Below are 57,671 nucleotides of genomic sequence, written 5' to 3' on the forward strand. Positions count from 1 at the left end.
TGTCCACCACCCTCGCCGGAGGCGGAGCCGTGACGACGCCCCGGCCGCACGCGCACGCCAGCACTTCCTGCACGTGCACCTGCCTCTCGAAGCGCGCCGGCACGTACTCGTACACCACCGAGGTGCGTCCCTGGCCCAGCGGCTTCAATTCATCGCCGCCGCACGCCGGGCACTGGCGCTCCTCGGAGGGTACCGCGTGGCGAATCTCCCGCGCGGGCGCCTCCTCGGCTTTCCGAGTGGCCCTCTCCCGGCGCTTCTGCTTCGCGGCCTCGGCCCGAGCCGCCGTCGAATCCGCGTCCCCTCGCAGCTCGGCGGCCACCGTCGGCAGTTTCTCCGCCCGCCTGCTGAAGACGTGACGCTGCAGGGCTGCCAGCTGCCCCTTGAGCGCGTCCACCTCCCCGCCAATGCGGCTCACCTCGGCCTTGAGTTCCTCCGCCTCCTCGCGCCAGGGGCAGAAGTGGTCTTGAGGAAGCTCTCGCGGCACCCGGCCTCAACACGCCGCCGCTGAGCCGCGTCCCGGGCTGGAGCCGTCACGTGCCAGTCCGCCCGGGAGGCGTCCAGGCGGGCTGGCGCCTCACCTGGGCCACGTCGATGCCGTCCAGCAGCATCGCCAACTGCGTGGCGTCCAGGTGCACCACCTGCGCGCCCGCATCCACCGGCGGCAGCCGGAAGCGCCCCGTCTCCAGCCGTTTGTACAGCAGCACGAAGCCGCCCCGGCTCCACGTCAGTACCTTGATGCGGTCTCCTCTCCGCGACACGAAGGCGAAGAGGTGCCCCGAGTAGACGTCCTCGCCCCAGGCTGTGCGCACCAGCGCCATGAGGCCATCGATGGACTTGCGCATGTCCACCGGCTCCGTGGCCAACACTACGCGCACCGACGCAGGCAGCGCGAACACCGCCTCACCGCCCCAGCGCCGCGACGAGGTGGGCCACGTAGTCCACGTCGGTGCCCAAGGAGAATCGCAGGCGCGCTCCGCTGGCCACCACCACCTCCAACATCGACTCCGTTGCCGGGGGCGTCGTCGCGACTTCCACAGGCAGCAAGCGCATCGCCTCGCCCTTCTCGGCCTGCTGACGCCGACGCCGGTACACCCACGACTGAAGCGTGCTCAGCCGCACTCCTCGCTGCGCGGAGAACTCCTTCTGTGGTGTAGCCCCCTGAAGAGTCGGACAGGCTCGTTCGGCTAGAAAGCGAGTCTGATGATGGAGAAGAAGACGACAGAGGACGCCCCGGAGGCGGATGGTGCCGAGCCAGGAGGACGGCGGCGCCGTTACTCGGCAGAGGAGAAGCTGCGGATGCTCTCCGAGGCAGAGTCGCCCGGCAGCAGTGTGTCGCTGGTGGCGCGCAAGTACGGCGTCAACCCCAGCCAGTTGTTCCGCTGGAGGCAGCTGAAGGAGGCCGGCAGCGTGTCGGGGCTGAAGGCCGGCGAGGCCGTGGTGCCCGAGTCCGAGATGCAGCAACTCAAGGCGCAGGTGCGCGAGTTGCAGCGGATGTTGGGCAAGAAGACGCAGGAGGTGGAAATCCTGCGGGACGCGATTGCCCTGGCGCGCGAAAAAAAACTACGCCGGCAAATACCTCCTGCCCTCCGCGGTGTTGCCTCCATAGGGAGGTAGCACCATGGGACGCACGACTGCCCACCCACCGGCGAGCAGGCAGGTGGGGTTGGAGAACCATCGACGGCGGTGCTCCGCGTGCGGAGGGCCCGCCCCAGCGGACTACCGGGCACGGCGGAACGTGGTGACGCTGGAGGCGGTGGTCGCCCTCAAGGTACAGGTGCGAGTGTGCCACCGGAAGGGGTGCCCGTTGTACTTGCGACCTGTGCGTGCCGAAGAAGAGGGCCGGTGGGCGCTGCCGGACCATGAGTTTGGCCTGGACGTCATCGCCTTGATTGGGGCACTGCGCTACCACGAGCATCGCAGCGTCCCGGAAATCCATGCAGTCCTTCGCGCACGGGGCGTCTCCATTTCCGAGCGCAGTGTCACCAACCAACTCGACCGGCACGATGAGTTGCTGGCACTGCGAATGACAGACAGTCGGCGACTGCAGCAGGTGACACGTCAACAGGGCCGGGTGGTGCTGGCCATGGACGGATTGCAGCCCGAGGTAGGCCATGAGGTGTTGTGGGTGGTGCGCGACTGCCTCTCCGGCGAGGTGTTGGCAGCCCGTAGCTTGCTGGGCAGTGGTGAGGCTGAGTTGGCTCCGCTGCTCCTGGAGGTGAAAGCGGCGCTGGCGGTGCCCATTGCCGGAGTCGTCTCGGATGGCCAGCGCTCCATCCGCAACGCGGTGGCCTCGGCGCTGCCTGGGGTGCCTCACCAACTCTGCCACTTCCACTACCTGCGTGAGGCGGCCCGCCCCCTCTACGAAGCGGACCGGCACGCCAAGAAGCTGCTGAAGAGTCATGTGCGAGGAGTGCGGGTTATCGAGCGCGCCGTCGAAGGGCGCCAGGACGCCCAATCACAAGCCGTCCGCGGCTACTGCGCCGCAGTGCGCAGCGCCTTGACGGACGACAGGCGCCCACCCCTGAAGCCCTCCGGTTTGGAGTTGCACCGGCGACTGCGAGCGATTGAAGCGAGTCTCCGCCGGGCAGAAAAAGGGGGGCGCGCGCCAGAGGGCTGACACGGCTGCGCCTGCTATTGAGGCGCGGCCTGATGCAGACGGCGAGGATGTGGCCACCACTGAAGGCGGCCTACCGGTGGGTAGAGTGTGTCGCCGAAATCCTTACCAATGCCTCCGGCCAGAAAGGCTGTCACGTCAAAAGGCGCATGGCCGGCCTTGTCGGCGCACTGGAGCATGCCGTGCGACGCACCCGCTCCCCCCACCGCGCGGCGCTCGCACATTTCCTCCTGGAGACGCGTCGCTATTGGCCCGGCCTCTTCCATTGCTACGACGTACCCGGCCTGCCTCGCACGGACAATGACCTGGAGCACCTGTTTGGCAGTTGCCGCTACCACGAGCGCCGGGCCTCGGGTCGGCGCCGCGGAAGCGAGGGCCTGGTGGTGCGCGGACAGGTGCGAGTCGTCGCCGCAGTGGCGACCCGACTTGCCCCCACTGTCGGCGCGGAACTGGCCCCCAAAGACATCATCGCGTGGAGGAAGCTGCGTGCCTCCCTTCGAAGACGGCAACACGCGCGAGTCTTGGGCCGTCGATTCCGGGCCAATCCGAACGCCTACCTCGCAGCGATTGAGCGGGAGCTCAGGAGAGCTTTGCCGGCGTAGAAAAAAACTGCTGTCGCCCGCGACCTTGTCGAAGCTGGAGGGCATGCTGTGAGTGCGGTGTCTCGGGTGCTGGGCGTCTCTCGCTCCAACCTGATGCGCACTCCGGGACCTCGGCGGCCCCGGGCGACCGACACCGATGCCGACCACCAGGCGCTGGAGGAACTCAAGGCCGTTGTCGGCCAACGCGTCACCTACGGGTACCGCCGAGCCGGCGCCGTCCTCAACCGGCAGCGCCGCCAGGAGGGCAGGCCCGCCCTCAACCACAAGCGCGTCTACCGTCTCATGCGCCAAGGCCGCCTGCTGCTGCAACGGCATACCGGCAAGCCGACGCGTACTCATGAGGGCCAGGTCGTCACCCTCAAGTCCAACCTGCGGTGGTGCAGCGACGGCTTCGAGGTGCGTTGCTGGAATGGCGAAGTCGTTCACGTCGCCTTCAGCCTCGACTGCTGCGACAGGGAGGCCATCGCCTTCCAGGCCGCCGCCCAGCCTCCCACCTCGCTCACCATCCAGGACCTCATGGCCGAGACGCTCGAAGCCCGCTTCGGCCCGGGCATCTCAAAGGCGCCCCACCCGGTGGAGTGGCTGTCTGACAACGGCCCCGTCTACACCGCCAAGGACACCCGTGACTTCGGCCTCAGCCTCGGCCTGCGGGTGTGCACCACGCCCGCCTACTCCCCCCAGAGCAACGGCATGGCCGAGTCCTTCGTGAAGACCTTCAAGCGCGACTACGTGTATGTCGATGAGGTGCCCTCGGCCTCACACGTTCTCGCCCAATTGCCCCTCTGGTTCGACGACTACAACCGCTGCCACCCGCACCGCGGGCTGAAGATGAAGTCACCCCACGAGTTCCGTACTGCTAACTCTCATCCCTGAGCTGTCCGATTTGACGGGGGCAACTCCATTCTGCGTCAGCCCGCTCGCCTCAAATGCTTCGGCGACCCGGAACCACTCGTGCTTCTCCACCGGCTTCGACATATGCGCCAGGGTCCATGGCGGCGACTCCCCACTCAACGCCCCTCAGCACGTCGTTGGCCGGACGCTTACCAACGCCGACAGTAGGGGCCAGCCGGGTCGCCACTGCGGCGACGACTCGCACCTGACCGCGCACCACCAGGCCCTCATTCGCGAGACAGCCGGACGCGGGTGAGCGCCGGGCGCATGCGCATGAAGGGCAACTCCACGTAGGCATACAGCAGGAGTGACAGCGCCAGGGTCAGGGCCCAGCAGAGCGTCATCGCTCCCAACAACTGGGCGACGGAGGGCACCTCTTTCAGTCCGACGAGCGTGTAGACGCCAAAGATGATGATGGGGTGGAGCAGGTACGTTGAATAGGACAGCCGCGCGATGGGATGCCACGCCTTCGCCGCGAGCAATCGGCCCCACCACGCACCGACTCCGCGTGCGGCGAACCCGGCGAGCAGGAAGGCCGCGGCGCCGATGGCGAAGACGGTGTGGTAGGCGCTCAGGTAGGTGAGGCTGAACACGGCGGACCATTCGCTGCCGGGCACGAAGACGGGCGGCGCGATGACCCACACCCAGCTTGCGATGCCGACCGCGAGCAGGAGCGCCGCACTCCAGGGAGTGTCCACCACCCACCGCCGGTAGGGGCCACGCATCAGCTCCGTGACGGCCACTCCGATGAGCAGGGCGCCGAAGCGGGTGTATGGCTTCACGTAGAACACGTCGTTGTATGACTCGAAGGGCTGTGGGGCGATGCGTTCGTGGATGATGATGGGCAACTCCACCCCGTGGCTCCGGATGAGCCACGCGCGGATGGCGATGCCCACCCCCGCGAGCGCCACCATCACCGCGAGGTTGCGTCGCGCCGACGTGCCGCACAGCAGCAGCAGCAAAGGAAAGAGGAGATAGAACTGCTCTTCAATCGCCAGGGACCATGCCCACTTCATGCACTGCTGGGCCGTGGGGATGAAGTTGTTGACGTAGAGCAGGTTGGCCCAGGCGAAGCGCCAGTTCTCGCCTGACAGCAAGCAGAAGAGCAGGAGCACCACGACATAGGCGGGCATCAGCCGCAGCAGGCGGCGGGAGTAGAACTGGAGCAGGTTGATTTCACCCCGCGTCTCCAATTCGCGCACCAGCATCCCGCTGATGAGGAATCCGCTGATGACGAAGAACAGGTCGACGCCCAGGTCGCCGCGGATGAAGAAGGTGAACAGGGGATGGGTCGCGTGTTCGTTCACCACCGCCATCAGCGCGTCGCGCGGGATGAACATCCCGATGCACCAGATGCAGTGCAGGATGAACACCCAGATGATGGCGATGGCTCGCAGGCCATCCACCTGCTTGACGCGTGCCTCCCCTGGGTTCACCAGGGTCGCCAGGGCCTGTCTCAGACGGCCTGCCTCGATGCGCTCACCCATGTTGGTCTCGCTCACTGCACGTCTCGCAGAAGGTCGTCGACCTCTTGGTCGAATTCGTCTTCGGTCAGCCCCGCGATCTCCTGCACCAGCCGTTCGTCGTCGCGGGTGTCAGGCGGTGTGGCTCGGATGGGAGGACTTGCTGGGGGCGCCTCGGTGGCTTCGCCCCAGATGGACTTCAGCAAGTGCGTCGCCAGCTCCGAGATGGTCGGACTGTCGAAGACCACCACCGAGGGGAGTTCGTGCGACAGCTCGCGCTGGAGACCGTCCTTCAGGTGCAGCGCCGCCAGCGAGTCGAGCCCCAGCTCGAAGAGGGCCCGCTCGGGGTGAATCTCGTTGGCGGCGCGGTTGCCAGGGAGCAGTTGCGCCGCCAGCCGCAGGATGAGGGCCGTGAGCGCCTCGCGCCGCTCGCCCGCGGGAAGTCCGTCGAGCATGCCGCGCGCGAGCGCGCCGGGGGCCTCCTCCCCAGCTCCGCCCAGCGCGGCCAGCCAGCCGAACCTGGACGTGCGGAGCAGGGTGGCCAGCTTGGACCAGGTGAACCGGCCGATGACGACTTGAGGCGCTGTGGCGTCCAGCAGCCAGGGCAGGCATTCGATGCCGCGCTCGGGGGCGATGAGCGACACGCCCCGGCGCTCCATTCCCTGCCGCTCACCGGCCTGGGCCATCAAGCCGGTGCCCGCCCAAGGGCCCCAGTTGATGCTGGTGGCGGGCAGCCCCGTAGCGCGTCGTTCAATGGCCAGCGCGTCCAGCCATGTGTTCGCCGCCGCGTAGTTGCTCTGTCCCGCCGAGCCCAGCACTGCGCTGGCCGAGGAGAACATCCAGAAGAAATCGAGCGCGTGGGTGCGCGTTGCCTGGTCCAGCCACAAGGCACCTTGCACCTTCGCGGCGAAGGCCCGGGAGAAGGACTCCCACGTGTGCTGCCGAATGAGCCCGTCCGCCAGCTCGGCCGCCGCGTGGATGACGCCACGCAGGGGCGGACCCTGGAGCTTCTTCACCAACGCGAGCACCGGCTCTCGGTCGGTGATGTCCGCCTGGAGGACATGGACCTGGAGCCCCTGGGCTCGCATGGCGTCGATTCGTGCCTGCTTCGCGGTGTCGGGGGCCCGGCGGCCCACCAGGGTGACATGTCCGGCCTTGGACCGGGCCATCCACTCGGCGACCAGGAGGCCGATGTCTCCGAGTCCTCCGGTGATGAGGTAATGCCCGTCCTCGCGCAGCTCCACGGGGCCCGGGACCGCGGCGTCCCGAAGCGGCGCTGGCTGGAGGCGCAGGACCCAGCGCTCCCCCGCGCGCAGGCAGCGTTGATCCTCTCCTGCTTCCGTGTTCAGCGCGGAAAGGAGTGCGTCGACCTGCGCATCAAGCGGACCGTCGTCGAGGTCGAGCAGGCCGCCATACCGCTCCGGCATCTCCTGCGCCAGCGAACGGCCAAATCCCCAGAGCGATGCCTGGGTCGAGTCCGGCACGCTCGATGCGTGCGCCACTTGCTGGGCATTGCGGGTGACGAAGAGGATGCGAGCCTGTTGCTTCATTCCACCCAGCGCCTGGGCGAGTGACAGGGGGCCCGCGCAGGTCAACGCCATGGCGTCGGCGATGCGCCGCGCTGACTCGGGCCTGGTGGCGTCCAGGGCCCAGAGATAGACGGCGTGGGAGCACGCTTCGAGGGCGTGGGGCAGGACGCTTCCGGGAGCCGTGGGCGCGATGACGAACGTGGTGTCGTCGACGCGGTGTGACTGCTCGCCCGCGAGCACCTGCACCCAGGGGATTCCGCGGGACGAGAGCGTGGCGCAGAGCTTTTCACCCAGGCCACCCGCGTCCGAGAAGACGGCCACTCGGCTGATGTCCTGGAGCTTCCGTGCCTCGCCCGCTCGTGGCGTCTCCTCGCGAACCCACGTGGGCACGTAGGTCTCCAGCACGGAATCGGGCTGTTCGCCTGGGCCTGCCTCGGGGGCCTGCCGCAGTGACTTCACGCGGAAGCCCTCCACTTCCGCGATGCAGTCGCCCGCGGTGTTTCGCAGCAGGAGGTCACAGCTCCACACGCCCTGGGCCGGAGCCTCGGCGTTCCACTGGCCGAGCACCTCCGTGGGGCCTCGGGGCGTTCCCCGGAAACGGAGCCGTTTGACGCCGACGGGGACGAATGTTCCTCCCGACGAACCAGGAGGTTCGACCACCGCCAGGCCATGGAAGGCGGCGTCCAACAGGGCAGGCGGGATGTCCTGACGTGTGTCGCTCACCGGCTTGAGCCACGCCTGGAAGCGGTGCGCGTCATGGCGCAGACGTTCGACGAGCGCGAACGCGGGGCCATAGTCGAGCCCTCGCGATTTCAGCAGGGCGTAGAAGTCCTTCATTCCCTCCGGACCGACCTGGGGTGCGCCCACGTCCGCGACGAACAGCGCTGGCATGGCGCTTCCGTTCCCCGATTCGACGGCGAGCGGGCCGCACTGGCCCTTCGCATGAAGACGGCTTCGTCCCTCTTCATCCTGGCTCGTGATGGTGAAGGTGCCTCCCTTCACGTCCACCTGGACGGTCGTCTCCCCTGACCCCAGGGAGAGCATCTGGACGATGTCCACGTCACGGAGTTCAACGTCCGTTGAACCCGAGGCGAGCACGCACGCGGCGCGGGCCATCTCGAAGTAGCCAGCGCCCGGAAAGACGACCCGTCCCTGGACCTGGTGGTCGCGCAGCTCGGGATGGCTTCGGGTGGAGAGCACCGAGGTGAAGCGCACCTCTTGCGCATCGCGATGGGCACACGTCTGGACCAGCGGGTGGAGCCAGTCGCGCTGGGGACTGCGCGCCTCGTGGTTTCTCACGCCACCGGGCCACAGCGCCTCGTGTTGCCACGGATAGCGGGGCAGGGGGACACACCGGCCACGCTCGCCCGACAGGATGCTCCAGTTCACGGACGCGCCAGCCGTGTAGACGTGCGTGACGGCTCGCCGGAGCGCCTCGGCGGGTTCGCGGGCTTCCCCGATGGAGATGACGTGGACGGATTGCAGCGTTGCATCCGGTGAAGAAAGCTCCGCCCCCAGCTCCAGCAGCAGTCCGTGGCCTTCGCGGGTGAGCTTCGCGACATGGGACGGGAGCGCCTCGACGCTCCCTCCTGTCACCGTCAGCTCGCGGCCCCGGACCCAGCCTCCGCTCAGCGTGGAGTAGAGCGGAAGGCCTGTGTCGTGGAGCGGCAGGGCCGCACGCCAGGACGCTCGCGCCGCGGTGTCCATGCGGGCGGCGGATTCCAGCGCGGTGGACACCGCGTCGGGAGAGACCCGTCCCGCCACGAAGGCCGCCGCGAGCAGGGCTTCACCGTGCCCCAGCACCGCTTCCGGCACCACGCCCCAGGCGCGCCAGAGGTCCGCGAGCGCCACTGCGACCACGAAGCGTCCGGGAGCCTCGAGGTCGAGCCCCGAGGAGACGGCCGACGGCGCTGTCCCCGCGAGCCAGGTCTCAAGCTCCACGCCCAGCCCTGCCTGGAAACGGTGGCTCCACTGCCGGCACGACTCGGCGAAGCGCGGCTCCTGCTTGAGGAGCGTCGCGGCGAAGGCCCGCCAGTGACTGGGAAGCGCGGTGAAGGCCCAGGCGAGTCGTGGGGGCTCCGAGGGGGCGTTCCAGGGGCCGGGCCGCCGGGCCTGCTGCCGCAGCGCCGTCACCACTTCGTCGCGGGAACGGCCAATGACCGCCGCGCGGAAGCGGTGGTGCGTGCGCCGCGCTCCCGCCGTATGCGCGAAGTCTTCCAGCGACAGTCCAGGCGTCTGCTCCAGCCAGTCCGCATAGCGCGAGACCTGCTCGCGAAGTGCCGCCTCCGAGCGCGCGGAGACGGGCACCAGGTGGAGGGGCTCGCCGGCCGAGCATGGCTGCCGAGCCTCTTGCCCTGGCGGGCCTTCGAGGATGACGTGGGCGTTGGTGCCACTGAAGCCGAACGCGCTCACCCCCGCCCGCGCGGGTACGCCAGCGCCGAACCAGGGGCTGTGCTCGGTGAGGACGCGAAGCGGGGCGTTCGTCCAGTCGAACAAGGGATTGGGCTTCTTCAGGTGAAGGTGCGGAGGCACCTCCCGGTGCCGGACGACCAGCGCGGCCTTGATGAGCCCGGCGATTCCCGCCGCGGGTTCCAGATGGCCCATGTTGGTCTTGATGGAACCGATGGCGAGCGGCTCATTCGCCGCGCGACCCTGCCCATACACCGCGGAGAGCGCCGCCAGCTCGATGGGGTCTCCCAGCTTCGTCCCCGTCCCGTGCGCCTCGACGTAGGCGACGTCCCGGGGCTCCAACCCGGCGTCGCGCAGGGCGTCCCGGATGACCATCTGTTGTGCCCGACCATTGGGGGCAGTGAGGCCGTTGCTCCTCCCGTCATGGTTGATGGCGGAGCCCCGGATGACGGCGGCAATCGGGTCGCCGTCTCGCATGGCTTCCGACAACCGCTTGAGCACGACCATGCCGCAGCCCTCGCTGCGCACGAAGCCGTTGGCCGCGGCATCGAAGGTCTTGCACCGGCCGTCTGGGGCCTGGGACATCAGCACGGAGAAGTAGACGTTGTTCTGCGGCGCGAGGATGAGGCTGACGCCGCCCGCCACCGCCAGGTCGCATTCCCGCGAGCGCAGGCTCCTCACGGCCTGATGGACGCTGACCAGGGACGACGAACAGGCCGTGTCCAGCGTCATCGCCGGACCCATCCAGCCGAACACATACGAGATGCGGCCCGCGGCGATGCTGGCGGTCGTCCCGGTGCCCGCGTACGGGTCGATACGACGCGCATCACCAGAGTGCATGTTCTGGAGCATGAAGTCCTGCCCGGACAGGCCCAGGAAGACACCCGTGCGGCTGCCCTCCAGTTGCTCGAGCCGCTGCCCCGCGCTTTCGAGCGCCTCCCACGTCACCTCCAGCGTGAAGCGGTGCTGCGGGTCCATCTGCACCGCTTCACGCTCGGAGATGTCGAAGAAGCCGCGGTCGAAGTCCTCAACACGCTCCAGGAAGCCGCCGTGCCGGGTGTACATCTTCCCGGCGACCTGCGGCTTCGGGTCGTAGAACGCGTCGAAGTCCCAGCGCTCCCGCGGAATCTCCCCGATGACGTCGCGCCCGCCGCGCAGCAACTCCCACAGCCCGGACGGGTCTTGGACGTCACCTGGGAGCCTGCACGCCATGCCGATGATGGCGATGGGCTCCCGCTGCGAGCGGACCACCGCATCGAGCTGCTCCTGGAGTTGACGCAGTGCCGCCGTGGCCCGCGACAGGAGTGCGGAGCTGTCTCCGGTCTTCTGTTGCATGACTTCCTCCCGCGCGAGCCCGCGCGTCAGTGCTTGATGCGCTGTTCTGCCCGCTGGAGTTCCTGCTCGAGCTCCGACACGGCGTCCGTGGGGGCTGCTGCCGGCGCGACGTCACCCGCGGCCTGCTGGAGCGACTGGGCCAGGTCCCGGAGCGTGGGGTGGTCGAAGAACGTCGTCGCGGGCACCTTGCGCCCCAGCAGCCGCTCCAGCGCTCCCGAGAAGGCCAGCGCATCCACGGAGCTCAGCCCCAGGTGCGTGAAGGGCGTCTGCGCCGTCACGTGCGCGTCGGGGAGCCGGAGTTGGCGGGCCAGCCAGGCCCGGCCCCAGGACTCGATGGCGCGCCAGTGGAGCCCGTCCAGCTCCGGCGCCACCGCGGGCGCCGTGTCGACATCGCCGCCACGCGCGTTCTCCCAGGTGGCCAGCACGGACAGGTCGCCCAGCAGCCACGCCTCCTTGCTCTGGAGCCGTTGCAGCTTGCCGCTGGTGGTGCGAGGCAGGCTCCGCTTGGCGACCAGGACGAAACGCGACAGCGTGAGCCCGTGCGACTCGCTGATGGCGCGCGCCACGGGAGCCGCGAGCTCTGTCACGTCCTCCGCGCCCGCGTCATCTGGCGCCTCCGCGAGCAGGACGATGCTGTTCTCCGTCTCACGCTCCGCGGAGATGGCCACGGTGCTGTCGTCCCGCAGCCGCGGCATGGCCGTCACCGCCGTGGACTCGATGTCCTGGGGATAGTGGTTCTCGCCGCGGATGATGATGAGCTCCTTGGCCCGGCCGGTGATGAACAGCTCACCGTGGTCCAGGAAGCCCAGGTCGCCCGTGTCCAGGAACTTCGTGCCGTCGCCGCCCGCGAGCTCGTTGTGGAACGTGGCCCGCGTGGCCTCGGGGTTTTCGTAATAGCCGGGGGACACCGAGGGACCGGCCACCCAGACATGCCCCACCTTGCCGGGCGGGCTGGGCTGGCGCGTGCGCGGGTCGACAATCTCCAGGCGCATCTCGTGGGGCCTCTCGCCATGGCTCGTCTTGCCGCAGCTCACGAGTTGCCGGCAGTGGGGGGACGTCTCCTCGACGGGTGTGACGGCGCCTCGTTCCAGCTCATCCCGGTGCAACGCGAGCACGCGGGAGCGCTGGCCCGTCGTCACGCGCAACGTGGATTCCGCCAGACCGAAGCCGCAGTCGAACACGTCATACGAGAAGCCCACGCCCTTGTAGGCGTCCGCGAAGGCGCGGAGCGTCTCGTATCGGATGGGCTCCGAGCCGGACACCGCGCAGCGCAGCGCGCTCAGGTCCAGGTCCTTGCGGTGCTCCGGCGCCACGTGCGTGACACAGCGCTGGTAGCCGAAGTTGGGGCTGCCCGTGTGCGTCGCGCGGTGCTCGGACAGGGCGCGCAACCAGGTCAGCGGGTCCTTGATGAAGGTCTCCGGCGCGAGCAGTACCGCCCGAGCGCCGCTCGTCAGCACCGCGAAGAGCGTGAACACCATGCCGAAGTCATGGAACATCGGCAGCCAACTGACGACCAGGCCGTCCTCGGTCAGTCCCAGCGACTGCTGGATGTCCGTGGCGTTGAACAGCGCGTTGCGGTGGGTGATCATCACGCCCTTGGGTGCCGCCGTGCTTCCCGAGGTGTACTGGAGATAGGCGGTGTCACTGCTCCGCGCCGGTGGCGGTTCGCCCAGGGATGCATCCGGCGCGGTGGCCGGGAGCGCATCGCTGGCCACCCACTGCACGGTGGACCAGTCCGGCAGGCCGGACATGGGGCGCAGCAGGGGGAGCAGCTCGTTGCTCGTGAGCACCACCTGGGCCTTGGCATTGGCTCGCGTGGTGGCGACACGCCGCACGTCGCTCTTGCCACGCGGCGGGCAGAGCGGAACGGGGATGCCACCGGCTTGGAGCACACCGAAGAAGCCGGCGATGAACTCCAGTCCAGAGGGGTAGAGCAGCAGCGCGGTGTCTCCGGGCTTCAGGCCGGGACGCAGCGCCGCGGCGATGGCCGTGGCGCGCTGATGCAGCGCACCGTAGGTCAACGTCGCCACCTTCTCGCCGCGACCGCCGAGGAAGGAGAAGACTTCGCGGTCCGGTTGTGTCCGGGCCCGGTGTGACAGCAGCTCTTGCAAGGTCTCGAAGCTCATGGGCGTCTCCTCCTGGCGTCAGGACCGCAGGGCCGCCGACACGATGTTGTTCATCATCATCCGGAGCATCCCGCCGGCCGGGAGGCCCGCGTACCGCTGCTTGATGGACTCGGGCGCGGACAGCTTTCCCCACGCGAAGGCACTGAGCGCGTCCGTCACGCTGCTCCCGTCGAAGTGGTGCCGGGAGGGGTCGGTGAGCCCCAGCGCGGGCGACACAATCTGCGCGTGCTGAAGCCCCTGGACGATGAACCTCGTCGCGTCCTCGGAGCTCATCTCGCCGCGCTCCACGGCCTCGATGCTGGCCACGGACTCATCCCAGAGCTTCTTGTAGGCGGCATCGTCGGGGCAGAGCAGGCCCGGGTAGGGCACCTCGTCCATGCCATGGAAGACGCGCTCGTCCTGCGTCTCCTTGAACTGGAACTTGGCCTTGAGCAGCCGCAGGAAGTCCAGCGCCGCCTCGCCAACCACCCAGACGCGGAAGAAGGCATTCCAGAGCTCGAAGTCGCGGAACGCGATGAACGCGCTGTTGACCAGCTCGTCGTTGTGATTCAGCAGGCCCTGCTGCAGCCGGTTGAAGGTCTCGAAGCGGCAGACATCGAAGTCGTCGTCCTTGAGCGCTTCCAGGAGGCGCAGCGACAGCGAGTGCACCGACATCATCGTGCCGGCGAGCCCACGCGAGAAGAGCGGGTCGATGAAGCCGGCGGCATGGCCCAGCAGGCAGTAGCGATGCCCGATGGTCCGCTTCGACGAGTACTGGAGCCGGGGCACGGACACCCACTCGCGCACCGCGCGGGCGCCGACGAACTGCCGCTCGACGACGGGGTTCTCCTTGAGCCAGGCGTTGAATTCCTGCTCCGGCGTGATGCCCTCCGGCACGGGCCAGCGGCGCGGGTCCAGTTGGAGCCCCACGCTGCACAGCGGGTTGGTGGACCACTTGTGGTTGTTGAAGGGAATCACCCAGAGCCAGCCGCCGTCGAAGATGTGGTGCAGCGTGCACTGGAACCACGGCACGGGGGACGGCTTGCGCTCGGCGCCCACGAGGACGTCGTCGAACGGCTTCACGCCAATCATGTGCGTGAAGATGGACCGCGAATGTGTCTTGCAACGGGTGGGCGTGTCCCGCAGCGCCTGCTGCCGAGCCACGGGCGAGTTGGGACCCGCGGCATCCACGAGGTAGCGGCAGGTGATGCGCTCGTTGCGCTCGCTCACCAGCGTGACCTTGTCCAGGCCCAGGTCGATGTCCTTGACGCGGAGCTGCTGCTTCAGGTCGCAGCCGTAGCGCACGGCGATGTGCGCGACGTAGGCGTCGATGTCCTGCCGGTACCAGTGGGCCTCCGGGCCGTGAAGGATGGGGGAGATGACCAGTTGGTTCGAGTAGTCGAGGTCGAAGGGCCGCGACTTGTCATGGTGGATGAAGGCGAAGCCACGCTTGATGCCAATCGCGCTGGCGATGTGCTTGCGCGCTCCCATGAAGGTGGAGAGCTGCACGAACTCCGGGATGTCGAACTGCATCCCCAGCAACTCCAACATGCTGGAGGTGTGGCCCACCGTGGACTCGCCGACGGCGAACTTGGGATGCGCGGCCGCGTCAATCATGACGACCCGGGCACCCCGCTTCGCCAGGATGGCGGCGAGCAAGGACCCGGAGATGCCACTGCCGAGAATCGCGACGTCGTAATCAGTACCCATGCCGTTTTTCATGGACGTATTCCTGTCGTGTGAGGCCGGGCCTCCCTCATCAGGTGGGAGCCCGGCCGGTGAGGGATTCACGCGGCGCGGCGCTCGTGGACCTTGAACAGCAGGGGCCCGGGACGGAGCGTCAGGCTGAAGTCCCGCTTGGGCTCGGGGACGCCGACGTATTCGATTCGGAAGCGACGGGTGAGCAGCGCGAGGACGACCTGCGCCTCGATGACGCCGAAGAACCGGCCGATGCACATGCGTGGCCCACCGCCGAACGCCACGAAGGCATACGCGGCGGAGTCATCCAGGTAGCGCTGCGGCCGGAACTCCTCTGGCGCATCCCAATACTGGGGATGCCGGTTGATGAGGAAGGGGACGAGCACGATGCGGCTGCCCGCGGGGATGTGGTAGCCGTCCAGTTCGTCATCCAGCGCCACGTCGCGGGGAATCATCCAGCCGGGCGGATACAGGCGCATTCCTTCGTAGAAGACGGCCTCCGCGAAGTTCAGCTTGTCCAGGTCATCGCGGGTGGGGTGGTCCCCCGTCAGGCTCTGGTCCACCTCCGCCATGAGGCGCTCGTAGGCTTCGGGGTTCTGGGCCAGCAGGAACCACGTCCAGGCCATGGACGTCGCCGTCGTCTCGTGCCCGGCGTAGAACGCGGCCAGGACCTCGTCGCGGAGGAGCTCATCGGACATGCCCGTCTTGTTGTCCTCGTCCCGGGCATGGATGAGCAGGTCGAGCAGGTCATGGAACGGGCAGCCGCTGGTGCCGCGGCGCTGGCGAATCATCCCGTTGATGACGCCGTCCACCCGGGTCATGGCCTGGATGAAGCGCTGGGCCCGCGCGCTGCCCAGACCCAGCGGGAGCTCGACGCTCGCGGGGCTCGCGTAGTCCATGGTGAACATGATGTCCCGATGGAGCTCGTCGCCGTGCTCGCCAATGCCACCCAGGAGCGTGGTGGTGATGACGTCGAGCGCGACACTGCGCATGTCGGCGGACACGTCGATGACCGAGCCGTCACGCGCCGCCTTCTCCCAGCGCCTGGCGATGACCTCCACGGACTTCGCGATGGCGGGGGTGAATTGGAGCAGGCTCTCCCGGGAGTAGGCCGGGTCCATGAGCCGGCGCTGGCGCTTCCACAGTTCCGTGTTGCTGGTCGTCAGGCCATAGCCAGACACCAGCCGGCTGCGCTCCCACGTCTTGCCCTTGATGTAGTTGTTCCGGTTCTCGACGAAGACGTAGTGGAAGTGCTCCTTCTTCATCGACATGTGCCAGGTGTCGACACCGAAATCGAGCCGGACCAGGTCGCCGTAGCGGGTCCACAGGTCGCGGATGACCTTCTCCATGCCTCCGCGCGCCATCGAGTACATCATCCGCGGGAGCGTCTGATAACCGGGGCCCGGCGCCTGACGGCGGCGCAGCCCGCCGGTGGGGCTGTCGTTGTATTCACGGAGAATGGTGTGGAGATAGCTTTCGCTCTTGGACGCCATGATGACTTGTCACTTTCATTGAGGAGGGTCGAATCCGGGTCGCGGCGTGCGCCGCGCCTCAGGCGCTGGCGCGGCGGATGGCGATGCCAGACCAGATGAACCAGATGGGGGCCACGAGGATGCCGGCGATCACCGCGCCCAGCTCCTGGAGCACCATGATGCGTCCCGCGATGCCGACCACGACCAGCACGTAGCCCGTGGTGGCGACGAAGGTCAGCCCGGTCAGCGGCTTGGACAGAATGCCTGATTTGAGGCTCGCCAGCGCGACGGTCAACGTCCACAGCCCCAGCGCGCCGAAGCGCATATAGGTGCCAGGGTCCAGGCGTGACACGCTGTAGGTGAACTCGACCATCTGCCGCGTGGCCGCGTCACCCGTCGCCCACTGCTGGGCCAGGTGGGGCAGGGTGGCCAGCAGCCGCGAGCCGTCCACACCGGTAATGACATACGCGCTGGCGCCCAGGATGGCGCCCCAGTTGACCCAGCCCGCGTTCTCGTCGCGGCGCACGAAGGTGCTCAGCGCGACGACGAAGCCGACGCCCGTGAAGCCACTCAGGATGTAGGCGACCTGCCGGACGATGAACGGCGTGAGGTTGGAGGCCAGGCCCTGCCAGTATTCGGGGGTCGTCGTGGTGGCCGTCGCCTTGGACGCGCCGGGGTCCACTACCATGGAGCCAGCGATGACGATGTAGAGCAGGCCCGTCAGGACGCCGCAGATGCCGCCGAAACGATAGACGGTGGAAGTCTTGTACATGGGTTGTTCCGCCTTCAGGGGGATTCCGGGAAGCCGAAGAGCTGGTTGGCGGTGGGGGCTTCAATCAGGGTCTTCAGCCGCCGGAAGTCGACGGCGATCTCCCTGCGGAAGACGACGATGCCCACGCGGAGCAGCGCCGAGAACATCGCCGTCTTGAATCGCTCACCCAGCGTCGCGGAAGCTCCGGCCTCCGTCGCGCCCTTGGTGCCGATGCGCGCTTCGATATCAATCTGCGTGCCGCCGTCCGCCGGCTCCAACACGTACTTGCCCCAGAAGGTGAAGGGGCCGGCGGTGCCGTGGAACTCGCCCATGTGTGGCGGCTCCAGGCGAAGAATCTCCACCGACGCGTCGGAGCGGCGCCCCATGAGCTGACGGGAGACCTGGTAGCGCGTCCCCGCGCCCACCGGGCCGTCATTCACCTGACGGAACTCGATGACCTCCGGGCGCCACTTGCTCTCGTGCCGCTCCGGGTCCGCCAGCACGGTGAAGATGTCCTCCCGTCGCCGGCGGATGTGAACGGAGTGATGAATCATGTTGTGACTCATGGATGTCTTCCTCTCTCCACGCGGGACACGGGAGGCTCGGGCTGCTTGTTCCCCCGCCGCAGCCAGGGAGGCACGGGCAGGTAGCGGGGGCGGTCCATCAAGAGACGGGCGTAGTCGGTGTCTTGCTTCAGGGCCTGCTCTTCCAGGTCCGTCCGGCGGATGAGGAGCGCCGTGTAGACACAGCCAAAGACGGTGGACGTGAGCCAGGCGCCGTGGACGAGCGGCAGGGCGAACATCTCCACCATGACGGCGAAGACACTCGGGTGGCGGCAGTATCGGTAGACGCCTCGGTCGACCACGCCCAGCTCGGGCATCGTGAAGAAGCCCAGCGTCCACTGCACGCCCAGCGCTTGCATGGAGGCGTAGCGCAGGGCCTGGGCCAGCAACACCGCGGTGACCATGGCGATGCCGAGCGGCGCCTGGAAGGGACGGCCCCATGCCCAGACCTCCAGCAGCATGGCCGCGAACCACGCCATGTGGAGCACGAGCAGGGTGCGTGACAGCTCGCGCGGCGTGTGGTCTCTCGCCCCACGCTGACGCAGGGCGGCCGTGTTGCGATCGCTGAAGCGCTGCTCCAGGCCGCGCTGGAGGAAGACCAGGACGACCAGCAGCGTGAAGCCGCCCTGTGTCACCATTGAAGGAGCACCAACTCCTCGGAGAAGCCGGGGCCCATGGCGGTGAGCAGCCCCAACTCGCCCGCCTTGGCGCCGTTCGCGTCATGGTGCTGGTCCAGCATGTGGAGCACCGTCGCCGACGACAGGTTGCCCACGTCGTGGAGGACGCTCCAACTGGGGGCGAGCGCCGCGTCCGGGAGCCGGGTGGCCGCCTGGAGCTCCTGGAGGACTTTGGGGCCGCCGGGATGGATGAACCAGTGGGCGACGCGTGACGCGTCCACCGCGTGCTCTGCGAGCAGCGTGCCCAGGCCCTCCGCGAAGGTCCGCGACGCCATCTCCGGCACGTCGACGCCCAGCACGTTGCGGGGACCCGCGTCCTCCATGTTCATGCCCATGAGGCCCACGGTTCCAGGGACGAACACGGAGCGGGTGTCCACGACCCGAGGTCCCGGCTTCGTGGCCAGCGGGTGCTCGTCACCGACCATGAGGAGCGCCGCGGCGCCGTCACCGAACAGCGACGCGGCTACAACCTGCGAGAGGATGACGGGGTATACCGCTGAGTCGCGTTGGAGCTGCTCGATCAGGTGTTCGAGGTCCCGCTGGAGCGGGCCCGCCCAGATGCTCGAGCCCATCTCCACGCCCAGGAGGATGGCCGCCTCGCGCGGATGTCCACGCAGGTAGTCCGTCACCCGGGAGATGCCCGCGGCGCCGGCCTGACACCCGAGCCCGAGCAGGGGAGCGCGCTTGAGGTCCCGGCGGAACCCGAAGCGGTTCATCATCTCCGCGTCCACCGACGGAATGGACATCACCGAGGTGACGGACGTGAGCTGGGTGATGTCCGACGCCGCGACGCCGGACTTCTCGAAGAGGCGCGAGAGCGCGTTCGCGCAGAGCGCGTTCCGCTCCTCCACCATCCGCCGGTGCCCCTGTCCGATGTCCAAGGGCTCGTAGAAGGAGTCGAGCGGGATGGCGAAGTGCCGGCCCCGCACCTTCGCGTTCTTGAAGATGTCCGCGACGAGCCAGAGGCCCTCGAAGGGGCGCTCCAGCGACGCGATGTAGTGTTCGAGCGTCTGCGCGAGGAGCGTCTGCTCGTAATAGGTGCTCGGCAGCGAACTGGCCGTGGCGATGATGCGAGGCATGTAGGCTCCTACGCGGGCGGGCGCTGGGTCATGAGCGCGCGCAACCGGGCGACGAGTTCCTGGGCGTGCTGCTGGAGGAAGAAGTGGCCCCCTGGGAGCACATGGACGTGGGCTTCCGCGGCGGTCAGCTCCGACCAGCGGGAGAGGTTCTCCACGGGAACACGGGGGTCCGACACGCCCGCGAACACGTCGATGGGGCAGGGCAGCGGCGGGCGACGGGCGTGCACGTGGGTGCCCAGCACGCTGAAGTCCGCGCGCAGCACCGGCAGGAATCCGCTCATGAACTCGCGCTCGGCGAGCACCTGTTCGGGCGTTCCACCCATGCGGCGCAGCTCTTCGATGAGGCGCTCGTCGCTCAACCGGAAGAGAGGGCGCTCCACCACGGCATGGGGCGCGCCTCGCGCCCCGACGAAGAGGTGGCGCGGTGGCGGCTGGCCGTCCGCGATGAGCCGCGCGCTGACCTCATACGCGAGCACCGCGCCGAAGCTGTGGCCATAGAAGGCATACGGAACATCGAGCAGCGGCGAAAGCGCCTCCACGAGCGCGGACACCAGGGGCGCCATGCGCTGGAAGGCGGGCTCCTCGCGGCGCGTCTCCCGGCCGGGGAGCTGGATGGGAATGACTTCGATGTCCTCGTCGAAGAGCCCGGGCCAGGCGCGGTAGGCCGAAGCGCCTCCTCCCGCGAAGGGCAGGCAGAACAGCCGAGCGCGCGGCGGCGTTGGCCGAGGACGCTTCAGCGGAAACCAGCCGTCCTCCATCACCATGCCACCAGGAGACGGTGGCTCCGCCTGGACGGGCGCGGGCGTTGGACCCGGGTCGACCTGCGCGGGCGACGTGGCGACCGTCCCCGAGGGCTCCAGATCCGCGAGCACCCGCTCCGTCAGTTCGTTCACGCTCAGCCCGGGAAGCTGCACGGAGGCGGGCAGCGCGACCTTGAGCTGGGAGCGCAGCCAGTTGCGGACCATCAGCGTCAACATGGAGGTGAAGCCGAACTCCTGAAGCTTCTGGTCCCGGGGCAGCCGGCTCACGGAGACGCCGAGCGTGCGCGCCACCTCCTCGTGAACCTGCCGCGTCAGGTGTTCGCGCCGTGCCTCGGGCGTCAGGTCCTCCTGGGGAGGCGCAACGGGAGCCACGGGGACCGTGGCTTTCGGCGCCTGGCGTGGTTCGCTCGTGGGCCCGGTGCCTCCCGCGCGAAGCTGCGCGGAGAAGGACTCCATCAGCCGGGCGAACTCGTCACGCACGACGGACCGCACGTCGCCTTCGGGGCCTCGCGGCTCGGGCGGTGCCACGTCCTTGCGCCAGGTGCCGCCCGTGCCGGCCTGGAACCAGTGACGTTCCTGTTGCCAGGGATGGTTCGGGTAGTCCACGCAGCGGCTGTCCGGCCCCAGGACGGCGGCCCAGTCCAGCACCAACCCTGCCGTGTGCAGCTCCGCGAGGCATGCGAGCAGTGCCGTCCGTGAGGGCTGGTCCCGGCGGAGCGTGGCGACGCAGCGGGGCGCATTGGCAATCGACGCGAAGGTCGGCGTGAGCACCGGATGTCCGCTGACCTCCACGAACAGGGCCCGCGGCCCCTCCGCGATGGCGGCGACCGTCGGAGCGAAGCGCACCATCTGGCGGAGGTTGCGCGCCCAGTAGTCGGCGTCGAGCCGCGCTCCCTCCACCCGTGCTCCTTCGACCGTGGAGTAGAAGTCGAGCGTGCCTTCCTGGGGGCGCACGTCCGAGATCAGCTCTCGGAAGTCCGGGAGCAGCGCGTCCACCTGGGGGCAGTGGGAGGCGAAGTCCACGCCCACTCGCCGGCAGAAGGTGCCGTCCGCGGAGATGCGGGCCATCAGCGCGTCGAGCGTGCCGCTCTCTCCCGAGAGCAACACGGTGTCCGGTCCGTTGATGGCCGCTACGCCCACGCGGTCCTCGTAGCCCTGCAGCGCCTGCCTTGCCGCCTCCAGGCCCAACCCGGCCACCAGCATGCCGCCCTTGCCTCGGAGACGTGGCAGCAGCCGGGCTCGTGCGCTGACCACGCGCGCCGCGTCCCGAAGGCCCAGGCAACCGGCGACGTGCGCGGCGGCAATCTCGCCCATGCTGTGGCCCACCACGCCGCTCGGGACGATGCCCCAGGCGCGCAACTGCTCGGCGAGGGAGACCTGGAGCGCGAAGAGGATGGGCTGCACGCGCTCGGCCGCGGACAACCACGCCTCCGTGTCCGTGTCGGACGCCAGCCGCTCCAGGACGGACCACCCCAAGAGCTCCTGGAGACAGGCGTCCGCCTCCTTCAGCTTGCGCTGGAATGCGCCGCCTTCGCTCAGGAGGTCCCGCGCCATGCCCAGCCACTGGGAGCCCTGTCCGGAGAAGACGAGGATGCAGCGCGGGGCACGCTCCACCAGTTCGGGCCCCATGAAGATTCCCGGAGCGCGCTCGTTGGCCGCACCGGCCTCGAGCAGCGTGCGCATCTCCTCCGGCGTGCTGGCCAGGAGTCCCGCGCGCCACTTCAGGTGCTCCCGGTGCAGCGCGGAGGTGTGGCACAGGTCGCGCAACGCGGCGGGAGTGGCGGCCTGGAGGGAGGGCCTCAGTGCCTCCAGGCGCCGTTGGAGTCCTTCCTTCGAGCCCGCTGACACCAGCAACAGGTGTGGACCGTCTTCAACGGACTCGGGAACGGCCCTGACGGGGGCGGGCCCGAGCACGATGTGGACGTTGGTTCCCGAGACGCCAAACGAGTTCACCCCCGCGGCGGGCCTGCCTTCGGGCCACGGCGTGCAGGAGGTGGGAACGCGCAGGTTGAAGGCCTTCCAGTCGACATTTGGACTGGGCTTCTGGAAGTGCAGGTGCGGGGGAATCTCGCGGTGGTGGAGCGAGAGGATGGTTTTGAGCAGCCCGGCGATTCCCGCCGCCGCCTCGGTGTGGCCGAAGTTCGTCTTCACCGAGCCCACGTAGAGCGCTTCCGCGGAGGCACGCTCCGGCCGGAGAACCTCGCCCAGGGCCTGGAGCTCTATCGGGTCCCCAAGGGGCGTGCCCGTGCCATGGGCCTCCACGTAGCCAATCTCACGCGGAGCCGTTCCCGCGCTCTCCAACGTGCGAGCAATCAGCGCTGCCTGCGCTGCGCCATTGGGCGCCGTCAGGCCGTTGCTGCGGCCGTCCTGGTTGGTACCCGAGCCGCGAATCACCGCGAAGACGCGGTCGGACGGCTGCACGTCCGACAGGCGCTTGAGCACGACGATGCCGCAGCCCTCACTGCGAACGTAGCCATCCGCACTGGCGTCGAAGGTCCGGCACCGGCCCGACGGTGAGAGCGCGCCCGTCTGGGCCAGGCAGACGCTCGTCTCGGTGGAGGCGATGAGGTTGACGCCCCCCGCCAGCGCGAGGTTGCACTCGCCCTGCCGCAGACTCTGACACGCGAGGTGGACGGACATCAGCGACGAGGAGCACGCGGTGTCGACGATGAGTGAGGGACCGCGCAGTCCCAGTTGGTAGGAGATGCGGCCACTGGCCACGTTCACCGCTGCGCCCGTCAGCGAGTACGCGTCCAGCGACGCGTTCGCCTTCAACATCGCGACGGGGTAGTCGTTGTTGCCCGCGATGCCCACGAAGACACCGGTGGCGCTCTTCTGGAGCCGGCCTGGAGGAATGCCCGCGTGTTCGAGCGCCTCCCAGCTCACCTGGAGCAGCAGCCGCTGCTGCGGGTCCATGCTGGCGGCTTCTCGCGGCGGAATGCCGAAGAAGGCGGCGTCGAAGCGGTCCACGCCGTCCAGGAAGGCGCCGTGGCGGCAGTAGCTCTTGCCCGGAACCCCCGGGTTCGGGTCATAGACTTCGTCGAACGGCCAGCGTTCGGGTGGGAGTTCGCCCACCGCATCCTGTCCATCGCGCAGGAAGGCCCAGTAGTCATTGGCGTCCCGGATGCCGCCGGGAAAACGGCAGGCCATGCCGACGACGGCGATGGGCTCGCGTTGCTGGGCGAGCACCCGGTTGAGCCGGGCCTTCGTCGCCTCCAACGCCATGAGGGCTCGCTCCAGCGTGCTGGCTTCTCCGTTGCTGCTCACGTCACGCATGTCGTGGGTTCCCCGCGTCGAGCTCATTCCCTGCCCAGCTCCAGACCTTCACCAATCAAGGCTTCAATCTGTTCCGGGGTCATTTGCCGCACGCGCTCCAGGGCCTCCTGGGCGCGCGGTGTTCCATGGGTGTCCGCGCTGGCCACCGGCGGTGCCGCCAGTCCGGTCGTTTCGAGCAGGACGTCGACCAGGCTCTCCACGGTGGGATGGTTGAAGAGCACCGGGAGCGCGAGCGCCTGGCCCAGCGCACTGGCCAGCGCGTTGCGCAGCTCGACGACCATCAGTGAGTCCATGCCGAACTCGCGCATGGGCTTGGACTCCGGCAGCGGCTCCGCTTCGTCCCATGCCAGTACCCGGCGCACCTGACTGACGACCAGGTCCTGAAGCAGCTCGCGTCGGCGCGCTCCGGCGGCCTGTTTCAGCCGCAGGCGGAGCGCGTTGGTATCCACCGGCGCCTCCGCGGCCGTGTGCTCACCCACGAGCTCCCATAGGAGTCCGCGCGCCATCCGGGGCCCGAGGCTCCGCCCCACCTGCTCCCAGTTCGCCGAGAGGACCACGACGCGCGCGTCCGATGATGCGCCCAGCAGTGAGGCAAGCACGGCGCAGGCCCGCTCCACCGGAAGCTGTTCGAGGCCTTGCCGCGCCAGCCTTCGGCGGCTGTCATCCCCCAGCTCCGCGGCCATGCCGGCTTCCGCCCAGGGGCCCCAGTTGATGCTGAGCGCTGGGAGCCCGAGGTCCTTGCGGTGTTCGGCCAGTGCATCGAGCCCCGCGTTCGCGGCGGCGTAGTTGGACTGCCCCTGAGGGCCGAGCAGCGCGGCCGCGGACGAGAAGAGCACGAAGAAGTCCAGCGGCTGTTCTCGCGTCAGCGCATGCAGGTTCCAGGCGCCCACCCACTTGGGCGCGAACACCTTGTGGAAGCGTTCCCAGGACTGCTCCAGGAGGATGCCGTCATCGAGCACGCCGGCCGTATGGAGGATGCCGCCGAGCGCGGGGCCGTCACGAAGGCTGTCGAGGCCCTGCGACAACTCCTCCGCATTGGCGACGTCGCATCGCAGATAGCGGACCTGGACGTGCTCGTTTCGCAGCGAGTCCATCCAGTCCCGTGCCGAGCCGTCCGGTTCGCCGCGGCCCATGAGCACGAGGTGCCGCGCGCCCAGGGAGACCAGCGTCCGTGCGGCGCGCCGCCCCAGTGCGCCGAGGCCCCCCGTCACCAGGTAGCTCCGGTCCTCTCGCACGGTGGGGACCTGCGCGGGAGGCGGGGGCGTGGCGTGCCGCAGCCGCCCGGCGAAGAGCCTGCGTCCCCGGATGACGACCTCGGGCTCGTTCGCGCCGAGCGCCTTCACCAGCATGTCCCCAGCCGTCTCAGAGGCGGTGGGGTCCAGGTCGATTGACAGCGTCGAGGCCTCCTGCATCTCACTTCGCAGCACGCGCATGAGGCCCCAGAGCGGCGCCTGCGCGGCTTGTGACACGGGGCCTTCGCATCGCTGCGCGCCCAGGGTGGTGAGCACCAGCCGGGGGAGCGCGGGCACCGCGCCCGACAGCAGGCGCTGGATGAGCGCGAGCAGGGGCCGGTAGACGCGCTCCTGGGCGTGCGCCAACGGAGAGGTCAGCTCCAGGCCGCTCAGGAAGAGCAGGTCCGAGAAGCCCTGCTGGCACAGTCGTTCGATGAGCGAATCGAGCTCGGGCCCTTCGTCCGATGCGAGCGAGGCGACCTGGACGTGCCGTCCCTGCGCGCGGAGCGTGTCGGCCAGGGGCGCGGCGTGCTCGAGGCTGGGCGCAACAAGCAGCAGCGGGCGTTCGTCCGCCACGGGGCGCGCGGGCAGCTCCAGCTCGCTCCAACCGAGGGTGTAGTGGTCCTGCTCGGACGTCCGCGCTTCGGGGGCGTGCTGGCGCGGCGGAGCGGCGGGCCAGAAGCGGCGGGGCCGGAAGGGATAGCTCGGCGCGGGAACGAAACGCGCCTGCATACCCGCCATCACGCCCCGCCAGTCCACGGGGACGCCACGAAGGCCCAGCTCGCCCGCGCTCTGGAGCAGTTGCCGGCAGTCTCCGCCCTTGGCATTGAGCGACCGGAGCCAGAGGGTTTCAGGGGCCGGCGCGGCGGTGCCGGCGGACGCCTCGACGCACTGCTGGGCCATGCCGAGGAGCGTGGCGCCCGGGCCAATCTCGATGAAGGTGTCGCACTTGAGCCGCTGGAGGGCGCGGATGCTCTCCAGGAAGCGCACCGGCTCCCGCGAGTGGCGCCGCAGGTAGCGGCCATCCAGGGTGCCGCCACGCGGGAGCACCTCGCCGGTGAGGTTGCAGACGAGGTCGAGCCGCGACGGTTGGAAGGTGACGGCCCTCGCCTCGTACTCGAAGGCTTCCAGCATGGGCTCCAGCAGCGAGGAGTGGAACGCGTGCGAGACGCGCAGCACCTGGCTGCGGACGCCTTCCTGCTCGAAGCGGGCCAGCACTGCCTCCACGCCGCTCGCGGGCCCGCTGACCACGGTGCTCTCGGGGCCGTTGATGGCGGCGATGTCCACGCCGCCGCCGAGCTGCTCCAGGACGGTCGCGACGCGCGTCGCGCTGGCGAACACCGCGCCCATGGCGCCTCCGGCGGGCAGCGTCTGCATGAGGCGGCCTCGTACGGCGATGAGCCCCAGCGCCTGCTCGAAGTCGAGGCACCCGGCCGCCCACGCCGCGGCGTACTCGCCCACGCTGTGTCCCATGACGAAGCGAGGCTCCACGCCCCAGGCGCGCCACAGCTTCGTCAGGGCGTACTGGAGGGAGAAGAGGGCGGGCTGGGTATTCGCCGTCGCGTGGATGTCTCCCGCGCTCCCGTACAGCACGTCGAGCAACGGGAGGTCGAAGGACTCGCGCAGGAGCCGATCGCATTCATTCAGGGCGTCCCGGAACACCGGCTCGCTCTCGTAGAGCTCGCGCCCCATGCCGCGGTACTGGGAGCCCTGGCCGGTGAAGAGGAAGGCCACGTTCGCGCGGCGCGGCTGCTGGATGACATGGGCGCGGACGCCAGGGCTGCTGGTGCCGCGGGCGAAGGCCGCCAGGTGCTCGGCCGCCTTTCGCGGGGTGTCCTCCACGAGCGTGAGCCGGTGGGGCAGGGCGGAGCGTCCGACGTTCGCGGTCAGGGCCAGGTCGGCCCACGCGGACTCCGGCGCGGCGGTCAGTTGGTCCGAGTAGCGCTGTGCCAGCTCTCGCAGGGCCTCGTCACTGCGCGCCGAGAGCAGGAGCGGCTGCACCGGCCGCGAGGGCTTCATCCGCCGCTCCTCGTCCGGAGGGGCCTCTTGGACGATGACGTGGGCAATGGTGCCGCTCATGCCGAAGGAGCTCACGCCCGCCGTGCGAGGCGCGCCATCCGTGTCCCAGGGCTCCAGCTCCCGGACGACACGCAGGGGCAGGTCCTCCCAGGCGAAGGCCGGATTCCCGCGTTGGAAGTGCAGGTGCGCGGGCAGCTGCTGGTGCCGCATCGCCAGGATGACCTTGATGAGACCCGCGACGCCCGCCGCCGACTCCAGGTGGCCGATGTTGGTCTTCACCGAGCCGACCCGGAGCGCGTCGGGACGGGAGCGCCCCTGGCCGTACACGGCGTTCAGCGCCTCCAACTCGACGGGGTCACCCAGCGGCGTGCCCGTCCCGTGCGCTTCGACGTACTGCACCTCCGCGGGCCGGACGCCGGCGGACTCCAGGGCCTGCCGCATCACCTGCTGCTGCGCGATGCCGTTGGGCGCCGTGAGGCCCGCGCTCGCGCCGTCATGCGCCACCGCCGAGCCGCGCAGCACCGCCAGGATGCGGTTGCCGTCCCGCTGTGCCTCCGACAGGCGCTTGAGGACCAGCACTCCCACGCCTTCGCCGCGGCCAATGCCCTGGGCCCCGGCATCGAAGGTCCGGCAACGGCCATCCGGTGAGAGAACCTTGGTCTGCGACAGCAGCACGCTGGTGACGGGCGACAGCAGGAGGTTGACGCCCGCGGCCAGCGCGACGTCGCACTCCCCCGTGCGCAGGCTCTGACATGCCACGTGCGTGGAGACCAGGGAGGACGCACAGGCGGCGTCCACCGCGAACGCGGGGCCCTGGAGGCCCAGCAGATAGGAGACGCGGCCCGCCGCGAAGTTCAGGGGGCTGCCCGTCGTCGTGTACGCGTCGAGCCCGCCCAGCCCGAGCCGTGCGAGCTGCTCCTGGAAGTAGTCACTCGCGGTGATGCCGACGAAGACACCCGTCCGCCCGCCGTGCAGTCGCTCCGGTGCGAGCGCCGCGTCCTCCAGGGCATGCCAGCACGTCTCCAGGAGGAGTCGGTGCTGCGGGTCCATGGCCAGCGCCTCGCGGGGGGACACTCCGAAGAAGTCGGCGTCGAAGTGCTCCACGTTCGAGAGGAAGCCGCCCTCGCGGTTGTAGATCTTCCCCGGGGCTCCGGGCTCCGGGTCGTAGAAGGCGGCCACGTCCCAGCGGCCTTCCGGCACGGGGCTGACGCAGTCGCGCTGCTCCCGGAGCGCCTGCCAGAAGGACTCCACCGAGCCGGCGCCAGGCATCCGGCAGGCCATGCCAACGACGGCGATGGGCTCCGGGCGGCCCCCCTTCAGTCGCTCCACCTCCGCGCGCAGCTTCTGGATGACCGCGTCCGACTGCTTCAAGCGAGCGACGTGTGGGAACCGTTCGAGCTCCGCCTGGCCCATGTCCTCGATGGAGGCCGGGCTCGTGCTTCCGCCGCCAGAGGGCTTCGCGCGGGAGGCGAGGACGTTCTGGAGGGAGGGGATGCTGCCACCGGCCTCGGGGACGGGCTCGCGGATGGGCTCGGGCGTGGCGCTCTGGGGGAACAGGCGCTTGAGCAGGGTTTCGGCCAGCGACACGACGTTGGGCGTGCTGAAGGCGAAGGTCGCGGGAATCTTGCAGTCCAGCGTCCGCTCGAGGCGCAGCCGCAACTCGACGCTCATGATGGAGTCCATGCCGAGGTCGAAGAAGCCGCGCGTCGGGTCCACGCTCCCCGCGTCTGGCAGTCGCATGGCGGTGGCGAGCTCTGCGCAGAGGTGTGCCACCAGCCGCTCTTGTCGCGAGTCCCCATCCAGCCGCGCCAGCTCGGCGCGAAGCTGCCCACGCGCGGCGCCGTGGGAGGCTGTGCCCTCATCGAGCTGCTTGAGCAGTCCGCGCTCGCCAAAGGCCTCGAAGAGCGGCCGGAAGCGCTGAAGGTCGAGGTTCGCCACCGACGCGAGGTGCCGGTCCGTGCGCAGCAGCGCATCGAATGCGGCCAGTGCATCCGGCGCGGCCATGGCCTGGAACCCGGAGCGGTCGGAGATGCGGCGCTCCTCTTCCGAGGCCTGCCGCATGTACTCCCACCGGCCCCAGCGAACACAGAGGACCGGGAGGCCCTGGCGGTGAAGGTACTCCGCCAGCGCCTCCATGCCGGCGTTCGCCGCCGCGTAGTGGGCCAGTGCCCTGGAGCCGAGCACGCTGGTGATGGAGGAGTACAGGACGAAGAGGTCGGGCCGTGCGTCGCGGCAGGCCTCGTACAGGTTCCACGTCCCCTCCAGCTTGGCCCGCATGAGCGCCTGGGTGTCGCCGGGTTGCAGCTCCGCGAGCGTCTTCGGGGTGATGGACGCCGCCGCGTGGATGACGCCGCCCAGCCTGGGCCAGTCCTGCCCGAAGTGGCGGACGACACTCGCGAGGGACGGGGCATCGCCGACGTCACACGCCTCGATGCAGACGCTCGCGCCTTGTGCCTCGATGTCCGCGACCCGGGCCGCCACGCTGGCGTCGTCGATGAGCCCCTGGCGGCCCTTGCGGCCGAGCAGCACGAGGTGTCGCGCGCCCCTGGAGACGAGCCAGCGCGCCATCTCCAGGCCCAGGTCGCCCAGGCCACCTGTCACCAGGTAGGACGCATCCGCGTGCACCCGGGGATGTGTGTCCGCGCGAGCGGCCGGAAGCGCCTTCGCCGTTTCCGGAGGCGCCTGCTTCACCAGCCGCGCCCCGAGACGCCGGCCCCCACGGATGAGCACCTGGTCCTCGATGGACTCATGGACGAGTTCGTCCGTGAGCAGCGCGGTGAGCTCCGCCGTGGCCACGCCCGGCTCGAGGTCGATGAGGCCTCCCCACAGCAAGGGATGTTCGAGCGCGATGCTCCGGCCCAGCCCCCAGAGAGTGGCGCCGACCGCGCCTTCGAGCGTTCCGCCGTGAGCGCCCTGGGTCACGAGGTGGAGCGGCAGGCGGCGTGATTCCGCTGGCGTTCCGGCGTGCTCCGCGTGACGCAGCAGCGTGCGCAGGAAGGTGACGCATCGATTCGACGCGGCCTCCCACGTCCTGGGCCGGCCATCCCGCCCGCCGTCGAGGGTGGGGGAGGACAGGTACACGGCGCGCACGGCCTTGCGAGGGGGGACGGACGTCAGGGCCCCACTGACGCAGTCCTCGCAGAAGCGCTCCCAACGGGGGGCATCCGTGAGGCAGCCGTCGTCAGGCCGGCAGACGCGTGCCACGTGCCCCCGGGCTTCCAGTGCCGTGGCCAGCGCCTGCCCATGCAGCCCGACCTCATCGACGATGAGCCACAGGGCCTCGTCCGCCTGCTCGCGCGCCTCGCGTCGTTCGGACGCCAGCTCGCGCCATTCGATCTCCCAGTGCCAGTCGGCATGGGCCTGCTTCTCCGCCGCAGTGCTCTGGAGCACCACGCCCCGAAGCTCTACGACGGTGCGCTTCTGGGCGTCACTCAGGAGGATGTCCGCGACACAGCCCTCCGCGTCGGCCTTGTGCAGCCGGACGCGGCTCGTGACGGTGCCCGCGTAGCCGCGTGGCCAGAGTCGCAAGCCGTCAATCCGCGTGGGGCGCAGCGTGCCCCAGGTGTTGCCGTGGGGCGCCAGTGTCTTGAGGTGCTGGAGTGCCCGCCGCAGCGCGGTGCCCGGCATCACCCACGGCTCATCAGGGACGCTGTCGGAGGGGAGCCATGTGTCGGCCCCGGCGTCCGTCGGGGGCGGCTCCATTGGCTCCGCTTGCGCGAGCCCGCTCAGGCAGGACCGCCACGTGCCCGCGCCGTCCCCGGTCCGGCCATGAACGGACAGCATGACGCGGTCCTGCTCGCCGGGCGCGAGGAGCGCCTGCAGGTGACGCAGGTCCGTGTCCGGCGCCGCGCTGGTGTCGAGCAGGGAGAGGCCCTCGGCGATCAGCGCCTTGCCCTCGTTCACCTCGCGGAGCGCCGCGACCGTCAACTCCAGCGCCAGCCACGACGTCCAGCCTGCGTGGCCAGCATCGTCCCCGGCGCCCGCGAAGCGCTCCCGGAGCGTTCGGGTGAGCTCGGCCTGGATGAGGTGTCCACCTGCTTGCTGCGCCAGGCTGAGTACCTGCTGGAGCAGCGGATGCCCATCATGGGCATCCCCGTTCCGGAGCGGCTGGTAGCCAGGGACCCGCGTGAGCCAGTAGCGCGTGCGTTGCCAGGCATAGGCGGGCAGCGACACCACCTGGCCGCGCGGATACAGCTCCGTCCAGTCGAGGTCCTCGCCCTCCAGGTAGCGATGCACCTTCCGGGCTTCCAGCGCGCTGAACGCGGCCTCCAGCTCACGGCGGCTGTCCCGCCGAAGGGAGTCTCCCGCCAGGAGCCGGTCGAGCGACGCCACGAGCCGGGTCCGACTCTCACCTGTCGCGAGCGCCCGCAGGGGATGATGATCCCTTCGGACGGCCGCCGTGTAGCAGAGGTCCGCCAGCTCCTCGTCCGGCGCGTTGGCGAGCCGCTCGCGGAACCGGGCGACCATGGCCCTCAGCGCCGGGTCGTCATGCGCGGAGATGGGAAGCACCCACTGGGCGCGTTCGACGGGCGCCGGGACTTCGACAGGGCAGGGGGGCTCGCCAAGCAGCAGATGCGCGTTGCTGCCGCTGAGGCCGAACGAGCTCACGGCGACCACGCCCTGCTCGTTGCCGCGAGGCAGGTCGGTCAGCGTGGTGGCGACCCGGATGGGCGGCCGCCAGTCAATCTTCGGGCTTGGCACCTCGAAGTTGATCTGGGGCGGTATCTTCCCGTGGCGGAGGATGAGGATGCCCTTGGTGAGGCTCGCCATGCCGGCCGCGGACTCCAGGTGGCCGATGTTCGCTTTCACCGAGCCGACACACAGGGCCTTGTCGGGAGCGCGGTTGGCGCCATAGACGCGGCCGATGGCGCCCATCTCGATGGGGTCTCCCAGCGGCGTCCCCGTCCCGTGCGCTTCGAGATAGCCCACCTCCGCCGGCTCCACGCCGGCGGCGTCGAGCGCGTCGCGCAGGACAGCCTCCTGGGCCTTGCCGCTGGGCACCGTCACGCCGCCGCTGGGGCCGTCGTGGTTGCTGGCCGTCCCGCGAAGCACCGCCAGCACCCGGTCTCCATCCGCGAGCGCCCGGGACAAGGCCTTGAGCACCACGACTCCACAGCCTTCACCCCGCACGTAGCCATTGGCCGCCGCGTCGAACGCCTTGATGCGCCCGTCTGGTGACTGGGCGCCAATCTTGGAGAGGCTGATGGTCGTCTGGGGTTGGAGCATCAGGCTCACCCCACCCACCAGGGCGGCCTCGCACTCCCCCGCGCGGATGCTCTGACAGGCCAGGTGCGTGGCCACGAGCGAGGACGAGCACGCCGTGTCCAACGTGAGGCTGGGACCCATCAGCCCCAGCAGGTGGGACAGCCGGCCTGACAGGAAGCTGAAGCCAACCCCAGAGGCCGTGTACGCGTCGATGCGCGCGGGATCCTCCGACTGCATCCGCGCGTAGTCGTCATACATCACGCCCATGAACACGCCGGTGCGCGTGCGCAGCAACTTCTTGCGCACGAGCCCCGCGTCGCAGACCGCCTCGACCGCGACCTCCAGGAGCAGCCGCTGCTGCGGGTCCAGCCGGGAGGCCTCGCGCGGTGAGACCTGGAAGAAGCCCGCGTCGAAGCCGTCGATCTGATCAAGGAATGCGCCGTAGCGCGTGGTCATCTTGCCCGGCGCTTCGGGATTCGCGTCATAGAATGCATCGACATCCCAGCGGTCCGCCGGCACTTCCCGGACCATGTCAGACCCGGCGCATATCATTCGCCAGAACGCGTCTGTGTCTTGTCCGCCGGGAAACCGGCAAGCCATACCAATCACAGCAATGGGCTCTCTGCTCTTGCGTTCGTAGGCTTCGGCCCGCTCCTTCCATTTTCGGGCAGCAAGGAGCGCTTTGCGCTCTGGAGAGAGCGTTGTCATTGGGCGGATTGTCCTTGAAAGGCGTTCTTTGCCGGTCTTGATATGAAGACAATCTATTTTGTCTCAAGTGAAATATGCCATGGCGATGATATGAAAATTAGTAATTGCTAGATTAGAATTCGTGATGGATGGTGATTATGTGTGGCTGTTTTGGAGCCGTTGGATGGGGCGGTCCGACGCATGAGGTTCTGTGGTGATTGATGTCAGGCTGTCATGCTTCGATTCCAGGAAAAGCTGTGAACCTGTTTGTCTATTTGGGGGTCTTGATCTCATGACCGGTGCTTCAATGACGCGCTTGGAAGCTGGAGTCCTCACGCTCACCTTCAACCGGCCGCAAAAGAAGAATGCCTTCAACGGCGAGCTCTACGAGGCAGCGGCGCAGGCGTTGCTCGATGCCGACAGGAATGAGGCGGTCCGGGTGGTCGTCCTGACGGGAGCGGGCGACAACTTCACGTCGGGCAACGACATCAAGGACTTCCTCCAGAAGCCGCCCAACAGCGAAGACAATCCGTTCCTGCGGTTCATGCGCGCCATCTCCCGCTTCGAGAAGCCGCTCGTGGCGGGCGTGGATGGCGTCGCGGTGGGCGTCGGAACGACCATGCTGCTGCACTGCGACCATGTGGTGGCCAGCGCACGCGCGATGTTCAGTATGCCTTTCGTGAACCTCGGGCTGTGCCCGGAGGGGGCCTCCAGCGTGCTGCTGCCACGCCTGGCGGGGATGTCGCTGGCTTCGGAGTTGCTGATGTTTGGCGACACTTTCGATGCGGCCACCGCGCTACGGGCGCGCATCGTGCATCAGGTGGTGCCAGAGATTGAGCTCGCGGAGGTGGTCTCCCAGCGTGCCTCGGCGCTGGCCGCCAAGCCCGTGGAGGCGCTCCGTTTAACAAAACGTCTGTTACGAGAACCGCTTCGCGCTGAAGTGGACGCGGCGCTCCAGCGCGAAGGCAAGCATCTCTTTGAGAGAATCGCGTCCGCGGAGGCCCAGGCGGTGTTTGCTGCGTTTCTCAGTGGCCGGAAATAATCTTTCTCAAAGCCAGACAAAGACAGGCCCCAGCACGGGGTCCGTGGTGAGGATAAAGGTGCCCTGGAGCAGGTCGAGCAGTTCCAGCGGCACCGCGACAGGCTTTTCCGCCGACACGGGGGCGCCTCGGTTGCCCGCGTGGATCAGCCTCCCGTCCTCGAGGAGGATGGCCCAGCTCACGTCGCCTGTTCTGTCCGAGTGAGGTTGATGGCAGTGCCGTGCCACGGCCGCGCGCGCGGGGGACGGGAGGTCCGTCAAGGGTTTCAGGCGCGCGGGGGCCTCCAGGCGCCCGTCGGAGCGGAAGCGGACCTCCATCAGGATGGCCTGGTGAGGGTTCTTCAGTGACGCCGCGACCAGGGCCGCATGGACGCGGCCGGCTTCGTCAATCCACACGCCCGGCTCCGAACCGGGAAGGCCGCGCAGTCCACGGATGAGGGTGCTCGCTGCGCGGATCAGCCGTCCGGCGCCAGTGGCGCGCACGTGCTGGACTTCCAGCCCGCCGGGGGCCTCGCTCACCAGGATGATGCTGATGCCGTTGCCCACCGATGCGGGCTGGAGCGTGGCGCGCGCCGCGATGGGGACGGCGGTGAGCTTCACCCGGCCCACCTCCTTGCCTGGGGTGACGTGCACGGCGTCCATGCTGGACTGGAACCGGATGAGGCGCAGGTCCAGGCCTCCTGCCCCGAGGAGCGGAATGAAGAGCTCACCGGCATGCGTCTCGAGCGGCGGGCGGATGAGCTGGGCGGGGGGGGCCTCCAGGTCGAAGCGGAAGGGGGTCTGGGGTGTCGCGGGGGGGGCCAGCGCGAGGAGCGAGGCGCCGTTGCGCCACAGCGTCCAGCTCACGGCCTCGCCGCCCGGCGCGTCGTTGGTCCAGGGGGCCATGGCGTCGCTGGCGCCGGGCTCGACGGTGCCCAGGACCTTCGAGGTCCTCCGGCTGACGCCGCGCCCTTCCTCGTCCGTCTCGTCCACGAAGACGGCCTGCATCAGCAGGGAGCGTCCCTCCAATTGTTGCAGCCAGACGGCGCTCATGCCCGAGTAGGCCCCACCGCCCAGCATGACGCCCACCGAGGCCGGCCCGGGGGCGCCCGCCATGACGTCGAACTCCACCGGGGCCGACACGGCGTCGACGCCCGCCGCCCGGAGCCGCGCCGTGACCTGGTAGCGGCCGGGCTTGCGGATGGGCAGCCACTCCTGGAGTGCAACGACGGACTCCAGCGTCTGTCCGGTGCCCAGGCGCACCCGTGGCGCCACGACACCGCCGATGGGCTGCGCCAGCTCCCGGGAGATGACGGCATGGTGGTTGACGTCATGGCCTTTCGGGTACTCGGGGCCGGTGACGGTGTAGGTCAGGGACTGGTCGGCGTGGCGGAAGGGGTCGGGAAGCTCCAGGGGGGTGGCGCTCTCGTTGGAGAGCAGCACGCGCACGTCCAGGTCCTCCGAGGTGACGAGCTGCGCTTTGGGGAGCCTGAGCTGGATGCGCATGGGCGTACCTCGTGACGTGGGCGTGGGGGGGGGGCCAGAGGACGTGGCGGGGCTCGACGAGGTGAGGGTCATCATGAGCAGCCACGGACCGCGCAGGAGGGCGCTCATGGCCGCGCGTTCCGTGCTCCGTCACAGTCCAGGGCGTGGGTGTGCCACCCGCGGAGGCGCAGCATGCACAGCCCGCAGAAGCGCCGCTCCGACGTGAAGTCGTAGCCCATCAGGCAATCCTTCCCGTCGAGGTCGTGCCGCTTCGCCAGGGCCCCGCCAATCTTGCGGTGCACGGGGAAGGGGGCATGGGGCAGGAAGAGCTGGTGCCCGATTTCATGGGCCAGCGTCTGCTCCAGGGTGTTGAGGGTGCGGTGGTAGTTGTCCGCCGCCGCGCACTGGATGACGGCGCAGCGGTCCCGCTTGCGCGAGGGGAACTCCGACGCGAAGCCGTTCACGCGAATCCCGTCGACGGTCGTCTCCAGGTTGTAGAGCCCGGAGAACTGGAAGAGCACGATGCCCGGCGCCGTCCCCAGCGCGGAGTCGAGGGCCTGGGTGAGCAGCTCCTTCGCCCAGTCCTTGCATTGCCGGTGGTAGTCGCGCGCTGTCAGCAGGGACAGCCGTCGCTCCCGCGTGGCCGCGAGCCACCGGGGAAGGTCCGCGTCCTGGCAACGCTTCACGCGCGTCACCTCGGCCAGGAACTCCGGGTAGGTGCGGAAGGTGATGGCGTGGCCGTTCGCCGTGTATTGGTCCACCGCGGGGTCGATGGCCGCGCGAAGCTCCCAGTGCCGCGACGCCGCCACCGCCTTGGCGATGCACGCGTTGTAGTCCCGTGCACTCCAATCCGAGACGCCACCGGTCTTGTCCTCCAGTCGGAGGTAGGCGCGCTCGAAGTAGCCCTGCACGGTGGCGAGCGAGAAGCCGGAGACGCCCGCGTCCTTGCGCATGAGGCGGGAGATGTGGACCTCGCGCCAGGATTCGAAGACGCCGGTGGCGGCGCGCACGGCGGCGGGCAGCGGTCCATCGTCGTCCACGTCCAGCACCACGCCGCCATCCCTGCGGCGGTCATAGGCAAGCTGCACGGTGACTCGCCAGGCGTCTCCCGCGATGCTGGAGGGCTGGAACACCACGCCTGTGCGTCCCGCGAAGGCCCCTGTGGTCCAGGCCTGGCTGTAGGCCGCCCAGCCGCGCTTGTTGCAGGGCGTGACGCGGAAGGGGAAGACGCCGTCACGGGGCTCGGCCTGGGGCGCGTAGCCTGCCTGTCTGGGAAACACCGCCGACGACGGCGCACCGCGCTTGCCGCCCACGTCCCGGTGCGCGTTGTCGCCCTTGGGTTGTGACGTCGAACAGTGACGGTCCAGCGCATGTTTGAGGAAGGCCCGGGCCGTGGGGGCATGGTGTTCGATGGCCTCCGTCTCGTCCTCCCAGTCCCAGAGGAAGCGCACGCGGCCCAGGGCCTTCGGCGCATCCACCCGGTTGCCGCGCGAGTCCTTCAGCCAGGCTCGGGCGAACAGCGGAAGCTCCGGTCCGCTACCCCAGTGCTTGCGGTGCAGTTGGTGGTCCGTGTCATCGGACATCTCCGACGGCTTTGTCTTGAAGGCGTTCCCGACCAGCCGGATTTCAGCCTTCTCGCCGGGCGCGGGGAGCCGCTTCAACGACTGGGTCAGCTCACGGTCGCGTGGTCGCGAGAGCACCCGAGGCTCACCCAGCTCCAGGTCAACGCCCGCCACCAGGACGTGGAAGAACGTCCACGCCACGGGCGCCTGCTCCAGTCCGCTGCCTTGGAGCGTCAGCTTCAGCTTGTACGGCGAGTGCTCCACCGTGACGACGCCATCTGGGAATGTCTCCGACTCGGGCACGCGGCCATCCCATTTCCACCGGTGCTCGCCTTGGACGAGCTCCTCGTGGCTGAGCTCGCGCGACCACAGCGGCGCCGTGCGGTAGCGCGTGAAGAGCTCCAGCTTTCCGGCGCGCACCAGCCCGCCTGTATTGAGCAGGCGCCACGTCAACTCCACCGGCTCGACCTCGGGCGCGAAGTGGAAGCCGTCATCACCCCCTGTCAGCGCGGGGAAGGGCACGGGGCGGTGGCAGCGGGATTGGGGACCTCCAGGGCTGCGGAGCCGGAAGTCCGCGACGCCATGGCTGGCGGGACGGAGGCGGTTGCGGTTGCGTCCTCCGGGCGCAGCGAGGGCGACACTGGCCGTCAGTGAGATGCGTGCCATGGGTGGGGGCCTCAGGCGTCGTGCAGGCGGATGAGCTCGCGGGAGATGTCCGCGAGCTGTCCCGTTTCTGGCAGGCCATGGCGGCGCTGGAACGCTCGCACGGCGGACTTCGTCGAGGCTCCGGGCGACCCGCGCTCACCTTCAATGGCGTAGCCCAGGTTGTGCAACCGCTCCTGCGCGGCCCGGAGGGCGTCGGACTCGAATCCCGGGAGCGACTGGAGTTGCAGCGCCCAGCGGAGCGTCACCGGCTCGGACGCGGCGGCGGCGGGCGCGGCGTCCGGAAAGTCCTCATCGGCGACGGCGGGTGGGTAGGGCGGAGGCACGCCCTTGGCGGCGGCGGGAGGCGCGCTCCGGCGGGGCGGCGGCGCTGGCGGCTTGGACAGCTTCACCAGCAACTCACCCGCGGCGAGGCCCGGGACTTCGTGGCTCAGCGAGCCATCCGCCGCCGTCCTGCCGCAGTGCTCGGTGCGGCCGACCGTGAGCACGTACTCCGTATCCGCGTAGGGCACTTCCTGTGGATCCAACAGGACCAGGTGCAGCCGTCGCTGCTTCAAGATGAAGGTACTGGTGTTTCCTGTCCGGATTGGTGCCGTCCTCGGACTGACCATGCCGCGCTCCCCCCGTGCCTGGATTCGCGATGGTGTCTGTGCGTCGTTGAAGGCGTGCCCAAGGTACGGGAACCCGGAGCGCCCTCTATCACCGGAAGTTCTGGGATAACCCTGTTCTGTGCGTCGGGTTAACGGACCTCAACCTGGTGGGTCAGTCAGAGGACGCATGCATGGCCAGCCGGGCGAGCCGGAGTGATCGCTGCGCGACGAGGCCACGTTCGCCGCCGCGTGCATGCCCGGCGCGCGCGGCGTGTCTATCTTGGCCACGGACGTTGAGTCTCGCTTTCTTGGAGGAGCCACGCATGCGCACCACGGACGTTGCCAGGCACGACGAAGCCAGGTGCATCTGGCCCGCACGAGCCGTGCTCGGCGAGGGCCCCTTCTGGATGGCCACCGAGGGCGCGCTCTACTGGCTCGACATCCCGGGCCGCAAGGTGCACCGGCTGGAGCTCCAGAGCGGTGCCCAGGCGAGCTGGGACACCCCTTTGCGTATCGCCTCGCTCGCGCCCCGGCGGAGTGGAGGCTTCATCGCGGGGACGGAGCGGGGCCTGGCCTTCTACGAGCCCCGGAGCGCGCGCCTGGAGCGGCTGCTGGACCCGGAGCCGGAGCGCCCCCACAACCGCTGCAATGACGGGAAGGTGGACCCACAAGGCCGCTTCTGGGTGGGCACCATGGATGACCACGAGAAGGCGCCCACCGGCGGGCTCTACCGGTTCGACGCCCAGGGACACCTCGCTCGAATCGATGAGGGCTACACCGTGACGAACGGCCCCGCCTTCAGCCCCGATGGGCGGACCCTCTATGTGAACGACTCGCCCCGGCGCGTCACCTACGCCTTCGACCTGAGCCCGGACGGCGCGGCCTCCCGTCGCCGGGAGTTCCTCCACTTCGACGAGCCCCACGGCTTCCCCGACGGAATGACGGTCGATGCGGAGGGCGGATTGTGGATTGCCTTCTACGGAGGGGGCTGCGTGCGCCGCTTCTCTCCGGACGGCGCGTGGCTGGCCGAGTACCGGCTGCCGGTGGCGAAGACGACCAGTGTCGCCTTCGCCGGGGACGCGTTGGACCGGCTGTTCGTCACCACCGGGCGGGATGGGCTCAGCGCGGAGGAACTCGAGGCCCAACCGCTGGCCGGTGGGCTCTTCGAGCTGACACCGGGCGTCGGCGGCGTCGCGCCGGTGCCCTTCGCGGGCTGACCCGGCTCAGCCTTCCTCTTCGACTTCTTCTTCGTACTGCCGCGGGGGCAGCTCCGCGGCGCGAGCCGCGCGCAGGTGCTGCACCGCGAGGAAGCCCACCGCGCCCAGGCCGAAGACGAAGACGAAGGGCCCGGGGAGCAGGCGCATGTTCAGCCCCGCGAACGCGAGCGACAGGGCCACCGCGCCCGCGGGCAGGTAGCGCGTCCAGGACGGGCGCTCCACCTCCGGGCGCAGCGCCAGCAGGGCGAGCACGGCCAGCAGCGCCAGCTCCACCACCACCGACGCGGGCAAATCCCAGCCGCGCAGGTGGGTGACGCCGCCGCCGTAGCTGTAGAGAATGTCGTCGGTGGGCCGCTGCGTGGCGATGACGCGCAGCTCGGGCGGGCCCTGGGGCACTGGCGCGTTGTCCGGCACGCCCAGGTCCAGCTTCGCCGTGCCCCACGGCGCGAACAGCGCCAGCAGGCACACCGCCACGCCGCCCAGGCCCAACAACCGCGGCATCGCCAGGAGCTGCCGGGGCTCGAAGTACGCGCCCACGCCGTCCTCTCCCGCGATGACCTTGCGGTACTGGTCATGGGCCACCAGCCCCACGCCCGCCACCATCAGGAGCGGTAGCACGCCCGGGCTGAGTGCGCGCAGCGCCAGCGCCACCATCACCGTGGTGGCGGTGGCGGCGGCCTCCGGCGTCATCAGCACCGCGGGCATCCGCTCGGTGAAGCCAGGCGACTGCTCCGCGGCGCGCAGCTCGCGTGCGACCAGCACCGTGCCACTCACCACCGCCAGCAGAGTCCCGAGGAGGCCCACGCCAGAGGAGGAGAGCAGGGCGGACAGGAAGACGGCGCAGCCCACCACGATGATGCCCAGCACCGTGGGCGAGTGGGCCGGCACGTGCGCCAGCCACTTCGGCCCGTCGTAGGGCGGGGCGGACTGGCCCGGGTCCGTCTTGTCCTCGGGCGGAAGCTCGGGCGCGTTACTCACGACATAGGGCCGCGATTGCTCATCCGCCTCCTCGAGAATGTCCGCCGCATAGGCGGGCTCCGCCAGGTCACGCTGGGGCCGCGAAGAGCGGAGCGCGGCCCGGGCGCCCGTTCCCTTGGGCGGCTCGGGCATGGTCGCCCCGCAGTTCTCGCAGTACCGCAACCGGGAATTGGAGTCTTCACCACACTCCAGGCACCGCATACCGCCACCTCGTTGGGACGACAGGGGCTACTTCCGCGCTGCCTCGGCGGGGGCGGAGGGCGTGGACAGCTCCTGAATGCGCAGGGCCAGCGTCTGCGGGTCGATAGGGCCCACATGCTTGCCCCGGATGATGCCGTTGGGGTCGATGAAGTACGTCTCCGGCACGCCCGCCACGCCGTAGTCCAGCGCCATCCGCGAACGAGGATCCACCAGCTGCGGGAAGCTGGCGCCGTACTGCTGGAGGAAGCCGCGCGCGTTGTCGTCGGTGTCCTGGAACACCACCCCCAGGAACACCGCCTGCGAGCCGTACTGCCGCGCGCCCCACTCCAGCACGGGGTGTTCGACGCGGCACGGGCCGCACCAGGACGCCCAGAAGTTGATGACCACCGGCCGGCCCTTCAGGTCGGCCAGGCTCACCTTCTCTCCGCTGTCCAGCGCGCGCAGCCCGAAGTCCGGGGCCGGCTTGCCCTTCATCATGAAGGGGACTTCGTGCGGGTTGCGCCCGAAGCCCTTGAACAACACGAAGAGCAGGCCCGCGCAGAGGACCACGAAGCCCAGCGTGTAACGCCAGCCCTTCATCAGGCGGCCCCTCGCTCGGCGTCACCACCCGTGAGCGGGGATGGGCCCACCGCCGGCGCGCCCGCCATGGCCACGGCGGCCTTCCGGCGCGGCCACAGCGCGATGAGGGTGCCCAGCACCAGCAGGGGGATGCTCCACCAGATCCACCCGACGAGCGGGAAGACCCAGATGTTGATGCTCGCCGTGCCGGCCTGCTCGGAGAAGGCCATCAGCGACACGTAGAGGTCCTCGGCCGGCGTCTCCCGGACACCGGGGGTGCCAATGGGGTCCGTGCTGCGCTCGTAGTAGTTGAGCCGCGGCTTCAGCTCGGAGACCTTGCCGCCCGGGGACGTCACCTCCATGCGCGCCGCCACGTAGGTGCGGTGGGGCTCCTCGCCGCTGACCAGGCCCAGGTACTTCATCTGGTAGCCGCCCAGCTCGATGACCTGCCCCTTCTTCAGCGTGCCGGAGGTGTGCTTCACGTACGCGGAGGACGCGGCCACCGCGACGATGATGAGCACGATGCCCAGGTGCACCACGTAGCCGCCGAAGCGGCGCTGGGCCTTGAGCGCGCTGGTGGTCAGCGCGGCGACGAAGCCTTCCTTGCGCTCGGACATGCGCACCCGCACCGGCGCCACCAGCTCCCGCACCGTGATGACGGTGACGAAGCCCGCCAGACCGAAGGTCATCAGCGGGTACACGCCGCGCAGGCCCACCGCGAAGCACGCCGCCGTCACCACCAGCCCCACCACGGAGGGGATGATGAACTGCCGGCGCAGCGTGGCCGGATCCGGCTTGCCCCAGGGGAGCACCGGGCCCACGCCCATCAGGAAGAGCACCGCGATGCCGCCCGGCACCGCCATCTTGTTGAAGTACGGCTCACCCACGCTCACGCGCACGCCGCGGACCGCCTCGGAGATGAGCGGGTACAGCGTGCCCAGCAGCACCGTGAAGGTGATGGCGACGAACACCAGGTTGTTCACCAGGATGCTCGCCTCGCGAGACAGCGGCGAGGACAGCTGGCCTTCCGGCACCAGCAGCGGACCGCGCACCGCCAGCAGGCCCACGCACAGCACCAGCAGGACGCCCAGGAACACCAGGAAGGTGGGCCCGATGTCGGACTGGGTGAACGAGTGCACCGAGTTGAAGATGCCCGAGCGCGTCATGAACGTGCCCAGGATGGTGAGCACGAAGGACGCGAGCGCGAGGCTGAGCGTCCACAGCTTCAGCATCCGCTTGCGCTCCTGCACCATGGTGGAGTGCATGAACGCCGTCGCCGTCAGCCAGGGCAGGAAGGACGCGTTCTCCACCGGATCCCACGCCCAGTAGCCGCCCCAGCCCAGCACGGCATAGGCCCACCAGGCGCCCAGGATGATGCCAATGGACAGGAAGAGCCACGCCACCAGCGTCCAGCGCCGCAGGGGCGCCATCCACGCTTCGCCAATCTCGCCGCGCAGCAGGCCCGCCACCGCGACGCCGAAGGGCACCGTCATGCCCACGTAGCCCAGGTACAGCATGGGCGGGTGGATGACCATCAGGATGTGGTTCTGCAGCAGCGGGTTGGGGCCGGGGCCGTCCGCCGGCACCGGGGACACCGCGCCCCAGGGGTTGGCCGGGCCCGCGATGAGGAAGGCGAAGAAGACGCCCACCGCCAGCATGGTGCCCAGCGCCAGCTGCATGTACCGCGCGTGCTCGCGCCGGTGGATGAAGGCGAAGACGGCGATGTATCCGCCCATGATGAGGCCCCAGAAGAGGATGGACCCCTCCAGGGCGCTCCACAGCGAGACGATGGTGTAGACCAGCGGCGTGGCCCGGCTGCCCACCTGCGCCACGTAGCGCACGCTGAAGTCGTGCGTGACGAGCGCGTGGACCATCACCAGGTTGGAGCCCACCATGCAGGCGGCGAAGCCCCACACCGCGCGCAGCACCCACGGGAAGCCCGCGTCACTACGACGCAGGCCGCTCACCAGGCCCACGAGCGCGCCGAAGGCCGCGAACGCGAGCCCTCCGAGCACGAGGCCGTAGCCAACGGTTCCGTTCACTTCGCACCCATGGCGGTGGCGTCGGAGAGCGTCTCCTGCCACTGACGAGGATCCTCACCCTCCTTGGGGGCGCGGTACTCGTTGGAGTGGTTCACCATCAGCCGGTTGGAGCTGAAGACACCGGACTTGTCGTAGGTGCCTTCCACGACGACGCCAATCTTGTCGCGGAACATCTGCGGCGGCGTCTCCGTGGCGCGCACCAGCACGCTGGGCGCGCCTTCCTTGACGTCATCCGCCACGCGGAATTGCAGGGTGGTGTGCTCGGCGTTCCACTGGATGCTGCCTGCCTCCACCACGCCACCCAGGCGGATGGTGGCCGAGTACGCCTTGTCACCCTGGCCCAGCATCTCCGACGGGCTCCAGTAGTAGACGAGGTTCTCACCGATGTTGCCGAAGGCCACGAATCCCAGGCCGGCCCCCGCGACGAGCAGGGCCCCCAGGGCAATCAGACGGTTGCGAGCGACGGGAGACATGGCAACTCACTCCTTGGCGTCGGTGGGGGCTTTGGGCCGACGAACCCACAGGGACACAGCGTAGAGAACGAGCATGGCGACTGTAATGCCGTAGCAGGCCCAGACATAGCCCCAGCCGCCAACGATGCGGCCGCTGCCCACCTGTCCGGGCGCCGCCGCGAGGAGCCACAGCATCTGCGTGGAAAGCGTCATCATGTTCAGGCCACCCCCGAGGAGTTGGCGCCACCCGCGGCGGCGAGGTCCGACGGCAGCGCATCCGGGAGGGCCACCTCTGCCTGGCGCTCGGCCAGGGCCTGGCGGTAGCGCAGCACCAGGAACCAGAGGGTGAGGAACAGCATGCCGAACGCCGAAACGCGCAGGGCCAGCGTCATCTCCGGGTCCACCGTCTTCGGCGTGGACTGCACCTGGTGCAGGCTGCGCCACCACCGCACGGAGAACCACACGATGGGCAGGTTGATGGCGCCGATGATGGCCACCACCGAACTCCACGTGGCGCGCTTCTCCGGGTCCTCCACGAAGCGCCGCAGCACCAGGTAGCCGGTGTACGTCACCAGCATGATGGCCTGCGAGGTCAGGCGCGGATCCCAGGACCAGTAGACGCCCCAGGTCGGCCGGCCCCAGATGGCGCCGGTAATCATCCCCGCGGTGCCCAGCACCAGGCCAATCTCCGCGGACGCCTCGGCGGCGGCATCCAGCTTCCAGCTCGCCTTCATGAGGTAGCTGATGGCCACCCCGAAGTTGATGGCCATGGCCACCATGGCCACCCACTGGAGCGGGACGTGGACGTACATGATGCGCTGCACGTCACCCATCTCACGGTCCGGCGGTGCCCACGCCAGTCCCAGCCACCACCCCGCGGCGAGAACGACCAGGGCCAGCGCCGGCAGGCCCCACTTGATGAACTTTCCCATCCGTCAGTCCTCGATGATCCGCGGGAACAGCAAGAAGCCTACGCCCCAATAAATCAGATTGAATCCGCCTAAAAGCCCCGCCCATGAGTCAAACTGACGCATGGGGTCTCCCTGAAGTACGAGCGTGGTCGCCTTGGCCGCGGAGAGGAGGGCAGGGATGACCAGCGGGAACAATAGCAACGGCAGGAGCACATCCCGTGCCCGGGCATTGCTTGAAATCGCAGCGTAGACGGTTCCTGGGGCGCTCAAGGCCAGGCTGCCGAGCAGGAGGATGAGCCCCAGGTCCACCACGCTGGTGACGATGCGCACCCCGTACAGGGCCACCATGACGGGCACCAGCAGGACGCCCAGGGCCGTCAGCAGCAGGGTGTTGCCCAGGGCCTTGGACAGGAAGATGGCGCGGGCGTCGGCGGGCGCCAGCCGGATGCCGTCCATGCACGCGTTCTCCGACTCGACGCGGAACGACTCGCCCAGGGCGAGCACGCTGGCGAAGAGGATGGCCAACCAGAAGTAACCGCCGGCGTTCTTCTCCAGCAGCTTCGTGTCGGGGCCCAGCGCGAAGGAGAACATCAGCAGCGTGGCCAGCGCGAAGAAGATGATGGCGTTGAGGCGCGCGCGGGTGCGCCACTCGATGAGCAGGTCCTTGCGCAGCAGCGCCAGGGTCGCCGTCAAAAGGCCGATGGGGCGGGGACGCGAGGTGCTCATGCCGCCACCGCCCGGCCTTCCTGCAGGTGAAGGCGTTCTTCACACAGCGTCAGGCCTTGCTCGATGAGGTGGGTGGCCAGGATGACGGTGACGCCGCTGGCCTTGAGCTCCGCGATGATGGCCTCCATGTCGCGGATGCCGGCGGGGTCCAGCTCGCCGAAGGGCTCGTCGAGCAGCGCGATGGACGGCGCCTTGAGCAGCAGGCGGGCAATCGCCAAGCGCTTGCGCATGCCGGCGCTGAAGCTGCGGACCGGGCTGTCGGAGCGGCGGTCGAGCCCCACCCGGGTCAGCTCGGCGCTGGCGGCGTCCGCGGGCGAGGGCCGTCCCAAAAGCCGGGCCAGCACCGTGAGGTTCTGGTGCGCGGTGAGGTCCTCATAGAGGAAGCTGGCGTGCGACAGCAGCGCCACGTCTCGGCGCACCGCGTCGCGTTCCACCACCGCGTCGCGGCCGAGCACCTCCACCCGGCCCGCGGTGGGACTCAGGGCGGTGGCCAGCAGGCGCAGCAGGGTCGTCTTCCCGGAACCGTTGTGGCCGGTCAGCAGCAGCGAGCGTCCGGCGGGGAGCGCGTACGTGAGACGCGCCAGGGCCCACCGGCGGCCATACCGCTTGCTGACGTCATGCAGGGCAAGCGCGGGGGCGGCGGAGAGGGGAGGCATCGGCGGGGGCGTTCGTATCCGGAAACCAGAACGTCCACCAGTGAAACCCAAGGTGGTGGCCTGGACGGAGAAAGGGCGAGCCCGTCGGGAGGAAAGGTTTTCCTCCCTATGTGGTCGGAGGTGCCCGCCGGGGGCCTCCGGGGTTCCACGGAGGGGAACGTCCACTGCTCACCACGCGACCCGTTCGGACGGATGGCCCTCTCGACTGCCCGGTCCGGGGTGCCCAACCTCCTGGCACCTCCCCTGCAACGGTGCGCGGGCATGCGAGGCGGACTCAGCTGATCCGCGCGGAGGGCGTGAATGGCGACGGGCAAGGTGGTGCGAAGAGCGGTCAAGGCGGCGGCGGCGGGGATGATCCATTACAGCGGGATGCGGCGGGCAATGGCCGCGTATCGGCGCTCCCAGTCTGGCGGGAGGCGCATCCTCATCGTGAGCTACCACCGCGTGGTGAGCGACTTCACCGGGGAGCTGCAGCGCTCGATTCCCGGGCTGCTCATCTCCCAGGAGACCTTCCGCCGGCACCTGGAGGAGGCGCACGCGGCGGGCTTCGAGCTGGCCTCCATCGGTGATGCGGTGGACGTCATGAATGGCCGCCGGGTGGCGAAGAAGGACCTGTGCGTCGTCACGTTCGACGACGGCTACCGCGACGTCTACCGGTACGCCTATCCGGTGCTCAAGGAGATGGGCATTCCGGCCATCACCTACCTGCCCACGGCGTTCATCAACACCGACAAGCGCTTCAACCACGACCGGCTGTTCCACCTGCTTCGCCGTGTCCAGGAGCGCCGCTTCCGGCCGTTCTACGACTCGCTGCCCGCGCCCGCGCTGCAACTGCTGGGGCCCATCCTCTCCGGGCAGAAGACGGTGTCGGCGTCGCTGGACGACTTCATCGGCGAGCACCCCACGCGCGTGCTGACGGAGATCATCGACGCGCTGGAGCAGCAGCTCGGCGGCGGCGCGGACCTGCTGCCGGAGCAGGGCGACATCATGAACTGGGACGAGGTGCGCCGCATGGCGCGCGACGGCTTCGAGTTCGGCGCGCACACGCTGGGCCACACGGTGCTGACGCTGGAGCCGCAGGAGGTGGTGGAGCGCGAGATCCTGGAGTCCAAGCGCGCCATCGAGCGCGAGGTGGGCATCACCGTGCGCGACTTCGCCTACTGCAACGGCTGGTACTCGGACGAGGTCATCCGCGTGCTATCGGCCAACGGCTTCCGTTCCGGTGTCACCACGGAGGACATGCCCAACCGCATTGGCGGTGACCCGTTCACCCTCAAGCGCAAGGTGCTGTGGGAGAACTTCAGCCTGGGCATGCTCGGCGACTACTCGTCGGCACTCACCGGCTGCCAGCTGGATGACTGCTTCGGGGTGCTGGGCATGAGCAGCCCGGTGCCGGGGAAGCGCCCCCATTTCATCAGCGCCCCCACCGTGGGAAACCAGTTGAGCAGTGCCCCGGTGCGGGTGAGCCCCAAGCCAGCGACCAGCAATGAAATCGTGGTGGGTCCGGAGACCGCCACGACCATCCAGGAGGCTCCGTGAGCGGAAGTTCCACGTCGGCCGCGTCCGGGGGCTCGTTCCTCGGGCGCGCCGGCCCCTTGGTGTTGGCCCGGCTGTTCACCGCCGGGCTGACGCTGTCCATTCCCCTCGTGCTCGCCCGGGTGCTGAACCTGGACGACTACGGGACGTACTACCAGTTGTTCCTCATCGCCACGACGCTCTACTACGTCCTGCCGTTCGGCGTGGTGCAGAGCCTCTACTACTTCCTGCCTCGCACGGACGCGAAGCGGCCCTTCCTGGGGCAGACGCTGCTGTTCATGTCCGCCATGGGCCTGGTGGGCGCGGGAGCGGTGTGGGCGCTGCTCGGGTATGTGGCGGGCTGGTTCTCCAACCCCGCGCTGGCCGAGTACCGCCTGCCGCTGGCCGCGTACACCGCCTTCCTGCTGGGGAGCTTCCCGCTGGAGGTGTCCCTCACCTCGCAGGGCCGCACGAAGGCGTCCGCGGTCGTGTACCTGGTATCGGACGCGGTGCGGGCCTCGGTGATGGTGGTGCCACCACTCCTGGGCGCCTCGCTCTACGGAATGATGATGGCGGTGGCGGCCTTCGCGGGCCTCCGCTACCTGGCGACGTGGGTGGTGTCGCTGCGCGGTGCCACCGGACCTTTGGTGGACGGCCAGCGCTTCCGCGAGCAACTGACCTACGCGGCGCCGTTCGGCGCGGCGATGCTGTTGGCCATTCCGCAGCAGAACGCGCACCTGTACGCGGTGGCGGGCGCGGTGGCGCCGGCGCTGTACGCGCTCTATCGCGTCGGCTGCTTCCAACTGCCGGTGGTGGACCTCTTGTACACGCCCACCAGCGAGGTGCTGATGGTGCGGCTGGGCGAACTGGAGCGCGAGGGCCGCCTGGAAGAGGGCGTGGAGGCCTTCCGCGAAGCGGCCGGGAAGCTGGCCTACTTCTTCCTGCCTTTCGCGGCGTTTCTCTTCTCGGCGGCGCCGGAGTTCATCGGGGCGATGTTCGGTGAGAAGTTCCTGCCCGCGGTGCCCGTCTTCCGCATCAGCGTGCTGGGCGTGGTGCTCTCCATCCTCCCCATGGACGGGACGCTGCGCGCCCGGGGGCAGACGCGGGCCATCTTCGCGTCCTACGCGGTGAAGGCGGCGGTGACGGTGCCGCTGGTGTGGCTGGGTGTGAAGCACTTCGGGCTGATGGGCGGCATCGGCTCGTGGGCGCTGGCGGAGGTGGTGGGCAAGGCCATGCTGCTGGCCCGGGTGCCCGCGGCGCTGTCCACGCCGGAGCGGAAGCTGGGCGTGGCGGACGTGATTCCCTGGCAGTCGCTGGGCAAGGCCACGCTGGCGGCGTGCGCGGCGGCGGCGGCGGTGTTCGTCCTGCGGGCTGGTTCCCACGGGGCCTGGGCGCACCTGCCCACGGGCTTCCTGTGGCGCGTGCTGCCGCTGGCGGTGGCCGGGGCACTGTTCTTCATCGGATACCTGGTGGTGCTGCACTTCACGGGGGTGCGGCCGCTCAGCCTGATCGCGGGGCTGCGAGCGCGAAGGGCGGGGTAGCGCACTTCCCTCCCCGCGGGGCGGTACCTAGTTTGGTGCGGTTCGGAACAAGGGGATTGGGAGGCGTGATGGGTGTCGACGCGATGACGTTCTACCGGCTCGCGCGCGGGCTGAAGAAGCGGGGCGTGCCCCTGCTGCCCGCCGTGCTGCGCAAGGCCATCTACTATCTGCACAGTTCGTACATCCCCGAGGACGCGGAGATCGGCGAGGGGACACAGCTGGGCTACGGCGGCATTGGCGTGGTCATCCACAAGGCCGCGCGGATTGGACGCCACTGCCTCATCTCGCAGCAGGTGACCATCGGCGGGCGCTCGGGCATCGAGGGCGCTCCCGTCATTGGTGACTACGTGCGCATGGGCGCGGGCGCGAAGATCCTGGGCAACATCCACATCGGTGACTTCGCCGTCATTGGCGCCAACGCGGTGGTGGTGAAGGACGTGGCGCCGGGCACGGTGGTGGCCGGGGTGCCCGCGCGGGTCATCCGGCAGGACCCGGATCCGCTCGGGACGTACCAGCGCGAGATGGGGCAGCTGCCGCCCCGTGTGTCGCTGGTGTCCGTGCCGTCGTCTTCCACGCTGCGCCAGTAGTCCGCGGGAGTCACATCGATGCGCGTGCTCCTCGTCGGGGATTACCCGCCGCCGCATGGTGGCGTCGCGGTTCATGTTCAACAGCTTCATGGCTACCTGCGCGGCCGCGGGGTCGACGTGAAGGTGCTCGATATCGGGAAGGGGGGCCGGCCGGCTCCGGATGTCATCCCGGCTCGCGGCGCCGCTCCGTTCGCCCTGCGGCTCGCGCGGCACGTTGCCACCGGCTGGACGATTCACGCCCACACCAGTGGCAACAACCCGAAGTCCTGGGTGCTGGCGGGAATGGTGGGAAGCCTGCCCGGGCCGAAGTCTCCCCGGGTCATCACCCTCCACTCCGGACTGCTGCCGGACTACCTCGCCGCGTCCGGCACGCGCCAGAACTTCGCGCGCGTGGCGCTGGCGGGCTACGCGCGGGTGGTCGCCGTGTCCGACGCGGTGAAGGCCGCGCTGGTGGGCTGCGGCGTGTCCGCGGAGAAAATCGACGTGCTCCCGGCCTTCTGCCCCTCGCAGGTGCGGCCGGGGCCCGTTCCATCGGCGGTGGAGGCCGCGCGCTCCCGGCGGCGGGTGCTGCTGTCCATGGCGCACCACCCATCGCCCGTCTACGGGCGCGCGCTGATGTTCCGGGCCTTACGCGAGCTGGCGCAGGCGTGGCCGGACGTGGGCCTGGCGCTCTTCGGTCCGGGCCTGGAGTCCGAGGCCTTCATTCGCGACGTCCGCGAGGCGCGTGTGGCGGGCCACCTGGAGGTGCTGGGGGAACTCGAGCACTCCGCGGCGCTGGGGCTCATCTCGCGCAGTGACGCCTTCGTGCGGCCCACCACACATGACGGGGACTCCATCTCCGTGCGCGAGGCGCTGACGCTGGGAGTGCCCTGCGTGGCCAGCGATGTCTGCGTCCGGCCCGAGCCCACCCGCGTGTTCGCCGCGGGCAATGCCGGGGAGCTGGCGCGGGTGATTCGCGAGGCCGTGGCGGCAGGGCCCATGCATGTGCCCCAGGTGGATGCGGGGCCGGAGCTGCTCTCGCTGTACGGGGAGTTGTCCTCCAACAACGGTTTGAAGTCGTCAAACGAACAAGGTTCAGGCCTGGGGGAGACGAGACATGCGGCGCAGTGATGAGCTGGACCTCGCGCGCAGGGCACTGCGCGGACGTGACCTGGTGGTGTTCTCCAACGACTGGGATGGGGACCCGCTGTCGAAGGTCCACATCATGCGGATTCTCTCCCGGGAGAACCGCATCCTCTGGGTGAACAGCATCGGCAACCGCGCGCCGAAGGCCAACGCGCATGACGTGAAGCGCATCTTCGACAAGCTGGGCCGCTTCACCGAAGGCGTCCGCGAGGTGGAGCCCAACATCCACGTGCTGTCGCCGCTGGCCATTCCCTTCTATGGCTCGGAGCTGGTGCGCGGCGCCAACCGGCAGCTGCTGCGGCTCCAGGTGCTGCGGGCGATGAAGAAGCTGGGCTTCCAGAAGCCCATCTCCTGGAGCTTCCTGCCCGCGTCCGCCCCGGTGTCCGGCACGCTGGGCGAGGAGTTCGTCATCTACCACTGCGTGGACGAGTTCTCCGCCTTCAGCGACACCAACGGCCGCCACATCGCGGAGCTGGAGGAGCGGCTGCTCAAGCGCGCCGACCTCTGCATCACCTCCGCGGAGCGGCTGCGTGAGAACAAGGCCCGCGTCAATCCTCGCACGGTGCTGGTGCGGCATGGCACCGACTTCACCCACTTCGTGAAGGCGTGCGACCCGGCCACGACGATTCCCGCGGACATCGCCCGTCTGCCCAAGCCCCTCATCGGCTTCTTCGGGCTGGTGGCGGACTGGGTGGACCAGGAGGCCATCATCGCCACGGCCCGCGCCCACCCGGAAGGCTCGGTGGTCATCATCGGCAAGACGACGCCGGACTGCGACGACTCCGCGCTGCGCGCCGAGCCGAACATCCACATGCTGGGCCGCAAGCCGTACGCGGACCTGCCCGGCTACAGCAAGGCGTTCGACGTGGCGCTGATGCCGTTCAAGGTCAGCGAGCTGACGCTCAACGCCAACCCGCTCAAGGTGCGTGAGTACCTGGCGTCCGGCCTGCCCGTGGTGTCCACGGACCTGCCGGAGGTCCGCAAGGTGGGGCTCTGCAAGATTGCCAAGGACACCGGGGACTTCGTGCGCAAGGTGGACGAGTGTCTGGCGGACAAGCCCGGTCCGAACCGCGAGCGCGCCGAGCGCATCTTCGTCGAGAGCTGGGACGCGCGCGTGGATGAGATTCGCCACCACGTGGGCGCGGCGCTCATGGCGGACGGCAAGCCGCTCTGAGGTACCGCCCGCCTAGGCGCGGGCTTCGCGGCCCGCCAGCGCCCGCTCCAGGTGGGCGTAGCGGCGGGCCACCCGCGCGTAGTCCGCCGGTGCCACGGTGGGCTGCGCGTGGGTCCGCGTGAGGTCGGCCTTCGCCTCCAGGTACTCGGTGGCGGAGACGCCTCCGTCCTGTTCCATCAGGCGCGCGGCGTCCGCGTCCGACAGGCTCAGCGGGATGCCCAGGCGCTCCTGCATCTGCTGGCGCAGGGCGTGGTCCAGCTCCGGCAGCAGTTCCTTCTCCACCTTCGCGCGGCGCATCAGCCAGCCCATGCTGCGCACGTACTCCAGCGCGGACCGGTGCCGCTCCACGCGGAGCGGGCGCGGCGCACCGAAGCGTGTGCCTCGCGACACGACGTAGAGCAGGCCCACCGCCAGCACCTGCGCCGCGAAGACCCAGATGCCACGGGAGAAGGGGGGCGGCGGCGCGAGCTGGTGGTGATACTCGTCGAACAGCAGGGGCCCGCGGGCAGCCAGCGCTTCCCAGAAGCGCAGGTTGTCCAGCAGCTCCAGGCGCCGGTTCTCCAGCAGGTCCGAGCCAGCCAGCACGTACACTTCGCCCTTGCCCATGCCCCTGCGCCACACCGCCACCGCGCCACCCAGGCCGGCGACGGGCACGGCGTCATCGTGGCCCATGCGCAGGCCCCGGTCCTGGGAGACTCGAAAGCGGGAGAGTCCGTGCAGGGGGCCCACGGGCAGCCACACGTCCACGGTGGTTCCGCCCACGTCGGACAGTGTCGAGTCCAGGCCGCGGCTGCTCGCCGGCATCATCAGCCCGGACTCCAACTGCAGCCACCCCTCGAGCGCCGCTTGATTCTTCCCCAGCTCACGGGGCGACAGGTACACCAGGGTGCCGCCCTCGTTGATGAAGCGTTCCAGCTCGGTGACTTCTTCCGTCGTCACGGGCCGGCCCTCGGGCGCCGCCAGCACCAGGGTTCGCGTGTCAGGCGGAATGGCTTCGAGCGGCGAAAGCAGTGTGTCCACGGCCCGGCCCCCTTCGCGGAGGTACAGATAGAGCGCGCGAGCACCCTGCGGCGCCGTGTTCTCCACGGTGGGCACCGGTGAGTCAGGCGCGTCCGTGCGCGTGGACAGGCCCATCGCCAGGGCCAGTGCGATGAGCACTCCGAAGAAGACGACGGCCCGGGGGTTCGTCACCGTGCGCCCTCCGTGGCCAGGGTTCCGTTCAGCGACTCGACCTCGGTGACGAAGCGGGCGGCGGCCTCTGGCGCCACCGGCGCGAGCGAATAGAAGGTCCGGTCGTACCAGCCCATGAGCCGCTCCACCTCTCGCACCAGCGCCGCGGGCGCGCCGCGGCCCGGCAGCTCCGCCGCCAGCTCACGGTTCGTCCGCACACGGTCTGGCCGGGCCAGCCGCTGCTCCTCCAGTGAGGACAGCAGGCTCAACAGGCCTTCCCGGATGGCTTCGCGTGCATCGGTGGAGAGCGCCGCGCGGGCCCTGCGCAGGTGCTCCGCCGGAGAGTCCAGGACCAACGGCTCCGCGCTCGTCGCGGAGGAGGCGGAGACCCGCGCCGCCCTGCGTCCACGCCTCGCGCGGAGCCGGAGCACGCCCCACAGGATGAGCGCGAGCGCCAGCCCCAGCATCACCGCGCGCGTAGCCACCGCGAAGCCCTGGGCCTCCCTCGATTCGAAGAGGCCCTCCAGCCACGCTGTCACCTCCCGCATGATGCGCTTCAGTGCATCGCCGTGTCGCTGGCGCGCGCGGGCGAACTCGGGCCTGTCGAGGATGGCCTCCAGCCGCTCGGGTTCTGTCGGTGGAGGAGAAACGGCGTTGGGATTGTTCGCCAGCGCCTGGACGTCACAGGCCTCCTTCAGGAAGCGCGCGATCTGCTTCGCGCGCTCGGGCGTGGTGTCCCCATCCTGGGCGGGAGGCAGCGGGATTCCGCCCAGGCGTGCTGACAGCGTGCTCACTTCATCGGCGAACCCGGCGGGGCGGTGTTCGGCCGTCTCGCGCAGGTCCAGGGTGATGTCCTCGCGCTCGGCGCAGGGCAGGGAGGCCAGCAGCAGGAGGAGGGGCAGGCTCGGCACGGTGGAGTCCAGGGGGGCCGTCAGACGGCGGGCGCCTTCGTGTTGAGCTGGTGCTCCAGGTCCAGGGCTTCGCGGCGCACGCGCATGTCCAGGTAGAAGAGCGCGCAGAAGACGAAGTTGATGGGCGTGAAGAAGGACTGCGCCACCGTCTGCAGCAGCTCCACGGGCACCAGCAGCAGCTGCGGCGTGCGGGCCATGGTCCCCGGGTCGAAGGGACTGCCGTAGGGCATCATCACCAGCCACGACGGCAACCCGGAGACGAGCTGGACGGAGATGAGGATGAGGCTCACCACAGTGAAGAGAATCATCGCCCGCACCATCACCCGGCCCATGAAGCCGGGCTCCACCCGGCCCGACAGGAGCTGACCGGAGCGCTGGAACGTCTCCCAGGCGCTCAGGTCCTCCATGGCAAGCACCGGGGGGACCAGCAGGAAGCGCAGCATGTACCAGAGCGCCGCGGCCAGCAGGCCCAGGCTCGCGAGCACTACGCCGACCACACCCAGGACGACGGCCAGGGTGTTGGAACCCGAAGCCACTCCGACGGCGATGCCGATGACCGCCAGGATGAACCCGGGCAGCATGAGCGCCATCGTCACCAGCGCGGACCAGCCGAGTGACAGCAGATATACCCCCGTCAGCGTGCCCAGCCGCGAGAAGCTCCGGCGCAGGGCATCCGCGGGGCGGACCGGCTCTCCCAACTGGGAGGTGAGGACGTAGCGGGACGCGGCCAGGGTGGCCAGCCAGTACGCCCAGACGAGGAACAGGAAGAGGCCCATCCACAGCGCGATGGTGATGCTCGCTTGCGGCAGCATGACCGCCGGGTCCAATTGGGCGCGCGACTCCGCGTCTCCCATGTAGAGCAGTGGCGCTAATCGCTGACCAATCACCAACGTCGCCTTGGTCACGATGTAGTTCACCAGCGTGAAGCCGAAGCTCAGCAGGAAGAGGGGCTTCAGGTGGGAGCGCCAGAAGGTGGCGGCTCGGTCGATCATCTCCCCCATGGCGAGGGGGCGCAGCGCGGCGGCAGCGGGAGTGGATCTCACGGGGTGCGCAGCATATCCCGCCCGGCGCACGCGGCCAGCAGGCTCCGAGCCGCCGCGGTGGGGTCGTCGGCCTCCAGGACGGACGAGATGACCGCGAAGCCCGCCGCGTCCGGCAGCGTCACCGCGCGCGCGGGGGTGATTCCGCCCAGGGCCAGCGCGGGAAAGGGCAACGCCGCGGCCAGGGCGCTGAATCCCTCGGGTCCAAGAGACGGCCGCGTGTCCCCCGGCTTGGAGCCGGGAGCGAACACCGGGCTCACCAAGGCGAGGTCCGCGCCCCGGGCCGCATGGGCCTCCGCCACGTCATGGACGGCGGCGCTGATCCACCTCCCCGCGGGAAGGTGCGGGCGGACGTCCATGGGGAAAGGGCCATGGGCGGGAAGGTGGACATGGGCGCCGACGAGCAGCGCCACGTCGACCCGCCCATTGATGAAGAGCGGATTGCCTCGCGGGTGGCACAGCGCGGCCAGCTCCCGCGCCTCGTCGAGGAAGCGGCGCCCGGTGGCCTCGGGGTGGCGGTGCTGGACGGCTACCCCGGGCCCGGCGTCGAGCGCCCGGGTGAGCGCCCACCTCAGCCGCTCGGGCGGCAGGCGCCAGTCGGTGATGACGACGAGCCGAGGAAGGGTGGAAGGCACCACCGTGCGTACCCGGCCGTCAGTGGTGGACGAGCCCTTCAATCGGGCTGGACGCGGAGCCGTAGGCCTTTCGGGGGATGCGGCCCGCAAGGTACGCGTCGCGGCCGGCCTCCACCGCCTTCTTCATGGCTACGGCCATGCGCACCGGGTCCTGCGCGCCGGCGATGGCGGTGTTCATCAGTACCGCCTCCACGCCCAGCTCCATGGCGATGGCCGCGTCGGACGCCGTGCCCACGCCCGCGTCCACGATGACAGGGACCTTCACCGTCTCCAGGATGAGGCGGATGTTGTGCGGGTTGCGGATGCCCAGGCCGCTGCCGATGGGCGCCGCCAGCGGCATCACGGCCGCGCAGCCCGCGTCCTCCAGCTTGCGGGCGGTGATGGGGTCGTCGCTGGTGTAGGGCAGCACGGTGAAGCCCTCCTTCACCAGGATGCGGGCCGCCTTCACCGTCTCCTCGACGTCCGGGTAGAGCGTCTTCTCGTCGCCGAGCACCTCGAGCTTCACCCACTTGCTCATGCCCAGTTCCTCCGCGAGCCGGCAGGTGCGGACCGCGTCATCCGCCGTGTAGCAGAGCGCCGTGTTGGGGAGCAGGCGCAGGCGGTTGCGGTCAATCCAGTTCATCAGCGACGCCTCGCCCGTGGCCTTGAGGTCCAGGCGGCGCACGGCCACGGTCACCATCTCCGTGCCGGAGGACTCGTGGCAGCGCTTCATGATGTCGTGGCTGGGATACTTCCCCGTGCCGAGGATGAGCCGGGAGCTGAACGTCACTCCGGCGATGGTGAAAGGCTTGTCCTGGATGCTCATGTGCGGACTCCTGGCTAGCCGCCGCCGACGAAGGTGACGATTTCCACGCGGTCTCCCGCCTGGAGGTGGTGTTCGGGATGGCGGGCGCGGCGCACCACCTCCGCGTTCACTTCCACGGCGACGCCGGGGCCGCCCACTTGAAGCGACTCCAGCAGCGCCGAAAGGGTGGTGCCTTCCGGCACCTCGCGCGTCTCTCCGTTGACCCAGACCTGCATGGCCTCACGGCTCCTTGCGACGACGGGGACCTGGGCACGCACTACAAGGGTGACTCCGCGCTGTCAACGCGCTCGCCGGCCCATGCGCCCGCCACCGTCACCGGTATACTCGGGGGCATGCTCGTGGCTTCTCGCCGGCACATCGCGCTCGCACTGCCGTGCATGGTTGCCCTGCCTGCGTCCGCGGCGGAGCCCGTCGCGCTGGATGTTCCCCGCCGCGAAGTCACGCCCGTCCTGCATGGGCACCGCCATGCCTATGTCGCCGGTGTGGGGTGCTGGCGCTCGGCGGGCTGGGGCTGGGCTTCCTCCGCGCAGGGGGAGTCGCGGCGCGCCCAGGGCCTGACCTCCGCGCGCGAGACACGCGCGTCGCTGGACCGGGCGCGCACCGCCTCCGCCACCGCCAATGTCCTCTATGCCGCAGCGGGCGCCGCCGTGCTGTACGGACTGCTGCCCGAGCCGGCTGCAAGGGCCGCCAGCCTCACGTACCATTTCTGATCCAGACCCCCGCCCGTGACCTTCCTCCGCGCTTCCTGTCTGTCCGTCTGCGTGGCCATGGCGTGCACGCTGGACGCCATCGATTTCACGGGCAAGACGTGCGAGGACGCACAGGATTGCCCGCCGCCGTACGTCTGTGTCGCGGCGAGGCCAGGGGAAGGGCGCACCTGTGAAGTGCTGGGACTGCCGGGAGCGCCGGACGGCGGTGACGCGGGGCCCGTGCCCACGTGGTGCGGGGACATCCAGCCCATCATGGCGGCGAGCTGCGTGAGCTCGTGCCACGGCGCCGATACGAGCAGCAGCGGCGTGACGTCATTCCGCCTGGACTATTTCGCGCCCGAGGATGGAGGTGTCCCGGGCGCGCAGGCGATGGCGGCGCGAATCCAGGCGCGAGCGTACGTGTTCCAGGACATGCCGCCTCCGGGGAGTCCGGTGCCCATGCCGACAGCACAGGAGCGCGAGCGCATCGCGCGGTGGGCGCGAGAAGGCGCGCCGCTGTGCGCGGACGCTGGCTCCGAAGAGGTGCCCTGTGACGGTGGCGTGGGCGGCGGTCTCTAGCCGTTCTTGCGGTTGGGCCCGGTATCTCCGTTTTCTGCCCTTGTTCCCTGGTAGGGCAGGCGGGCGGCCATGCGCCCCGTGGTCCGCCATGTGCCCCTAAGGCATCCGTGTGCGCCAGACAACCCCTGTTCAAGGGCGGGGGGAGCACCCAGTTTCTGCCCAACGCCGGGGGAAACGCTCTCTCGGCCGCAAGTGAGTGAGGGGGAAACCTTCTCCCGTTTCCACGTGAAAGGAGCAGGAACAAATGCGCAAGCTCATGATGGCGGTCACTGCGGTTGCGGGTATGTCGTTGGTCGTCACTGGCTGCAGCAAGCGCGACAACGTCGAGTCGCAGCGCCAGGACGTCGCCGAGGCTCAGGTGGAGGCGCAGCAGGAGACGGCGGAGATCCGTCAGGACGCGCGGGAGGACATCGCCAGCACGCAAATGGAGGCCCAGGAGGACATCGCTGGGACGCAGCGTGAGGCCGCGGAAG

43 protein-coding genes and 1 pseudogene (2 of these 44 cut by a window edge) are annotated in these 57,671 nt (G+C 69.4%); 13 read left to right on the forward strand and 31 right to left on the reverse strand.

Features of this window, described 5'->3' with window-relative positions:
• The 3 genes in view from tnpC to OZ403_RS16640 are tightly spaced (at most 58 nt apart) and all read right to left on the reverse strand, a layout consistent with a single transcriptional unit that may run on beyond the window.
• Positions 1-484: the start of an IS66 family transposase gene (gene tnpC, locus OZ403_RS16630; protein ID WP_140795584.1), read on the reverse strand. Its footprint begins 1,037 nt before the window's first position; only the first 484 of its 1,521 coding nucleotides appear in the window; its start codon is at positions 482-484; the stop codon falls past the left edge of the window.
• 46 nt (positions 485-530) lie between these two features.
• The gene (gene tnpB, locus OZ403_RS16635; protein WP_161604943.1) at positions 531-842 is read right to left on the reverse strand and encodes an IS66 family insertion sequence element accessory protein TnpB; all 312 of its coding nucleotides are present in this window, start codon (positions 840-842) and stop codon (positions 531-533) included.
• Positions 843-900: 58 nt separating this feature from the next.
• Positions 901-1,050, reverse strand: a complete 150-nt coding sequence (locus OZ403_RS16640) for a hypothetical protein (protein ID WP_268784593.1) — start codon at positions 1,048-1,050, stop codon at positions 901-903.
• Between the two features lie 153 nt (positions 1,051-1,203).
• On the opposite strand from OZ403_RS16640, the pseudogene OZ403_RS16645 reads away from it, so the two are divergent.
• The 3 genes and pseudogenes from OZ403_RS16645 to OZ403_RS16655 form a co-directional block, all read left to right on the forward strand.
• Positions 1,204-1,563 (forward strand): annotated as a pseudogene (locus OZ403_RS16645) (transposase); the annotation flags it as partial.
• 55 nt (positions 1,564-1,618) lie between these two features.
• Positions 1,619-3,216 (forward strand): ISNCY family transposase gene (locus OZ403_RS16650; RefSeq protein WP_268784590.1). Its coding sequence is split into 2 segments (ribosomal slippage): positions 1,619-2,585 and positions 2,585-3,216, totalling 1,599 coding nucleotides; the frame shifts between segments, so codons are not numbered across the junction.
• Positions 3,217-3,264: 48 nt separating this feature from the next.
• Complete coding sequence (locus tag OZ403_RS16655) at positions 3,265-4,089, forward strand: IS3 family transposase (protein WP_268784594.1); 825 nt, start codon at positions 3,265-3,267, stop codon at positions 4,087-4,089.
• 245 nt (positions 4,090-4,334) lie between these two features.
• Here OZ403_RS16655 and OZ403_RS16660 read toward each other — a convergent pair whose 3' ends face one another.
• From OZ403_RS16660 to OZ403_RS16710, 11 genes are all read right to left on the reverse strand, one after another.
• Positions 4,335-5,609 (reverse strand): acyltransferase family protein, encoded by a 1,275-nt coding sequence (locus OZ403_RS16660; protein WP_268784595.1) that lies wholly within the window; start codon positions 5,607-5,609, stop codon positions 4,335-4,337.
• Positions 5,606-10,843, reverse strand: a complete 5,238-nt coding sequence (locus OZ403_RS16665) for a type I polyketide synthase (RefSeq protein WP_268784596.1) — start codon at positions 10,841-10,843, stop codon at positions 5,606-5,608. Before OZ403_RS16665 ends, OZ403_RS16660 begins: the two co-directional genes overlap by 4 nt.
• A 26-nt stretch (positions 10,844-10,869) precedes the next feature.
• Positions 10,870-12,969, reverse strand: coding sequence for an AMP-binding protein (locus tag OZ403_RS16670; RefSeq protein WP_268784597.1), 2,100 nt, complete (start codon positions 12,967-12,969; stop codon positions 10,870-10,872).
• An 18-nt stretch (positions 12,970-12,987) separates the two neighbouring features.
• The gene (locus tag OZ403_RS16675; protein WP_268784598.1) at positions 12,988-14,670 is read right to left on the reverse strand and encodes an NAD(P)/FAD-dependent oxidoreductase; all 1,683 of its coding nucleotides are present in this window, start codon (positions 14,668-14,670) and stop codon (positions 12,988-12,990) included.
• Positions 14,671-14,735: 65 nt separating this feature from the next.
• Positions 14,736-16,139: a cytochrome P450 gene (locus tag OZ403_RS16680; RefSeq protein ID WP_140798311.1), complete on the reverse strand. Its 1,404-nt coding sequence runs from the start codon at positions 16,137-16,139 to the stop codon at positions 14,736-14,738.
• A 58-nt stretch (positions 16,140-16,197) separates the two neighbouring features.
• Positions 16,198-16,890: a DUF4386 family protein gene (locus OZ403_RS16685; RefSeq protein ID WP_140798312.1), complete on the reverse strand. Its 693-nt coding sequence runs from the start codon at positions 16,888-16,890 to the stop codon at positions 16,198-16,200.
• 14 nt (positions 16,891-16,904) lie between these two features.
• Entirely contained in the window at positions 16,905-17,435 is a 531-nt protein-coding gene (locus OZ403_RS16690; protein WP_140791091.1) for an SRPBCC family protein, read from the reverse strand.
• A complete protein-coding gene (locus OZ403_RS16695; protein ID WP_268784599.1) occupies positions 17,432-18,070 on the reverse strand; it encodes an isoprenylcysteine carboxyl methyltransferase family protein in 639 nt (212 codons plus the stop codon). Before OZ403_RS16695 ends, OZ403_RS16690 begins: the two co-directional genes overlap by 4 nt.
• Positions 18,064-19,188 (reverse strand): type III polyketide synthase, encoded by a 1,125-nt coding sequence (locus OZ403_RS16700; protein ID WP_140798313.1) that lies wholly within the window; start codon positions 19,186-19,188, stop codon positions 18,064-18,066. Before OZ403_RS16700 ends, OZ403_RS16695 begins: the two co-directional genes overlap by 7 nt.
• 8 nt (positions 19,189-19,196) lie before the next feature.
• Complete coding sequence (locus OZ403_RS16705; RefSeq protein ID WP_268784600.1) at positions 19,197-23,252, reverse strand: type I polyketide synthase; 4,056 nt, start codon at positions 23,250-23,252, stop codon at positions 19,197-19,199.
• Positions 23,249-32,389: a type I polyketide synthase gene (locus OZ403_RS16710; RefSeq protein ID WP_268784601.1), complete on the reverse strand. Its 9,141-nt coding sequence runs from the start codon at positions 32,387-32,389 to the stop codon at positions 23,249-23,251. The genes OZ403_RS16705 and OZ403_RS16710 overlap by 4 nt, the downstream gene beginning before the upstream one ends.
• Positions 32,390-32,582: 193 nt before the next feature.
• Between OZ403_RS16710 and OZ403_RS16715 the strand changes: the two genes are divergently transcribed.
• Positions 32,583-33,410: an enoyl-CoA hydratase-related protein gene (locus OZ403_RS16715; protein WP_268784602.1), complete on the forward strand. Its 828-nt coding sequence runs from the start codon at positions 32,583-32,585 to the stop codon at positions 33,408-33,410.
• A gap of 6 nt (positions 33,411-33,416) precedes the next feature.
• Here OZ403_RS16715 and OZ403_RS16720 read toward each other — a convergent pair whose 3' ends face one another.
• The 3 genes from OZ403_RS16720 to OZ403_RS16730 all read right to left on the reverse strand — a co-directional run bounded on the left by OZ403_RS16720 (position 33,417) and on the right by OZ403_RS16730 (position 37,653).
• Positions 33,417-34,892 carry a hypothetical protein gene (locus tag OZ403_RS16720; protein WP_268784603.1) on the reverse strand — a complete coding sequence of 492 codons (1,476 nt, stop codon included), beginning with the start codon at positions 34,890-34,892 and terminating at the stop codon, positions 33,417-33,419.
• Between the two features lie 104 nt (positions 34,893-34,996).
• Positions 34,997-37,099, reverse strand: a complete 2,103-nt coding sequence (locus tag OZ403_RS16725; RefSeq protein ID WP_268784604.1) for a hypothetical protein — start codon at positions 37,097-37,099, stop codon at positions 34,997-34,999.
• 11 nt (positions 37,100-37,110) lie between these two features.
• Positions 37,111-37,653, reverse strand: a complete 543-nt coding sequence (locus tag OZ403_RS16730) for a peptidoglycan-binding domain-containing protein (protein ID WP_237078333.1) — start codon at positions 37,651-37,653, stop codon at positions 37,111-37,113.
• 356 nt (positions 37,654-38,009) lie between these two features.
• On the opposite strand from OZ403_RS16730, the gene OZ403_RS16735 reads away from it, so the two are divergent.
• Positions 38,010-38,903, forward strand: a complete 894-nt coding sequence (locus tag OZ403_RS16735; protein WP_268784605.1) for an SMP-30/gluconolactonase/LRE family protein — start codon at positions 38,010-38,012, stop codon at positions 38,901-38,903.
• Between the two features lie 6 nt (positions 38,904-38,909).
• On the opposite strand, the gene OZ403_RS16740 is transcribed toward OZ403_RS16735, so the two are convergent.
• The 8 genes from OZ403_RS16740 to ccmA all read right to left on the reverse strand — a co-directional run bounded on the left by OZ403_RS16740 (position 38,910) and on the right by ccmA (position 45,427).
• Positions 38,910-40,013 (reverse strand): zinc ribbon domain-containing protein, encoded by a 1,104-nt coding sequence (locus OZ403_RS16740; RefSeq protein WP_268784606.1) that lies wholly within the window; start codon positions 40,011-40,013, stop codon positions 38,910-38,912.
• Positions 40,014-40,109: 96 nt separating this feature from the next.
• The gene (locus OZ403_RS16745) at positions 40,110-40,661 is read right to left on the reverse strand and encodes a TlpA family protein disulfide reductase (RefSeq protein WP_140791107.1); all 552 of its coding nucleotides are present in this window, start codon (positions 40,659-40,661) and stop codon (positions 40,110-40,112) included.
• Positions 40,661-42,682: a heme lyase CcmF/NrfE family subunit gene (locus OZ403_RS16750; protein WP_140854555.1), complete on the reverse strand. Its 2,022-nt coding sequence runs from the start codon at positions 42,680-42,682 to the stop codon at positions 40,661-40,663. Before OZ403_RS16750 ends, OZ403_RS16745 begins: the two co-directional genes overlap by 1 nt.
• Positions 42,679-43,155, reverse strand: a complete 477-nt coding sequence (locus OZ403_RS16755) for a cytochrome c maturation protein CcmE (RefSeq protein WP_011553299.1) — start codon at positions 43,153-43,155, stop codon at positions 42,679-42,681. Before OZ403_RS16755 ends, OZ403_RS16750 begins: the two co-directional genes overlap by 4 nt.
• 6 nt (positions 43,156-43,161) lie before the next feature.
• Complete coding sequence (locus OZ403_RS16760) at positions 43,162-43,350, reverse strand: heme exporter protein CcmD (RefSeq protein ID WP_140791110.1); 189 nt, start codon at positions 43,348-43,350, stop codon at positions 43,162-43,164.
• Positions 43,351-43,352: 2 nt separating this feature from the next.
• Positions 43,353-44,066: a cytochrome c biogenesis protein CcsA gene (gene ccsA / locus OZ403_RS16765; RefSeq protein WP_140791111.1), complete on the reverse strand. Its 714-nt coding sequence runs from the start codon at positions 44,064-44,066 to the stop codon at positions 43,353-43,355.
• A gap of 3 nt (positions 44,067-44,069) precedes the next feature.
• Complete coding sequence (locus tag OZ403_RS16770) at positions 44,070-44,771, reverse strand: heme exporter protein CcmB (RefSeq protein WP_140791112.1); 702 nt, start codon at positions 44,769-44,771, stop codon at positions 44,070-44,072.
• Positions 44,768-45,427 carry a heme ABC exporter ATP-binding protein CcmA gene (gene ccmA / locus OZ403_RS16775; RefSeq protein WP_140791113.1) on the reverse strand — a complete coding sequence of 220 codons (660 nt, stop codon included), beginning with the start codon at positions 45,425-45,427 and terminating at the stop codon, positions 44,768-44,770. Before ccmA ends, OZ403_RS16770 begins: the two co-directional genes overlap by 4 nt.
• Before the next feature lie 381 nt (positions 45,428-45,808).
• Here ccmA and exoL point away from each other — a divergent pair, with 381 nt between their 5' ends.
• The 5 genes from exoL to exoP all read left to right on the forward strand — a co-directional run bounded on the left by exoL (position 45,809) and on the right by exoP (position 51,369).
• Positions 45,809-46,966, forward strand: coding sequence for a spore coat polysaccharide deacetylase ExoL (gene exoL / locus OZ403_RS16780; RefSeq protein ID WP_140800689.1), 1,158 nt, complete (start codon positions 45,809-45,811; stop codon positions 46,964-46,966).
• Positions 46,963-48,483 (forward strand): spore coat polysaccharide flippase ExoM, encoded by a 1,521-nt coding sequence (exoM, locus tag OZ403_RS16785; protein WP_140791115.1) that lies wholly within the window; start codon positions 46,963-46,965, stop codon positions 48,481-48,483. The genes exoL and exoM overlap by 4 nt, the downstream gene beginning before the upstream one ends.
• Positions 48,484-48,551: 68 nt before the next feature.
• On the forward strand, positions 48,552-49,070 hold the full coding sequence (locus OZ403_RS16790; protein ID WP_140796472.1) for a serine O-acetyltransferase: 519 nt from the start codon (positions 48,552-48,554) through the stop codon (positions 49,068-49,070).
• A gap of 18 nt (positions 49,071-49,088) precedes the next feature.
• Entirely contained in the window at positions 49,089-50,180 is a 1,092-nt protein-coding gene (exoO, locus tag OZ403_RS16795) for a spore coat polysaccharide biosynthesis glycosyltransferase ExoO (protein ID WP_140798321.1), read from the forward strand.
• On the forward strand, positions 50,167-51,369 hold the full coding sequence (gene exoP / locus OZ403_RS16800) for a spore coat polysaccharide biosynthesis glycosyltransferase ExoP (protein ID WP_268784607.1): 1,203 nt from the start codon (positions 50,167-50,169) through the stop codon (positions 51,367-51,369). The genes exoO and exoP overlap by 14 nt, the downstream gene beginning before the upstream one ends.
• A gap of 12 nt (positions 51,370-51,381) precedes the next feature.
• Here the strand turns inward: exoP and OZ403_RS16805 are convergent, their stop codons facing one another.
• The 6 genes from OZ403_RS16805 to thiS are packed head-to-tail and all read right to left on the reverse strand — an operon-like array spanning position 51,382 to position 56,145.
• Positions 51,382-52,560: a DUF4350 domain-containing protein gene (locus OZ403_RS16805; RefSeq protein ID WP_140798322.1), complete on the reverse strand. Its 1,179-nt coding sequence runs from the start codon at positions 52,558-52,560 to the stop codon at positions 51,382-51,384.
• The gene (locus OZ403_RS16810; protein WP_268784608.1) at positions 52,557-53,450 is read right to left on the reverse strand and encodes a DUF4129 domain-containing protein; all 894 of its coding nucleotides are present in this window, start codon (positions 53,448-53,450) and stop codon (positions 52,557-52,559) included. Before OZ403_RS16810 ends, OZ403_RS16805 begins: the two co-directional genes overlap by 4 nt.
• Positions 53,451-53,470: 20 nt before the next feature.
• On the reverse strand, positions 53,471-54,493 hold the full coding sequence (locus OZ403_RS16815) for a hypothetical protein (RefSeq protein ID WP_140791120.1): 1,023 nt from the start codon (positions 54,491-54,493) through the stop codon (positions 53,471-53,473).
• Complete coding sequence (locus tag OZ403_RS16820; RefSeq protein WP_140798325.1) at positions 54,490-55,128, reverse strand: thiamine phosphate synthase; 639 nt, start codon at positions 55,126-55,128, stop codon at positions 54,490-54,492. The genes OZ403_RS16815 and OZ403_RS16820 overlap by 4 nt, the downstream gene beginning before the upstream one ends.
• A 16-nt stretch (positions 55,129-55,144) precedes the next feature.
• Positions 55,145-55,930, reverse strand: a complete 786-nt coding sequence (locus OZ403_RS16825; protein ID WP_140791122.1) for a thiazole synthase — start codon at positions 55,928-55,930, stop codon at positions 55,145-55,147.
• A gap of 14 nt (positions 55,931-55,944) precedes the next feature.
• Positions 55,945-56,145 carry a sulfur carrier protein ThiS gene (thiS, locus tag OZ403_RS16830; protein WP_140791124.1) on the reverse strand — a complete coding sequence of 67 codons (201 nt, stop codon included), beginning with the start codon at positions 56,143-56,145 and terminating at the stop codon, positions 55,945-55,947.
• Between the two features lie 117 nt (positions 56,146-56,262).
• Between thiS and OZ403_RS16835 the strand changes: the two genes are divergently transcribed.
• The 3 genes from OZ403_RS16835 to OZ403_RS16845 form a co-directional block, all read left to right on the forward strand.
• Entirely contained in the window at positions 56,263-56,640 is a 378-nt protein-coding gene (locus OZ403_RS16835) for a hypothetical protein (protein WP_268784609.1), read from the forward strand.
• Between the two features lie 15 nt (positions 56,641-56,655).
• Entirely contained in the window at positions 56,656-57,198 is a 543-nt protein-coding gene (locus tag OZ403_RS16840) for a hypothetical protein (RefSeq protein WP_268784610.1), read from the forward strand.
• 244 nt (positions 57,199-57,442) lie between these two features.
• Positions 57,443-57,671, forward strand: partial view of a hypothetical protein gene (locus OZ403_RS16845; protein ID WP_140791126.1) — the beginning only. 377 nt of this gene lie beyond the right edge of the window; the window shows 229 of its 606 coding nt (coding positions 1-229); the start codon lies at positions 57,443-57,445; the stop codon falls past the right edge of the window.

The organism is Myxococcus sp. NMCA1, from assembly GCF_026810205.1.
GTDB lineage: Bacteria > Myxococcota > Myxococcia > Myxococcales > Myxococcaceae > Myxococcus > Myxococcus xanthus_A.

Bases quoted from the DNA above. Each gene is read 5' to 3' on its own strand.
- tnpB (WP_161604943.1), bottom strand. From the start codon at position 842: ATGCGCAAGTCCATCGATGGCCTCATGGCGCTGGTGCGCACAGCCTGG.
- OZ403_RS16640 (WP_268784593.1), bottom strand. From the start codon at position 1,050: ATGCGCTTGCTGCCTGTGGAAGTCGCGACGACGCCCCCGGCAACGGAG.
- OZ403_RS16665 (WP_268784596.1), bottom strand. From the start codon at position 10,843: ATGCAACAGAAGACCGGAGACAGCTCCGCACTCCTGTCGCGGGCCACG.
- OZ403_RS16670 (WP_268784597.1), bottom strand. From the start codon at position 12,969: ATGAGCTTCGAGACCTTGCAAGAGCTGCTGTCACACCGGGCCCGGACA.
- OZ403_RS16675 (WP_268784598.1), bottom strand. From the start codon at position 14,670: ATGAAAAACGGCATGGGTACTGATTACGACGTCGCGATTCTCGGCAGT.
- OZ403_RS16680 (WP_140798311.1), bottom strand. From the start codon at position 16,139: ATGGCGTCCAAGAGCGAAAGCTATCTCCACACCATTCTCCGTGAATAC.
- OZ403_RS16685 (WP_140798312.1), bottom strand. From the start codon at position 16,890: ATGTACAAGACTTCCACCGTCTATCGTTTCGGCGGCATCTGCGGCGTC.
- OZ403_RS16690 (WP_140791091.1), bottom strand. From the start codon at position 17,435: ATGAGTCACAACATGATTCATCACTCCGTTCACATCCGCCGGCGACGG.
- OZ403_RS16695 (WP_268784599.1), bottom strand. From the start codon at position 18,070: ATGGTGACACAGGGCGGCTTCACGCTGCTGGTCGTCCTGGTCTTCCTC.
- OZ403_RS16700 (WP_140798313.1), bottom strand. From the start codon at position 19,188: ATGCCTCGCATCATCGCCACGGCCAGTTCGCTGCCGAGCACCTATTAC.
- OZ403_RS16705 (WP_268784600.1), bottom strand. From the start codon at position 23,252: ATGAGCTCGACGCGGGGAACCCACGACATGCGTGACGTGAGCAGCAAC.
- OZ403_RS16710 (WP_268784601.1), bottom strand. From the start codon at position 32,389: ATGACAACGCTCTCTCCAGAGCGCAAAGCGCTCCTTGCTGCCCGAAAA.
- OZ403_RS16720 (WP_268784603.1), bottom strand. From the start codon at position 34,892: ATGCGCATCCAGCTCAGGCTCCCCAAAGCGCAGCTCGTCACCTCGGAG.
- OZ403_RS16725 (WP_268784604.1), bottom strand. From the start codon at position 37,099: ATGGCACGCATCTCACTGACGGCCAGTGTCGCCCTCGCTGCGCCCGGA.
- OZ403_RS16735 (WP_268784605.1), top strand. From the start codon at position 38,010: ATGCGCACCACGGACGTTGCCAGGCACGACGAAGCCAGGTGCATCTGG.
- OZ403_RS16740 (WP_268784606.1), bottom strand. From the start codon at position 40,013: ATGCCCGAGCCGCCCAAGGGAACGGGCGCCCGGGCCGCGCTCCGCTCT.
- OZ403_RS16745 (WP_140791107.1), bottom strand. From the start codon at position 40,661: ATGAAGGGCTGGCGTTACACGCTGGGCTTCGTGGTCCTCTGCGCGGGC.
- OZ403_RS16755 (WP_011553299.1), bottom strand. From the start codon at position 43,155: ATGTCTCCCGTCGCTCGCAACCGTCTGATTGCCCTGGGGGCCCTGCTC.
- OZ403_RS16760 (WP_140791110.1), bottom strand. From the start codon at position 43,350: ATGATGACGCTTTCCACGCAGATGCTGTGGCTCCTCGCGGCGGCGCCC.
- ccsA (WP_140791111.1), bottom strand. From the start codon at position 44,066: ATGGGAAAGTTCATCAAGTGGGGCCTGCCGGCGCTGGCCCTGGTCGTT.
- OZ403_RS16770 (WP_140791112.1), bottom strand. From the start codon at position 44,771: ATGAGCACCTCGCGTCCCCGCCCCATCGGCCTTTTGACGGCGACCCTG.
- ccmA (WP_140791113.1), bottom strand. From the start codon at position 45,427: ATGCCTCCCCTCTCCGCCGCCCCCGCGCTTGCCCTGCATGACGTCAGC.
- exoL (WP_140800689.1), top strand. From the start codon at position 45,809: ATGGCCGCGTATCGGCGCTCCCAGTCTGGCGGGAGGCGCATCCTCATC.
- OZ403_RS16790 (WP_140796472.1), top strand. From the start codon at position 48,552: ATGGGTGTCGACGCGATGACGTTCTACCGGCTCGCGCGCGGGCTGAAG.
- exoO (WP_140798321.1), top strand. From the start codon at position 49,089: ATGCGCGTGCTCCTCGTCGGGGATTACCCGCCGCCGCATGGTGGCGTC.
- exoP (WP_268784607.1), top strand. From the start codon at position 50,167: ATGCGGCGCAGTGATGAGCTGGACCTCGCGCGCAGGGCACTGCGCGGA.
- OZ403_RS16825 (WP_140791122.1), bottom strand. From the start codon at position 55,930: ATGAGCATCCAGGACAAGCCTTTCACCATCGCCGGAGTGACGTTCAGC.
- thiS (WP_140791124.1), bottom strand. From the start codon at position 56,145: ATGCAGGTCTGGGTCAACGGAGAGACGCGCGAGGTGCCGGAAGGCACC.
- OZ403_RS16835 (WP_268784609.1), top strand. From the start codon at position 56,263: ATGCTCGTGGCTTCTCGCCGGCACATCGCGCTCGCACTGCCGTGCATG.